This is a genomic window from Halalkalibaculum sp. DA384 (genome assembly GCF_043951955.1).
GTDB lineage: Bacteria > Bacteroidota > Rhodothermia > Balneolales > Balneolaceae > JAMQKA01.
On record NZ_JBINJE010000003.1, the window covers coordinates 115343 to 173013 of the forward strand.

The 57671-nt window shown below is 49.6% G+C and carries 46 protein-coding genes (2 of these 46 running past the window's edge); 12 read left to right on the plus strand and 34 right to left on the minus strand.

From position 1 onward, the window contains the following. The 8 genes from ACG2E4_RS02895 to ACG2E4_RS02930 form a co-directional block, all read right to left on the minus strand. A protein-coding gene (locus tag ACG2E4_RS02895) for a SusC/RagA family TonB-linked outer membrane protein (protein WP_395257205.1) crosses the window boundary here: on the minus strand, nt 1-2717 show its 5' portion. 796 nt of this gene lie to the left of the window's left edge; the window shows 2717 of its 3513 coding nt (coding positions 1-2717); the start codon lies at nt 2715-2717; its stop codon lies off the left edge, out of view. A gap of 146 nt (nt 2718-2863) precedes the next feature. Then, nucleotides 2864-3883, minus strand: coding sequence for a FecR family protein (locus ACG2E4_RS02900; protein ID WP_395257207.1), 1020 nt, complete (start codon nt 3881-3883; stop codon nt 2864-2866). 281 nt (nt 3884-4164) lie between these two features. After that, on the minus strand, nt 4165-4719 hold the full coding sequence (locus tag ACG2E4_RS02905) for an RNA polymerase sigma-70 factor (protein ID WP_395257209.1): 555 nt from the start codon (nt 4717-4719) through the stop codon (nt 4165-4167). A gap of 266 nt (nt 4720-4985) precedes the next feature. After that, nucleotides 4986-6044, minus strand: a complete 1059-nt coding sequence (locus ACG2E4_RS02910; RefSeq protein ID WP_395275663.1) for a Gfo/Idh/MocA family protein — start codon at nt 6042-6044, stop codon at nt 4986-4988. A gap of 10 nt (nt 6045-6054) precedes the next feature. Next, nucleotides 6055-7308: an MFS transporter gene (locus tag ACG2E4_RS02915; RefSeq protein ID WP_395257213.1), complete on the minus strand. Its 1254-nt coding sequence runs from the start codon at nt 7306-7308 to the stop codon at nt 6055-6057. 77 nt (nt 7309-7385) lie between these two features. Next, nucleotides 7386-8798, minus strand: coding sequence for a four-carbon acid sugar kinase family protein (locus tag ACG2E4_RS02920; protein WP_395275664.1), 1413 nt, complete (start codon nt 8796-8798; stop codon nt 7386-7388). After that, nucleotides 8791-9432 (minus strand): cyclase family protein, encoded by a 642-nt coding sequence (locus ACG2E4_RS02925; RefSeq protein ID WP_395275665.1) that lies wholly within the window; start codon nt 9430-9432, stop codon nt 8791-8793. Before ACG2E4_RS02925 ends, ACG2E4_RS02920 begins: the two co-directional genes overlap by 8 nt. After that, nucleotides 9429-10490, minus strand: coding sequence for an isocitrate/isopropylmalate dehydrogenase family protein (locus ACG2E4_RS02930; protein ID WP_395275666.1), 1062 nt, complete (start codon nt 10488-10490; stop codon nt 9429-9431). Before ACG2E4_RS02930 ends, ACG2E4_RS02925 begins: the two co-directional genes overlap by 4 nt. Before the next feature lie 223 nt (nt 10491-10713). Between ACG2E4_RS02930 and fbaA the strand changes: the two genes are divergently transcribed. Both fbaA and ACG2E4_RS02940 read left to right on the plus strand, forming a co-directional pair. Further along, nucleotides 10714-11778 carry a class II fructose-bisphosphate aldolase gene (gene fbaA, locus ACG2E4_RS02935; RefSeq protein ID WP_395275667.1) on the plus strand — a complete coding sequence of 355 codons (1065 nt, stop codon included), beginning with the start codon at nt 10714-10716 and terminating at the stop codon, nt 11776-11778. Nucleotides 11779-12011: 233 nt separating this feature from the next. Next, nucleotides 12012-12656: a GntR family transcriptional regulator gene (locus ACG2E4_RS02940; RefSeq protein ID WP_395257223.1), complete on the plus strand. Its 645-nt coding sequence runs from the start codon at nt 12012-12014 to the stop codon at nt 12654-12656. A gap of 212 nt (nt 12657-12868) precedes the next feature. Here ACG2E4_RS02940 and ACG2E4_RS02945 read toward each other — a convergent pair whose 3' ends face one another. The 10 genes from ACG2E4_RS02945 to ACG2E4_RS02990 form a co-directional block, all read right to left on the minus strand. After that, nucleotides 12869-13357: a metallophosphoesterase gene (locus tag ACG2E4_RS02945; RefSeq protein WP_395257225.1), complete on the minus strand. Its 489-nt coding sequence runs from the start codon at nt 13355-13357 to the stop codon at nt 12869-12871. Between the two features lie 75 nt (nt 13358-13432). Then, on the minus strand, nt 13433-14344 hold the full coding sequence (locus ACG2E4_RS02950; RefSeq protein ID WP_395257227.1) for a ketopantoate reductase family protein: 912 nt from the start codon (nt 14342-14344) through the stop codon (nt 13433-13435). A 149-nt stretch (nt 14345-14493) separates the two neighbouring features. Continuing rightward, nucleotides 14494-15654, minus strand: coding sequence for a tetratricopeptide repeat protein (locus ACG2E4_RS02955; RefSeq protein WP_395275668.1), 1161 nt, complete (start codon nt 15652-15654; stop codon nt 14494-14496). Nucleotides 15655-15737: 83 nt separating this feature from the next. Next, the gene (locus ACG2E4_RS02960; RefSeq protein WP_395275669.1) at nt 15738-16613 is read right to left on the minus strand and encodes an alpha/beta hydrolase family protein; all 876 of its coding nucleotides are present in this window, start codon (nt 16611-16613) and stop codon (nt 15738-15740) included. Between the two features lie 10 nt (nt 16614-16623). Further along, a complete protein-coding gene (locus tag ACG2E4_RS02965) occupies nt 16624-17457 on the minus strand; it encodes a pseudouridine synthase (RefSeq protein WP_395257233.1) in 834 nt (277 codons plus the stop codon). Beyond that, nucleotides 17441-18247, minus strand: coding sequence for an SMC-Scp complex subunit ScpB (scpB, locus tag ACG2E4_RS02970; RefSeq protein WP_395257235.1), 807 nt, complete (start codon nt 18245-18247; stop codon nt 17441-17443). Before scpB ends, ACG2E4_RS02965 begins: the two co-directional genes overlap by 17 nt. 141 nt (nt 18248-18388) lie before the next feature. Next, a complete protein-coding gene (locus ACG2E4_RS02975) occupies nt 18389-19342 on the minus strand; it encodes a succinylglutamate desuccinylase/aspartoacylase family protein (RefSeq protein WP_395257237.1) in 954 nt (317 codons plus the stop codon). Further along, a complete protein-coding gene (locus ACG2E4_RS02980; RefSeq protein WP_395257239.1) occupies nt 19314-21269 on the minus strand; it encodes a glutamate-cysteine ligase family protein in 1956 nt (651 codons plus the stop codon). Before ACG2E4_RS02980 ends, ACG2E4_RS02975 begins: the two co-directional genes overlap by 29 nt. Before the next feature lie 89 nt (nt 21270-21358). Continuing rightward, entirely contained in the window at nt 21359-23803 is a 2445-nt protein-coding gene (gene priA / locus ACG2E4_RS02985) for a primosomal protein N' (protein WP_395257241.1), read from the minus strand. 404 nt (nt 23804-24207) lie between these two features. Beyond that, nucleotides 24208-25746 carry a YifB family Mg chelatase-like AAA ATPase gene (locus ACG2E4_RS02990; RefSeq protein ID WP_395275670.1) on the minus strand — a complete coding sequence of 513 codons (1539 nt, stop codon included), beginning with the start codon at nt 25744-25746 and terminating at the stop codon, nt 24208-24210. A gap of 120 nt (nt 25747-25866) precedes the next feature. Between ACG2E4_RS02990 and ACG2E4_RS02995 the strand changes: the two genes are divergently transcribed. Next, entirely contained in the window at nt 25867-26292 is a 426-nt protein-coding gene (locus tag ACG2E4_RS02995; protein ID WP_395257245.1) for a DUF4342 domain-containing protein, read from the plus strand. Between the two features lie 46 nt (nt 26293-26338). On the opposite strand, the gene trxB is transcribed toward ACG2E4_RS02995, so the two are convergent. Continuing rightward, nucleotides 26339-27310 (minus strand): thioredoxin-disulfide reductase, encoded by a 972-nt coding sequence (gene trxB, locus ACG2E4_RS03000; protein WP_395257247.1) that lies wholly within the window; start codon nt 27308-27310, stop codon nt 26339-26341. 239 nt (nt 27311-27549) lie between these two features. On the opposite strand from trxB, the gene ACG2E4_RS03005 reads away from it, so the two are divergent. From ACG2E4_RS03005 to ACG2E4_RS03015, 3 genes are all read left to right on the plus strand, one after another. Further along, nucleotides 27550-28683: a Re/Si-specific NAD(P)(+) transhydrogenase subunit alpha gene (locus ACG2E4_RS03005; protein WP_395275671.1), complete on the plus strand. Its 1134-nt coding sequence runs from the start codon at nt 27550-27552 to the stop codon at nt 28681-28683. A 95-nt stretch (nt 28684-28778) separates the two neighbouring features. Continuing rightward, a complete protein-coding gene (locus ACG2E4_RS03010) occupies nt 28779-29066 on the plus strand; it encodes an NAD(P) transhydrogenase subunit alpha (RefSeq protein ID WP_395257251.1) in 288 nt (95 codons plus the stop codon). Continuing rightward, nucleotides 29066-30487 carry an NAD(P)(+) transhydrogenase (Re/Si-specific) subunit beta gene (locus ACG2E4_RS03015; RefSeq protein ID WP_395257253.1) on the plus strand — a complete coding sequence of 474 codons (1422 nt, stop codon included), beginning with the start codon at nt 29066-29068 and terminating at the stop codon, nt 30485-30487. Before ACG2E4_RS03010 ends, ACG2E4_RS03015 begins: the two co-directional genes overlap by 1 nt. Before the next feature lie 73 nt (nt 30488-30560). Here ACG2E4_RS03015 and ACG2E4_RS03020 read toward each other — a convergent pair whose 3' ends face one another. The 6 genes from ACG2E4_RS03020 to ACG2E4_RS03045 all read right to left on the minus strand — a co-directional run bounded on the left by ACG2E4_RS03020 (nt 30561) and on the right by ACG2E4_RS03045 (nt 37954). Next, the gene (locus ACG2E4_RS03020) at nt 30561-31841 is read right to left on the minus strand and encodes a spinster family MFS transporter (RefSeq protein ID WP_395275672.1); all 1281 of its coding nucleotides are present in this window, start codon (nt 31839-31841) and stop codon (nt 30561-30563) included. A 357-nt stretch (nt 31842-32198) separates the two neighbouring features. Further along, entirely contained in the window at nt 32199-33266 is a 1068-nt protein-coding gene (locus tag ACG2E4_RS03025; RefSeq protein WP_395275673.1) for a hypothetical protein, read from the minus strand. A 324-nt stretch (nt 33267-33590) separates the two neighbouring features. After that, nucleotides 33591-34532, minus strand: a complete 942-nt coding sequence (locus ACG2E4_RS03030) for a DUF4340 domain-containing protein (RefSeq protein ID WP_395275674.1) — start codon at nt 34530-34532, stop codon at nt 33591-33593. 173 nt (nt 34533-34705) lie between these two features. Continuing rightward, nucleotides 34706-36292, minus strand: a complete 1587-nt coding sequence (locus ACG2E4_RS03035; protein ID WP_395275675.1) for a GldG family protein — start codon at nt 36290-36292, stop codon at nt 34706-34708. Further along, nucleotides 36289-37014: an ABC transporter permease subunit gene (locus ACG2E4_RS03040; protein ID WP_395257263.1), complete on the minus strand. Its 726-nt coding sequence runs from the start codon at nt 37012-37014 to the stop codon at nt 36289-36291. The genes ACG2E4_RS03035 and ACG2E4_RS03040 overlap by 4 nt, the downstream gene beginning before the upstream one ends. Before the next feature lie 13 nt (nt 37015-37027). Continuing rightward, nucleotides 37028-37954: an ATP-binding cassette domain-containing protein gene (locus tag ACG2E4_RS03045; RefSeq protein ID WP_395257265.1), complete on the minus strand. Its 927-nt coding sequence runs from the start codon at nt 37952-37954 to the stop codon at nt 37028-37030. 305 nt (nt 37955-38259) lie between these two features. Between ACG2E4_RS03045 and nth the strand changes: the two genes are divergently transcribed. Together nth and amrB are read left to right on the plus strand one after the other, a co-directional pair. Further along, nucleotides 38260-38988 carry an endonuclease III gene (gene nth, locus ACG2E4_RS03050; protein WP_395275676.1) on the plus strand — a complete coding sequence of 243 codons (729 nt, stop codon included), beginning with the start codon at nt 38260-38262 and terminating at the stop codon, nt 38986-38988. Further along, the gene (amrB, locus tag ACG2E4_RS03055; RefSeq protein WP_395275677.1) at nt 38981-40243 is read left to right on the plus strand and encodes an AmmeMemoRadiSam system protein B; all 1263 of its coding nucleotides are present in this window, start codon (nt 38981-38983) and stop codon (nt 40241-40243) included. The genes nth and amrB overlap by 8 nt, the downstream gene beginning before the upstream one ends. 58 nt (nt 40244-40301) lie before the next feature. On the opposite strand, the gene ACG2E4_RS03060 is transcribed toward amrB, so the two are convergent. Next, nucleotides 40302-41387 (minus strand): serine hydrolase domain-containing protein, encoded by a 1086-nt coding sequence (locus ACG2E4_RS03060; RefSeq protein ID WP_395275678.1) that lies wholly within the window; start codon nt 41385-41387, stop codon nt 40302-40304. 340 nt (nt 41388-41727) lie between these two features. Beyond that, nucleotides 41728-42063, minus strand: a complete 336-nt coding sequence (gldC, locus tag ACG2E4_RS03065; RefSeq protein ID WP_395257273.1) for a gliding motility protein GldC — start codon at nt 42061-42063, stop codon at nt 41728-41730. Between the two features lie 181 nt (nt 42064-42244). Between gldC and ACG2E4_RS03070 the strand changes: the two genes are divergently transcribed. Further along, nucleotides 42245-43237 carry a carboxypeptidase regulatory-like domain-containing protein gene (locus tag ACG2E4_RS03070; protein ID WP_395275679.1) on the plus strand — a complete coding sequence of 331 codons (993 nt, stop codon included), beginning with the start codon at nt 42245-42247 and terminating at the stop codon, nt 43235-43237. Nucleotides 43238-43363: 126 nt separating this feature from the next. Here ACG2E4_RS03070 and ahcY read toward each other — a convergent pair whose 3' ends face one another. Continuing rightward, nucleotides 43364-44674 (minus strand): adenosylhomocysteinase, encoded by a 1311-nt coding sequence (gene ahcY, locus ACG2E4_RS03075; RefSeq protein ID WP_395257277.1) that lies wholly within the window; start codon nt 44672-44674, stop codon nt 43364-43366. A gap of 123 nt (nt 44675-44797) precedes the next feature. Further along, nucleotides 44798-45334, minus strand: a complete 537-nt coding sequence (locus ACG2E4_RS03080) for a TlpA family protein disulfide reductase (protein ID WP_395257279.1) — start codon at nt 45332-45334, stop codon at nt 44798-44800. A gap of 182 nt (nt 45335-45516) precedes the next feature. Between ACG2E4_RS03080 and lhgO the strand changes: the two genes are divergently transcribed. Both lhgO and ACG2E4_RS03090 read left to right on the plus strand, forming a co-directional pair. Then, the gene (gene lhgO / locus ACG2E4_RS03085) at nt 45517-46719 is read left to right on the plus strand and encodes an L-2-hydroxyglutarate oxidase (RefSeq protein WP_395275680.1); all 1203 of its coding nucleotides are present in this window, start codon (nt 45517-45519) and stop codon (nt 46717-46719) included. 362 nt (nt 46720-47081) lie between these two features. Continuing rightward, nucleotides 47082-49970, plus strand: a complete 2889-nt coding sequence (locus ACG2E4_RS03090; RefSeq protein ID WP_395275681.1) for an FAD-binding and (Fe-S)-binding domain-containing protein — start codon at nt 47082-47084, stop codon at nt 49968-49970. A 16-nt stretch (nt 49971-49986) separates the two neighbouring features. Here ACG2E4_RS03090 and ACG2E4_RS03095 read toward each other — a convergent pair whose 3' ends face one another. From ACG2E4_RS03095 to ACG2E4_RS03105, 3 genes are all read right to left on the minus strand, one after another. Next, complete coding sequence (locus tag ACG2E4_RS03095) at nt 49987-50466, minus strand: BsuPI-related putative proteinase inhibitor (protein ID WP_395275682.1); 480 nt, start codon at nt 50464-50466, stop codon at nt 49987-49989. A gap of 265 nt (nt 50467-50731) precedes the next feature. Continuing rightward, nucleotides 50732-54007, minus strand: coding sequence for a UvrD-helicase domain-containing protein (locus tag ACG2E4_RS03100; protein ID WP_395275683.1), 3276 nt, complete (start codon nt 54005-54007; stop codon nt 50732-50734). A 122-nt stretch (nt 54008-54129) separates the two neighbouring features. Beyond that, the gene (locus ACG2E4_RS03105; protein WP_395275684.1) at nt 54130-54933 is read right to left on the minus strand and encodes a hypothetical protein; all 804 of its coding nucleotides are present in this window, start codon (nt 54931-54933) and stop codon (nt 54130-54132) included. Nucleotides 54934-55265: 332 nt separating this feature from the next. Between ACG2E4_RS03105 and ACG2E4_RS03110 the strand changes: the two genes are divergently transcribed. Further along, nucleotides 55266-56135, plus strand: coding sequence for a nucleotide excision repair endonuclease (locus ACG2E4_RS03110; protein WP_395275685.1), 870 nt, complete (start codon nt 55266-55268; stop codon nt 56133-56135). Nucleotides 56136-56162: 27 nt separating this feature from the next. Here the strand turns inward: ACG2E4_RS03110 and ACG2E4_RS03115 are convergent, their stop codons facing one another. Both ACG2E4_RS03115 and ACG2E4_RS03120 read right to left on the minus strand, forming a co-directional pair. Next, nucleotides 56163-56927, minus strand: a complete 765-nt coding sequence (locus tag ACG2E4_RS03115) for a lysophospholipid acyltransferase family protein (protein ID WP_395275686.1) — start codon at nt 56925-56927, stop codon at nt 56163-56165. A 313-nt stretch (nt 56928-57240) separates the two neighbouring features. Further along, a protein-coding gene (locus ACG2E4_RS03120) for a DUF3078 domain-containing protein (RefSeq protein WP_395257294.1) crosses the window boundary here: on the minus strand, nt 57241-57671 show its final stretch. It continues 445 nt past the right edge of the window; only the last 431 of its 876 coding nucleotides appear in the window; its start codon lies off the right edge, out of view; the stop codon is at nt 57241-57243.

Sequence of the window (57671 nt, forward strand, 5' to 3'; positions counted from 1 at the left end):
AAATTAGCACCTACAGTATAATTCCAATCATTATTGACTCGATTGTTATGGCGCAGGCTGAATTCCAGTCCCCTGTTTTCAAATTCCTGGAAATTTTGTTGAGGCAACTCTGCTCCCACGACAGGCGGGACCTCTAAAATGCGTTGGCCCAGCACATCGAAACGATCCCGTTTAAAAATGTCAAATGAACCTTCCAATTTTCCCTCCCAGAAGGTGGCGTCTACACCGATATTCATGATGTCCATTTTTTCCCATGTAATATTCGGGTTGGGAAGGCCGTCGCTACTGATCGTTCGCCGAAGAGTATTGTCCTGGAAGATTACAAAATCATCAAATGAGTATGTTGACAGGAACTGGAAGTCACCGGCCCCGTCAAAACCAAGTCGTCCCCAGGAAGCCCGGAGCTTTAGGTTCGTCAGGAAATCCAGCGTCTCGCTCTCCTGCAGAAATGGTTCTTCTGTAATATTCCATGCCGCGGAAAAGGATGGAAAAAAACCCCACCGGTCACCTTCCGGGAACCGTATGGATCCATCATATCTTGCACTTGCCTCCAGGGAGTATTTATCGGCATAATTGTAATTAAGCCTGCCTATATGACCCATCCGTTTATTTCTGCTTATAACATCATTATTAAACATCTGGCTGGGCGGGCCCGCATTCAGTTGGGGGATGGGAAATTCGTATGCGATGCGGCTTGCATCAAATCGTTCAAAATCTTCCTGGATATATTCAAACACATACATGCTGGTTAATGTATGATCCTCCCCGAATGTGTGATTTCCATTCAGAAAGTATTGGAAATTAATATTTTCGATTTGAGTATTTCTTCGTTCGACCCTGGTATCAGCATTTAGAGCACGAACACGCTCATGCTGTTCCGTTTCTGCATTATAGCGATATTCCGGGCCTTCCTTTTGAAACATCTTATCCTGCAAATTGGTTGTCTGATAATTTAAAACAGCCCGTGTACTTAATCCCTGAAGCAGTTGATACTCCCCACTCAGTTTCAGGTCAATCAGCTGTCTCTGAAACTCCTGGGAACCGCCAATATATGCACTCGCTAAATTCAGAGGGTTTACGGTTTGTCCCCCAGGTGCACCTCTTGGAAACTCACGATGCCCGCCGGGAAGCTCTACAATGGAATGAAACGGACGCCACCGACCACTACGGGCAAAAATTCCCTGACCCTGCGACCAGTCTGTGCCTTCCATTTGGTTTCTAGGACCGTAAAAATCCTGCAGGTTGTAACTCATATCGAGGCCAAAATCAAACCTTTCACTAATAGCCACATCCAGGTTACCACGAACCGTGTACCGGTTAAATTCAGTATCTGTACCACCAAAGACATTCTTTTCCAGTCCTTCTTGATTAAACAGGCTTCCGGATACAAAATAACGTACACGCTCACTCCCCCCCGATACAGACAGGTTATGAGTCATCATCGGTGCCGCATCACGAGGAATAAGTTCAAACATATCCACGCTAGGAAAATTTTCTGGGTCTGATCCATCATTATGCTGTCTGAACTCTTGGACCGTCTCCGGAGACCAGCGATAATCTTGACCACCATCACGATTTTCAATGTTGTACAAGGCCATATATTCCCAAGAGTCAATCGCATCTGGAACCATTGTCAGGCCTTGAAGTCCCACATCTCCCTTGTATGAGAACTGAATATCACCAACAGATCCCCGCTTGGTTTCAACCAGGACTACGCCATTTCCGGCTCTTGCTCCATAAACTGCCGCTGAAGCAGCGTCCTTCAGTACATTAATTTCAGCGATATCATTGGGGTTCAGATCCTGGAATACCTCCTTGTCAACAGGCATCCCATCAACAATAAAAAGGGGATCACCAAATCCACGTATGTTGATAGAGGTCTTATTATCACCAGGCTGGCCATTCTGATTTTTAATGAAAACGCCCGGAACTCGACCCTGCAATGCCTGACCTACAGTTGTTGATGTAACTCTGTTCATATCCTCCGGATCTGCTCTCCCAATACTTCCCGTTACATCAGCTTCTCTTTGCGTGCCGTAACCAACGACCACCAACTCTTCACCGGTAACCGCCTGGGTTTGCAGTTCGACATTTATTTCTGTTCTCCCATTTATTGGCACTTCCTGTCGTTGAAACCCTACAAATGAAAATACCAGTGTGTCTTGTAGTGAAGGTACATTTAACTGGTATTCCCCTGCAGCATCAGTGGAGGTACCGGTAGTTGTCCCCTTTATAACTACATTAACCCCTGGAAGTGGCTCACCAGATTCAGCATCAGTTACAGAACCGGTTACCTGCTCAATTACTACTTTATCCTGATGAGATAGGGCTATATTTTTTTCCCGCAACATAATATTGCGACCGGATGTAAATGGTTCTAATCCGGTATTTTCAAGCACCTCTTCCAACGCCCTGCTAAGTGATACCCCTTTTAGCTCAATACTGATCTTCTTCTCTGGCAACAGATCAGCATTATAGTAGAGACCTGCACCTGACTTTTGAGCAATTGATTTCAGGGCATCATCAAGTTCTACATTCTGCAAATTCAGACTGATAATGGGATTGGAATCGGTTAACACTCTCTGCCTTTCATTATAAGAGAGTTGCTTATCGACATCCTCATTAGATTCTGACTGCGCAAATGTTATCCCAACCATAAAAAAAGTTGTGATAACAAGCGCACCTAGCACCTGTAACGTTTGAATCGAATATTTCATAGTTTTCCATCCTTGTTTATTATAACTGTTATTTATCCCCTTGCATTAAATCCCTGTACCTACTTATTCCTCATCAAAGCTGTCCTCCTTTTGGCTTAATATTCGTACATCTGAAATTAAATTTACCTACTGTTTCACAGCGTGAACTAGTTACGATACCAAATAACTTTATTTTCCTTTTGTTGATACTCTATATTCAGTGACATGGCCATCGTACTGAGAACATCATCCATTTCGAGTTTTTCCGTATGCACTGTCAGTGTCAGTGAGTTCAATTCCGGATCTGCTAATTCGCATTGAATTTCATAAATACGCTCCAGTTGCAGGCACACCTGATCCAGGGGCATACGCTCAAACTTCAATTCACCACTTCTCCAACTCAGGTAATTATCTACACTGGAATCCTCTACTCTTATCGTCTTATCCATAGCGGACAATATCCCGACCTGATCAGCAGACAACAGGACTGCGTCGTTTTGTTCAGCTATTTCGGATTCAAACGAAACACGACCCTCTTTTACCGCAACCAGGGTTTTACCACTTTTTTTCATCTCTTTTATGTTAAACGAGGTGCCCAGCACCTCCACAATGCCCTGTTCCAAGTGGACTTTAAATGGTTTATCATTATTTTTTTCCACTTGAAAAAAAGCTTCCCCTTTCAATTCCACTCTCCTGTAATCGCCCTTAAAAACTTCGGGGAATTCGATTTTCGAATTTTTATTCAGGTGCACTTTTGTGCCATCAGAAAGTGATATTATTCGCTGCTCCATACCGCCTGTTGTATAGGTGACTGTTGGCTCCTCCCAATACTGAACGGTAATAAACACAGACAGGGAAACAACAATCAGTAATACGGAAGCGGCAACTTTCCAGGTAGAAAAACTCGAAGATTTGTTTAGAATATTGTGGGCATTTTTGTAATTGGATTCTTTTTTTGAAAGCTTCGACCTTAACCTGCTGAGCCCCCGCTCGTAATCAAACAAGTGCGAATTGTTAAGAGATACTTCAGGTTCATCTTCCCAAGCCTTTTTAACCCGATTGTAAAAAGCCCGATTTTCAGGATCGCTTGAAAGCCATTCTTCTAACAATTCCTGCTCCTGTGATGTAATCTCATTTGAAAGATCACGAGTTATGAGTATCCAGATTTTTTCTTCGTACTGCTTCATGAACTACATTTTACCTTTTGACTTCACTTGTTAGACAGGAATATGGAGGGTGACCTACTACTCCAGGCTGATTATAAATTTTTAATTATTGTAAATTAAAGTAACATACAGGTGTATTGGCTCAACCTGTAAAATTGCCAGTATTCCAAATTATACATTGTTGGGGGCGTAGCGATCTTAACACGGGGGGAGGGGGAGGGATTAACACAATTCGCCTGTTTTTGTACTCATTCGTGATGAAATAGATTTTTCAATGGCCTGTCACAAAAGAATGAAATGTTTCACTGATCATCTTCCGTATAGGAACTTAATGTCTTTACTGCCGCTACCATCTGATTCTGCACCGTATGAATAGATATTGACAAAATTCCAGCTATCTCCTTGTACGTAAACCCCTCAAGTCGACTTAGCTTAAAAATGATCTTTCTTCGCGGGGGCAGTGTATTAATTAATGCTTCCAAGCGATTTTCCAGTTCTTTGAATATGAGTTCTTCGTCAGGATGGTATTTGCCAGATTCTATTTCACGGGCATTTTCAGTCAATGACTCTAGCTCATTATCCTGCTTTTCCAGATAGTTAAGTGCTTGATTCCGGGTAGCTGTATACAAATAGCCCTTTAAATTTTTTGAAATATTAAGCCTGTGACGCCTTTCCCATATTTTTAAAAACACGTCTGAAACAATTTCCTCAGACAAGTCAATGGACTTTACATACTGAAAAGCAAAATCACAGAGCCGGTCATAATATTTTTCAAACAGCTCTTCCAGGGCTTTTTGACTATCAGCTTTGATAAGCCTGAGCAAGGCTTCATCCGATTTTGTATCTATTGCTGTCATACCGTATCCCTTTTTTAGCATCCCTTTATTGCTCCCTTTTACAGGTTTTCAAATACTCATTCACACATCTTGCACATTGCCGAGACTAAAATTCTCTTTAATTTTCCTTTCTCCTTTGTCCTCTATCCCTTTTATGGGAATAGAATTTTATTCTATAAGTATATTTCTTGCTCAGTAGCAAAAGCCTGGATAATCAACTCATTATTCAAAGTAACCGAGCATTATTGACTGTTCTTTATTTCTGCTGGAAATAACTTTTGGATATGTCAATCCACAATTTTATTGCGGGACTTGACAGTTTTCATTCTTACAACTGAATTTTTTTCAGCAGATTTATAAATAGCTTCCTGTATATTCAGGCTCCGAAGGTAATTTGGCCCATTTGTTTCAAAAGGAGAGTCATTGATTAAACCATTCAAAAAGTGCATCTGCGTAAAGTAGACACTGTCACCGGCAAACCCTTTCCTATGGTGTTCGTATTCCACTGGTTTTACGGGTTCTCCCAATTTCTGTATGGAAAGATTTCCTTTGCCATCTAATCGCAACGTACCTCCATTTCCTTCAACCGTTACTTCCCCAAACGTGTACCTGTTATCGGCATAAATGCTTTCATTGTACCTGTTCCCGTCATACAGCCCCATTGCCCCTGAGCTGAAATTGAACTGCACAATACCGGCATCCTCTCCTTTTATCTCTTTATTAAATTGTTTCAACCGGGCATAAACAGAATCTACCTCTCCGGCTAAATACCGGTAGGTATCGATAAAATGGATGCCCGTTTCGTAGATCAGCAAACGAGGCATTGTTCGGAAATACGGCTGGCGATCCAGGTAGGCATCTTTGCCCCATCCATCTCCGGTACGCATTCTGGAGTACAAGGTGTGAAGGTGCTCTCCTATCTCGCCGGCATCGATCATACGTTTTATCTGCCGGTACCACGGCTGAAAACGCCAATTTTCGTGAACCATAAAACGAATACCGGCTTCTTTTGTATAATCCACTAATGATTTAGCCTCTTCATAGGTAGGCGCCAATGGTTTTTGGCATATGACCGAAACATGTAAATCAGCCGCCAATTTAGTCAGTTCTAAATGAGTTGACGGTGGAGTTATAATATCCACGAAATCAGGTTTTTCTTTATCCAACATTTCACCGGCATTCTTATATACACGCGGGATGCCCCATTTTTCAGCCACTTCTTGGGCCTTATCCTCATTTAGATCACAAATTGCCCTTATATCCACTTCATTGATTCGACTCCATGCGTCATAATGGAATTGGCTGAAGTATCCTGCTCCTACAACTACTCCTTTTATATCATGCATATTTACTGCATTAAATAGTTTCGATTGGTTTATCCGGATTCATAAAAGACCACGCTATTATCGACAGCACGGCAAAAAATGCGGCAAGGTAGAAAAATGTATCTGTTGATCCGGTCAGTGAGGTCAGATAGGGAAATGCCAGAGAAGCGAGGAACGAGCCAAAGAAATTACCGGCCATATTCATTGTTCCGGACACGGTACCCGAGAATTTTTTACCGATATCCACACAAAATGACCATGATGGACTCAGTGTCATGTCGGCACCAAATATTGCAATTGACAGGAAAAGCACGGCTCCACCGGGAGTATCCATCTGCATACTTGCCAATACGCCTACCGCCACAAGTGTAAATCCCATAATGGCCGGAAGTCGGCGGGAAAGCTTCCATTTTCCCTTACGATAGATATAGTCCACCAGGAAGCCGGAAAAAAAGTTGCCGGCCGCCCCTGCCAAAAATGGGGCAGAAGCGTAGAAACCCGTTTCAACCATGGTAAGATCGTAGGTCTGTTTCAGGTAGGGGAACAACCACGAGAGGCAGAAAAAGAAAATGAAATTGCTGCCAAAGTACTGGAACATCGCCAGTATCACATTCCCGGATTTCAACACATTCCAGTACGATAATTTTCCCTCGGCCTCTTCTTTGGTAAGCTTTTGCCTGGTTTCAAGGATATATTGCTTTTCTTCATCACTAATGCCGGGATGGTCCTCCGGGTCATCCCTGAACCACCAGTACCAGAGCAGAGCCCAGAAGAATCCAATAATCCCGAATACGATAAAACTCATGCGCCAGCCAATGGTACTTATCAGCCACGCTACGGCAGGCAGGGCCACGGCAGCTCCTATTCGAGAGCCTGAGAAGTTGATACCCGTCACAATTCCTCTTTCCTTCAGGGGTATCCAGGAGTAGACAGCACGAGACATTCCGGGAAATGCGCCGGCTTCACCAGCCCCAAAAAGGAACCGGGCTACCAACATTGATATAAAATTGTACGCAGCACCCGTTGCTATGGTAAAGGTTGACCATGCTGTTACAATACCCGTCAGCAGTTTCCTCGGGCCGTATCTGTCAGCAACATAACCAGTTGGTACCTGCGCCAGCGAATAGCCAAGAGCAAATATTGCAAAAACCCACCCCATCTGAGTGTCTGTAAACCCCAATGAGTGGGAGATCGACTCTTCTGCGGCAGAAATCATTGCCCTGTCAATGTACAGCAACAGGGACAATGTGAATGTACCAATCACAAATAAAACTCGTTTTTTCATTAGGTCAGATTTTGTTGATTTACATTTTACTTCATTGCCGGTTTTTGAGATAAATGAACTACTTAAAAATGCTGTAATTAAATCTCCTCACCCTTGATGCGTCTCAGCGCATCCACCAAAGCCTCGTCCCCGCCGACATTTCCCGGAAATATGATGTAGGGCATGCCCGGATACTTACTTTCACTGCCCAGCTCCCAGACCGGTATTCCGGGCAGAATCTGTCCCATAATGCGGGCTTTTTTTACATTTAGTGCCTCTGTCGCAATATCGCTGGAGGTAATGCCGCCCTTGGCAATCAAAAAGGAAGGCGTGACAGGTAAAGCGCGTACCAGATCTGAAATAAATGTTGATATCCTCTTGCCGATATCTAAATGTTTGTTAACCTCATCAGTGGTCACTACCTCTCTGCTGGTATAGATGAGCAGATCCTGGTTATCCTCAATGTATCTTTGCGTTGTTTTTACCCATTCTTGCAGCAGTCTTTCCCGATCCTCAGTCTGAAGCAGCTGTTTTACATCAAGTACCTTGTGCCTGATATCAGCCTGCTCTATGAGCTTGTTGAGCTGACGTGTGGTTTTTTCCACAAACGAACCGGCGATAATCAAGCCACCATATCCCGAATGGTAGGCAAGCTCTTCAGCCGATAACAGTGGGCGTTGTTCTATTCCACCCATTGATGCCACAAATGATGCCGCCGTCCTTGCTACAAAGCTGCGTTTACTTTTAAGCAGGGCCAGACAAAACTTGTCGATATCATGATAGCTCAGCGCATCGACAACGAGATAGTTTCCTTTACTTATCAATTGTATCTGGCGGGCAAGGTCTTCTACACTGTTGTTGCGTATCCTGTCAATGGAAAGACAAACTACCTGATCAGATGATACGCGCCCTCCGGTTTTTTCAATAATCCAATCCGATAGATGGGATGATGTGTAACCAAATGTCGGATCCTGCGCGTATTCGGTCTCCCCACAAGGCAGGTAGCGACCATCCTCACCGGCATAATGAACGCCGTTAAACGTAAGCCGCCCCCCCTCAATAAATGCCGGGTGTAATACTTTCAGATCGGGTTCTTTTCCGATGGTCTCAATCAGGGCATCCATCTCCGCCGGGTGATGCCCCCTTAGCGTGGAATCGCTCCGTAATATGACACTATAATCCCGTCCTGTGCTTTCCGAAACAGCCGTTAAATTTCGGGCTATTGTTGCAATGAGATCGCGGGCCTGCTCCGCGTTTAAACTCCGGGAGTTGGTCAACACATAAAAAATGGGTGTTTTCTCCCGGAATAGCTCGGCAAGGAGCTCTTCATCCCACGAGGTAACCACCGGCAGATCGTGCACGGTCTGGGTACCTGTCGGATCGTCATCGAGCACCACCAGCGTGCGATCCAGCTTCTCATTTTCTTTTCGTATTTGCCGAACCAGACGTGAATCCGGGCTATTGGATTGCCATTGCCTTATTTGTTCCTCTATCGTCATCTGATTATTCATCTTCTATTGCAATTACCCTGGCTGGTGCACCGTCGCCGTCTTTTATTTTTAAGGGAAAGGCAAAAAGCGTGCAGGTTTCGCCCTGTATTTTATCTATATTTGTCAGCCCCTCAATAATGATAACTCCACCCTCCATGAGGATCTGGTGGACTCGGGTAACCTCATCCAGGTTATTTACATCGGCCACCGAAGGCGGTTCGACCCCCAGCATTTTTACTCCCTTGTCGACAATCCAGTGGGCCAGCTGTTCTGAAATTCGGGGAAGACCTTTGCGATAACGTTCTTCCCAAACAAATGCCGACCACCCGGTTTGAATCAGCAGGCTGTCCCCGGGTGATATCTGATCTTTTATCGATTCCAGGTCGGAGACCGAAATGAGGTATGAATCTTCTTGGACCGGCAGCCGGAGTATATGAGCATGTCCTATGAACTCGGAGGGTTCAAAATCATCAGTCGTTTGGGAATTAACGCCAAAATGGAGTGGGGCATCCATATGAGTACCGGAGTGTCCGTAGATATGGAGGGTCCGGGCATTCCAGCCGTCTCTTTCAAGTACCCTTGTATTTTCAAAGGATACCCCATCCATGCGCTCATCAAACGTGAGTGTCAAATCTATCAACCGCTTGCCAGTCATTGCTGATCCATATTTTTGATAATTTGTTCAGCCACTTCGTTGGTTTTGGCACTGCCACCCAGATCCCCGGTTTTGATTCCGGACCGGGTTGTTTGCTGAATGGCCTTCACAATTGCATTGGCGGCTTTCTCTTCTCCGAGATGATCCAGCATTAGAGCTCCCGACCAGATGGTACCAATAGGATTTGCTACATTCTGCCCTGCAATATCAGGAGCCGAACCATGGATCGGCTCAAACATGGACGGGTAGTCTTTCTCCGGGTTTATATTTCCGCTGGGCCCCAGGCCAAGACTGCCCATAATAGATCCTCCCAGATCACTCAGGATGTCCCCGATCATATTCGTCGTAAGTATCACGTCAAACACTTCTGGCCTCAATACAAAGGTGGCAGAAGCATTATCCACGTACATCTGGTTGTACTCGACGTCGCTGTACTGCGCTGCTACCTCCGCGATCACCCGGTCCCAATACGCCAGCGTGTTAATGAGCGTGTTCGACTTGGTCACATTGGTAACCTTGTTATTCCGCTTCCGGGCCAGCCTGAATGCGTAATGAGCCACCTGCTCGATCCCCTTGCGCGTAAATACACTCGTATCCGTTGCCAAACCGTGGGGTTCGTCCGGGTGAATGATCTTGCCGTTCTGTACAAACTCCCCTTCATTGTTTTCCCTGATAATCACAAAGTCGATATCGTCAAGCCCCTTGTTTCGCAACGGACTTGCAATGCCGGGCAACAGCTGCACGGGACGAAGATTTACGTATTGCTTGAAATGCGTGCGCACTTTAAAGGTATACATCATGGCCGGAAGGGTATCGTCTACATCCGGCAGACCCACGGCCCCGAAATAGATGGCATCGTACCTTCCGAGTCTTTCCAAACCATCATCCGGCATAAAGTCCCCATGTTTTTTATAGTATCCCGCCCCCCAATCAAATTCATCGACCTCAAGGGCAAAATCGAATTGATCTGCGGCCTTCTGTAGCACGGCAATCCCCGGAGGAATTATTTCACTTCCGATGCCATCACCGTGAACTGCTGCTATTGTGTATTTTTTCATTATTGACGCGTATCATTTTGGGTTTACATTAGCTTTAGGACTGTGAACAGATAACTCCATCTAATTCACTGATTATAACTGGCCTTGCATTAATGAATATCGTATATTGAATTTTGAATACAAAATTTAATTTTGGCAATCAGCTACTCTATGATGGTTGTGATAGAACGATGCTATCGCTTTTGTCTAAACCTTAACAAAATAATTACTAACCATTAGTACCATGATATTCCCCCCCGGTGTTTTAACAGGTAACTCCGTAACCCAACTTTACCAACATGCCAAAGAAAAGGAGTTTGCCATTCCCGCCGTTAATGTGACCGGTACCAATAGCATAAATGCGGCACTTGAGGCAGCCAAATCCGTCAATTCTCCAGTGATCATCCAATTTTCGAATGTCGGGAGTCATTTTTTAGCGGGAAAAGAACTCTTAAACTCCAGCCAGCAGGCCTCTATTGCCGGGAGTGTGGCCGCAGCACGCCATGTTCATGAGGTAGCTGAACTGTACGGAGTTCCGGTTATGTTACATACCGATCACGCCAACCGGGACCTACTCCCCTGGATAGACGGTTTGCTAACTGTCAATCGCAGACATTTCGAACAAACCGGCAGCCCCCTTTTCAGTTCACATATGCTTGATCTATCCACAGAACCTATCGACAAAAATATCGCGACCTGTAAAGAATACTTAAAAAAAATGACCCGGATGGGAATTACTCTTGAAGTAGAACTTGGTGTTACAGGAGGAATAGAAGATGGGTTCGACCATTCTGATGTTGAACAAAACAGTATGTATACTCGACCTGAAGAAATAGTCAGTGCCTACGAACAACTCTCAGAGATTAGTGACAAATTCACTATTGCCGCCTCTTTTGGCAATGTACATGGTGTATATAACCCCGATAACGTCGAACTCAGACCCTTAATACTCAAAGAAGCCCAAGAGATCATTACAAAAAAATTTAACACTGCCAAGAACCCCGCTACCTATGTTTTTCACGGAGGATCAGGGTGTACGCGGGATCAAATTCGGGAAGCGATATCGTACGGCACTGCTAAAATGAATATCAATACCGACCTTCAGTGGGCCTTCTGGGAGAGTATAAAAGATTACTATACCCAGAACGAGGCGTATCTACAGTCGCAAACCGGTAATCCTGACGGGCCAGATAAACCCAACAAACCTTATTATAATCCACAGGTATGGCTCCGAAAAGGAGAAAAGGGTATCGTAAACCGACTTATCAAAACATTTGAGGATCTTAAATGCATAAACCAAAATAGCTGATAATAAAGTAAAGGGTCTTTACTGACGGTTTTCATCAATCTCTTTTTTATGGAAGCCCTCCTCAAATCAACCAACGATACATGGAATAATTAAATATTTTTATTTCTCTTATATTTTACTGCCTGAATTATTACCCAGATAAAAAAATATTCTCGATATCATGCAGATCATTTCATGTCTGCAAAAAATCATAGTCCATTTAAGAAGAGCATTATACCATACATATCATAAATATGAGTACACCACCAGAACACATAGATTTGACCTCCTGGATTCACGAACAATTGAAATCACAAATACTAGAACATAAGCTAAAACCAGGACAAAAAATTGTTCAGGAAGAAATCGCAGAGGAACTTGGTGTAAGCCGCACGCCGTTGCTCAAAGTATTACAGATACTGGAATCAGAATTTTTAGTTGAGAGCATCCCACGCAGAGGATATTATGTCAGGGAAATCAGCACAAAAGAGATGATTGACGTATTTGAGTGCAGAGAGGTTCTTGAAGGGTTGGCAGCTCGTCTTGTAGCTGAAAAAGCAGAGGACTCAGATTTAGAATCGATTAAGAACTGCTTTGTGCCATTTATCGAATCTAATGAACCTATTGAGGAAAAAGAATATGAAAAAGCAGATCAACAATTTCATAGTCTTATTAGCCAGCTATGCGACAATAAAATGCTCTCCCGGCTGGAAATGATTGGCAATGTCCATATACTGGCATACCAGAAAGGGTTACTGCGTCCCCCGGAAGAGACGCTACCGGAGCATAAAAAAATTATACAAGCTCTGCTGAACAGAAATGCCGACGAGGCGGAAAAGGCCATGCGCATCCATATCAGGCGGAGTCGAGAGTCTTTAAAAATTAAATTGAATAACTGAGTCAAAAACTCCAGGTACATGAGGGAGTTAATATCTTACCACAAATCCAGGTTAAAGGAGGCTTAAGGCCTATATCTTATTAGCAATCAAATGGTTTTAAAAACCTAAGGTTACTCCTCAGATGAGAAAACAGTCCTCTGACGAGTAACATCAAGGGCTCTTAAAACTGATTTAATATAACCAATGCATTGAGTCAGAGATAATTCGTATAATCAATGCAGCTCAACAAACTCGACGTCCAGCGTCTCGGTATCAAGGAGTGCAACAGTGGCCTTTTCATCAAACCCGTGGGCCGTACCGGGATTTATAGCCAGCGTATGGTTCACCGTTTTGGTGAAGGCGGTGTGCGTGTGACCGCTAACGACAACATCATACAGACCTGACTTGTATAGCGCCTCCGTAATGCCGGGATATGTGCCGTGGTACACTGCGACGTGCAAAGAGCCGATCTCCAGCTCCATAAACTCCCCCTCCAGGTCGGCATCAATTGCATCAAACTTGTTCATCAGCAGGTACCGGTCCCCGTCGTTATTTCCGAAAATGCCCTTCAGGTTGAGGCCGTTAAAATGGGGAATGGTAAACGGGCTGCAGTAGTCGCCCGCATGCAGTACCAGCTCCACCCCCTTCTCCTCAAAAAGATCAACCGCTTTTTTAATATGGGGTACATGGTCGTGCGTATCTGAAATCAAGCCTGTCAGCATAATAGCATATCTTTTTTATTATCAGTCAGAACAATACTAACGATTTTACCGGAGGCTGTCTATAATTGATCTCATTCAGGTGATGAGCTTTAAAAAAGCATACATCGTTTGGTTGCAGGGTACGGCAACTTCGTGTTTTTGGGCCAGTCGAACGATCGCTCCCGTAAACGCCTCGTACTCCAGCTTTTTTCCACTCTTGCGGTCGTTGTACGTGGAGGTAGTAAATCCTTCCAGCGCTCTGGATTGTTCGATTATGCGCTCCCGGTCCTGCTCGTTCAGTTCAATCCCCTCCCGCTTTGCCACTTGCCGGATCTCGTCAAAGAGGTTGTAGCACAACTGCTCGGACTCGGGCTCCACAAAAAGTTTATCCACCGTTACCTCCCCTACCGCTGTCATCATATTGAAAATGCTGTTCCACGTAAATTTAACCCAGACCTCGTGCCATATGTCATCAGAAATTGTAAACTGGATGTGCGTATTTTCAAACAGTCCTTCCAGGGCCTGCAGGCGGTCCGTTCTGCTTCCATCCGGCTCCCCAACGACCACCGACCCCAGGGAAATATGCCTGATAACACCCGGTTCCGTGATGCTCGCCCCGATGCGGCAGAATCCCTGAATCACGCGATCCGACCCGAACGCCTGTCTCAACTTTTCATAATTTTCGATACCGTTCTGTATAGTCAGAATCTGAGTATGTTCGCTCACCACCGGCTTTAGGTCCTCAATAGCCGCCTCTGTATCGTAAGACTTTACGGTGAACAGCACCAGGTCAGGTGTTCCCGCTTCCGTCGGACTTTCGAAGGCATCCACCTTCACCCTGGCGTCGCCTTCGGGACTTTCGACACGGATGCCGTGGGTTTGAATCGCCTCCAGGTGCGCTCCGCGAGCTATGAATGCCACCTCTGCGTTACTGCTTTGCTGTATGCGAGCTCCAAAATAGGCCCCGACGGCGCCCGCCCCCATGACCATAATTTTTTTATACTCCATATCCGAATATTTTTGAACTTAGCTATTTAATCCTCCTTTGATAAATACATAATTTCCTGGGAATTCTTAAAAAAGAACTTTGCTCTTTACAGTTGCCTGTTTTATCGATCCTGATACTGACAGGCAACCGCAGGTACAGTATGCAGGCGTTAAAAACTTTTATCAAGCAACTCTTCCGCATGGCTTCGATAGTTTTCCTGGGCATCCATCTGCGTTACGGCTTCCAGGTATCGGCGGGCCTTGTCCCTGTTTCCAACCTGCAGGTGACTTCTTCCCAGGTAATAGCCGGCAATAACGTGCTGACTCCGGCTGCCGGGATCGGCCATTGACGCCCCGACCCTGTAAGCAAGCCGTAAGACATCGGCCGCCTCTGAATACTGAAATCGCCGGTAGTGGATGCGCCCCTTCCAGGTCAACAGTTCCTCCTTCAGAACCCCTTCAAACGCAAGCTTTTTCCGATCCCATCGCTTCAAAACTACTTCAATTGCCTGCAGGGCCTTTTCATCTTCGTTCATGCGGAAATAACTCCGAATCAATATGCGGGCGTAATAGTTGTTGTTGGGATAGGCCTGCACCAGCTGCTCCAGGTTTCGGGCTGCCTCGCTGTAATTCTCCTCGTACAGCAAGTTGATATTGGCCAGGAAATACCGTGCCTCGGCCTGTGCAAATATTCCGTGTCGTGCGGCTTCTGCCAGGAACTTCAACCCCTGCTGCTTGTTGCCATCAGGCAGGAACCATGATACGGTTTTTACGACCGGGTAAGCCTCCGGCAAATATTCAGAATAATACAGTTTGAGGCCCTCGGCCAGCTTCAGATCCGGCAGTTCGGGTTGTACCTCCTGTAAATACTGGTAGGCGTTATACGCTTTCCTTGACTGGTTTACACTTGTTATCCAGTTATCACGGTTGGCGTGCTGCCGGGCAATATAGCCGTTGCTGATCGCTTTCATGATCAGGGCATCAGCGTGATTGCTGTCTTTGCTCAGCAGCTGGCTGCTTTGATAATCCACCCGCCCCATCAGGTTGAAAAACTTTTCGTCGTGGGAGCGATCTTCGAGATCGGCCAAAATCTGCCACCAGAGTTCAATTCCGTCAAACAGTGTCCAGAGTGGATGCCCGGGGTACCGCCTTTTCCAGGGCTCGAGCAGGTCGCGGGCCGCCTCCGGGTTAAAATTATAGAGCGAATCGACCGCCTGGCGGGCAACCGGCCTGAACTCGGCATCATTGATCAATTCCGGCGGATGCTGCGCATGGAGGGCTGTCTGCAGACTGGCGACGAGGATAAACGCAATAACAGATAATCTCAGCACGTACACGGTTCGTTTGAAATCGGAATAGTTGCAGATCAGCTTATAAAACGTGCGTCACGTGAAAATCTTATTCCGCCGAGCCGCTACTTCAGATACTCCTCGAACCAGCGGGTGGTGTCATCCAGTATTTCGGCAAACTTTGGGGGAAATTCTTCCTCCTTAAACGGGTGGGCTCCACCAAAGGTATGGCCCGTATTATCCACCAGCTTCAGTTCCTTTTCGCCGGATGGACAGTTGCGGTAAAGTTTTTCAGCTTCGGTGTGCGGGACCGATTCATCATCCCGCGAGTGAATAAAAAGTGCCGGCAGATGCAGGTTGCTGACGCGGTTCAGGGCGATCACGCGGTCAGCATTGTTCACCGCATCCTCATAGACCTCTTTATTGATTCGCATCACCTGGCCGGTGCGCCCGTTCATAATCTCGGTATACCCTTTGTTCTGCCAGTCATTTTTCATCTGCATGCTCCAGCGGGCATTGTAGTCGGCCACCGCCGACCACGTGACCAGGCATGCGATCTCGGGGTACTCGGCAGCTGCCGCAACGGCTGTTTGTCCGCCTCGAGAATGCCCCAGGATGCCGATCGTGTCGGTGTCCAGGATCGCTTTATCGGTTGAAATCCGCTTCCTCTTCAGGGCCTCGATTATAGTGCCCACATCATCCAGGTCCTGGCTGAACGTCTCCCGGGCAAACAGGTCCAGCTGGTCAAACTCGGTCATATTTTCCCCGACCCCGTTCAGTGAAAAGTTGATGGCCACTACGGCAAAACCGGCTCTTGCCAGCTGGTCACAGGCGTCTGGAAAGGGTCCCCAGTCTTTAAACCCTTTAAATCCGTGCAGGAATATAATTACGGGAAACCGTGCGCTTGCGTTGCCCGAAGGGACGTAAAGGTCGTAATAGATCGGCAGACCTTCTGTTGAATCTACCGCTCCTGAAGTTTTTACGATATTACTGAAAGGCATAGATATCTGCTTACTTGCTAAAATTCAACGTATCCAGCTTGACGAGCTTCCGCAGCCCGTTTATTTCTTTCTGTTTCAGATAGCGCCAGCGCCCCATTTTGACCCCTTTGAGGGTCAAACCGGCATATTCTACCCGTTTTAACTTGGTCACTTCGGCACCGAAATATTCAATCATACGGCGGACAAGGCGATTACGGCCTTCAAAGATAGAGAGCAAAATTCCGTTCCTGCCGCGCAACCTGCTGATCCGGTATGCTTCCGCTTTTCCATCTTCCAGCGGTATCCCCCGCACCATTTCGTCCAGCTCATCATCTGTGAGGTACCGGCTGGTTTCCACCTCGTAAGTCTTGCGCACCTGGTAGCTGGGATGCATCAGCCGGTGGGCAAGATCGCCGTCGTTGGTGAGGATCAGCAGCCCCATGGTGTGGCGGTCGAGGCGCCCGACGGGATACACCCGCTTGCCGGTGGCATCCTCAATCTTGTCCATAACCGTAGTACGGTCGCGGGGATCGTCGGTCGTGGTTATGGTATCCTTCGGTTTATTTAGCAGGATATAAACAAACGGCTCAAGACTGAGGGTTTGCCCGTCAACTTCAACTTTGTCTTCACGCGTTACTTTCGTCCCGTGCTCGGTGACAACTTCATCATTTACTTTCACCTTGCCCTGCTCCACATACTCATCGGCATCGCGGCGGGAGCATAATCCCGCATGGGCGATATACTTGTTTATACGGATCTTTTCATCCTTGGCGTAGTCCTGCCGTGCCTCGTTGGGCGTTTGCTTTGGATTCTGCTTATTACTTTTATTGCTTCCAGGTCTTTTTCTTTTACGTCGAGACGACATCTTCTACCTTATCTTTATCACCTGATTGTTCCTGTTCATCTTCATTTTCTCCGTCATGCTCCTCCTGCCCAGCTTCAGGGGCGCCATTGCCCTCGCTGTCCCCGCTCAACTTTTTGACAACATCGATCAGGGAGATATCATCTTCCTCTCCCTGCTGCTTTTCCAGATCTTCGAGCTCAAGTTGCCGATCGATCAAAAACTGCCGGTGTTTCGCCATATCATCATCCTTGAGGATCTCCTCGATCTCCCGCGGCTTGGGCAGCTCATCAATCGAGTTAAGCCCAAAATGCTGCAGAAAGTGCTCCGTCGTTCGGTACAGCAGCGGTTTGCCGGGAGCATCGAGCCGGCCCGAGACCTCGATCAGCACCTTCTCCAGCAGCTGGCGCAGAATATAGCCCGAATCAACCCCGCGGATGTCATCGACTTCCGGCTTGGTAATGGGCTGCTTGTACGCCACAATAGCCAGGGTTTCGATGGCTGACTGCGAAAGCTTGCGATAGGCATTTTCGTGCTGAATGATGCTCAGCCAGGGATCGTACTTTTTGCGTGTGGCAAAGGTAAAGCCTCCCGCCACCCGCTTAATATTGAACGCCAGCCCGTTTTCATCATACCGCTGGTTCAATTTGGATACAAACATTTCGATCGCATCGGGCTCGAGCTCCAGGTTTTCTTCGCCCTGCTGGATCACCTCGCACAGCTTAACGGCCGTGATCGGTTCCGGACTCGAAAAGATAATCGATTCGATAACGGATGACAGTCTTGTTCCATCTATGAACTGGTAATCATTCATTGCAAACGGGAGATTTTAATGCTATTAGGACAAATCCTTCAGTGACTGGCCAAAAATTCGTACAAATTAAGCTCATTTATAATGAAAGAGCTAAAATATTGGTGGTTGGTACAAGATAAAAAAATTTGGCAATCATACCTGCTACCTGACAATAAAAAATCCATCATCCCCCTGCTTTTGGTACAGGGGCATCAATACATAGCCGTCGCACTGCGCGCGGATCTGCCCGTTTCGGTCGCTGGCCAGCCACTCCCCCTTTTTTACCGGCTGAAAGTTGGTATAGCCGGGGCGCATCTCAAAACGGTCTCCGTCCTCGATGATATGCTGGTAGACAAACTCCACCGACGTGGGGAGCTGGTTATTCTGATGAAGCAGATGGCGATTGTACTCTTCATAGTTGGGAATGTTCGCGGCGGGCAGGCACCCGGCGGCTTCCACCAGCAGCATGAGTGCCGCGGTGTTATTGGTGACGGTCAGCTTATTTTGGTGATTCCCGCCCTCCAAGGCAAACGTAATGTAACCCGCATCCTGGAAATAGCGCAGCGCCGTACCCCGCAGGGCCTCTTCAATACCAAAAATCATGGGAACGTGCATGGCAGAAAGAAGCTTCATATGGTTTTCTTTCCGGGCGGTAATAGCAAACATTTCACCCTGTGCGGAAAACGAGTGGACATCCACAAAAATAACCGGGTTGTTGGTTTCTTCCGGAATCTCGCGCTGAATAACCCGCAGCAACTCCTTGATTTCTGCCCGCTCGGTGGATTCCAGCTCTTCCGCCGCGCTGCGCTCAATTTTATCAATAATTGAGGGAAACCAGATCCGGTTCATATCTTCATCCACAAAGCGCACCCCTTCATAAAGGGCGCGTTCATTGGCTCGAATTCCGACCAGTTTCCCTTTAAAATGTTGTTCCTGCCCCGCCAGCCCGGCAAATAAACTTTCGAGCGCGCGCAGACCCGCGGGCTCATTTCCGTGGATACCTGCGATAATAATTATAGTGGGACCATCATCGGCTCCATCAATTCGGCCGACAACGCGTGAACTGGCTTGTGTTGCGGGGGTAGGGTTAATAGTCGAGATCGGACTGTTCATCATTTTTGTTGCTGTTAGCGTGTATGACCCTTAACAAACGGGCGGTAATAGTCATATAGTTTCCTTCGGTGATGATACCTACCAAACGGTTGTTTTTGACGACCGGCAGGCAGCCAATTTGTTGGCTTTCCATGATATCCATCGCCTCAATAATGGAGGCCTCGGGATGAATGGTGATTGGGTTTTTTATCATGATCTCCTCCACCGTCGTCTCCAGCTCCTCATCATGATGCAGGGCATTGTTGTACCGGCGAAAAATATTGCGCATCGTTACCAGTCCAACCAGATGCTTTTTGTCGTCCTCCACAGGGACATACCGTATCCGGCGCCAGTCGATAAGATCGGCGGTAAACTCAATAATATCGTCCCGCTGCACGGTAAATAGATCGGTGGTCATAAACTCTTCGACCAGCAGGCTCGTGGGCTGCCAGTGCTCCAGGTCGTCCATCCGGGCGCGGCCCCACTTGTGAACCGGCTCTCCCTTCTTCTGGTACTTGATCATGGCCGTGGTCATGGCAGCCAGGCTCTGCTCTTTGGAGCTGTTTTCCTTCAGGAGGGAAGCATAATTTTCAATCATCCAATACGACAAGGTTTGGCCGGATTCCGTTCGCTCCTCAATAATCTCCAGGTAGGTATTGATATCGCTGCCGCGAATATTCGCCTTTTCAAGGCCCTCACGGGCGATCGGCAGCAGCTCTTCCGTAATCAAATCAACAGCGTCAATACGCCTGTCATCGATCCACCTGAAATTGGTATCGAGTCCCATTTTGGAAGCTGCAATAAAATTCATCTTGGCCTGGTCAAAGTCCATGACTTCCCTGATATCCGGGTAGTAGTCCTCCATCTTGTTCATTAATCCCAGCCAGAAAGCGGAGTTGGCCACCTCGTCGGTTACGGTGGGACCAGAAGGAAAAACGCGGTTCTCAATCCGCAGGTGCGCTTTGCCGTTGCTTATGCCATAGCACGGCCGGTTCCACCGGTACACCGTGCCGTTGTGAATCTGAAGGGCTGTAAGCAGCGGGGGCTCGCCTTCCGACATCTTTTTCTCCACATCCTCTTCAATCTCCGAGCTCAGCAGCACGCGGTACCGCGCCGTATCCTCCTGGAAAATATCGAGGATGCTGTCACGTACCCACTCATTGCCAAACGTCACCCGCGGGCTGCTGTCGCGCAGGTGATCGCCCACCTGGCGCGTATCCACCGACTGCTGGAACAGGGCGATCCGCGTTTCGCTCCACAGCCGTTTTCCAAACAGAATGGGAGAACCCACCGAACAGGCCAGTACCGGCGCCGTAATCGCCTGGGCGATGTTGTATTTTCGCACAAATTCCTCGGGTGTAACCTGCAGGTGAACCTGGAAGCCGGTATTGCAGGCCTCCAGCAACGGAGAATCAAATTTCATCAGCAGCTCGTCCATCCCCTGGATGCGCAGATCATACTCTTCGCCCCGCAGTTTATTTATCGCCTGGCAGAGGGCCCGGTAGCGCTGCAGCGGCGTCATATTTTTCATGTCCACATCGGCCTTGCGGATGGTCGGCAAAATTCCAGTAAGGATAAGGTCGCTGTTTAACCCCTGGGCGGCCTTGCGCGCGGTCTCAAGCCGTTCAGAAAGATTGTCTTCCATCTCGGAAAGGCACCGCCCCGTAAACTCCAGGGGCTCCAGGTTAATCTCCAGGTTAAACTTGGCAAATTCCGTGGTAAACGAGTCGCTGTCATCCAGTTTTTCCAGCACTTCCATAGAGGTGGGAGAGGCCTTCGCATGCCGGTCGACCAGGCAGAGCTCCTGCTCGGCACCGATGCGGAGCGGATCGGTTTCAAACCAATCGCCCTTCAACATCTTGTCCAGTGCGTGGAGGTCTTTCAGCACATTCTTCATAAACTGCTGAGTCTCCTCCTGGCTGTCAGCCAGCTTTACCCGTTGTTCACCCATAACTCTGCCCTCTTATTAGGAACCGCTTCAATAACAATTGCGCTCTTTAATAATCGAATTTCTTCCGCATATTGCAAACGCCGACATTTTTACTCTATCGCATCAACATCAACATTTATTCGGACGCTGCTGGTTCCCTTTGGTTTTTCCTGGTCATAATAGTCAAACGTACGCTCCAGCAGCTGCTCAATTTCGGAGGTCTTCAACTGCGGATCCAGCTTCAGCATACTCTCCCAGCGCACAAAACCCTGCATCCTGGTGATCGCCGCGGGTGAAGGTCCCAGGACCGGGTATTGTCCCGCGATTTCGCGCAGGCAGCGGGTGAAGGCGTGGGCTACCCTCTCCACCTTTTGGGAATCTCGGCTTTTAAACTGAAATGCCACGATGCGGGAATAGGGAGGATAGTAGAGATCTTTGCGCTTGGCCATCTCCTGCCGGGCAAATTTACGGTGATCGTGCTCCCGCGCGCACTGAATCGCAAAATGATCTGACTGCCAGGTCTGCAGGTACACCTCTCCCTTTTTGTCGGCCCGACCCGACCGTCCCGAAACCTGGCTGAGAAGCTGATACATCCGTTCGGCCGATCGAAACGAGGGGAAGGCCAGCTCGGTATCCGCATTTATGACGCCTACGATGGTAACATTCGGGAAATCGAGCCCTTTGGCCACGAGCTGCGTCCCCACCAGAATATCAATGGCCCCATCTCCAAAACTCGACAAAATCCGTTCATGGCTTCCCTTGCCCGACGTCGTATCGCGATCCATGCGGCTGATGCTCGCATCGGGGAAAAGTTTCTCCAGCTCGTTTTCTACCTGCTGGGTGCCGATACCCTGCTGCTTGATCTCACTGCCGTTGCAGAACCCACACTTGCCGGGAATGCGCTGAGAGTACCCGCAATAGTGGCACCGAAGTGTATCTTGTATTTTGTGATAGGTCAGGCTTACGGAGCAGTTGGGACATTCCGGGATGTGCCCGCAATCGGCACACTGCAGAAAAGAGGAATAGCCGCGCCGGTTATGAAGCAGTATTACCTGTTCCTTCCTTTCCAGTGCTTCTTCAACCGCGTTGAAAAGGGATACCGCCAGCGGTCCTTTCATCGCCGACCGGTACTGCTTCAGGTCAACAACATGGACCTCCGGAAGCGTCGCTCCCTTGTGCCGGCTGGGGAGCGTAAGCATGGTGCTTTTGCCTTTCCGGGCGTTATACAGCACGTTCATGCTCGGCGTGGCCGATCCCATAACCACGGTAGCGTCATTCAGGTAAGCCCGCATAATGGCCACATCGCGACCGTGATAGCGCGGTGCCGGATCGGTTTGCTTGTAGGAGGCGTCATGCTCCTCATCGACGATGATGAGCCCCACCTCCTGGACCGGCGCAAAAATAGCCGACCGGGCCCCGATGGCAATCCGCTTCTCCCCATTTCGAAGATCCTGCCAGGCATTGTAACGCTCGCGGTCGGTAAGCCCGCTGTGGAGCACAGCGATCGTATCACCGAAAATCTGGTAAAACCGTCTTACGGTCTGAGGCGTCAGGCTTATTTCCGGGACCAGTACGATGCCCCCTTTACCCTGTTTCAGCGCCTTTTTAAGGGCATGGATATACACCTCCGTTTTTCCGCTTCCAGTCACTCCATATAACAAAAAGCTGGAAAAATTGCCCTCCTCCAGCGGATTTTCGATCGCCTCAAACGCCTGCTGCTGCTTTTTGTTCAGCTTCTTAATTTTGGACGGATCATGCTCCAAGCCGTCAATGGTGCTCGTTACCTCTACCTCTTCGGCACGAATCAAACCCTCTTCTGCGATCCTGTTCAGCGTATAATATTCCAGCAGCTCATGGTCGGTAAGCTCCTTATTCAACCTGGGCAGATCCAGCTCGCGAAGCTTGTTCAACGCCTGAATCCACTTGTATTCCTTGCCTTCGTCCAGATGCTTTTGAACCAGCCGATCCACCTCTTCCGGGGTGCTTTCAGGGTGCCAATCCCACTGCTTTTCGGTTTGCGGTTTCATCTTCATTACCGGACGCTCCCATACTTCGAGTGTTTCATTCCTGATGAGGCTGTTCAGCGCCCTTTTGTATTTTCCGTTGGACCACCGTTTTTGGGCTTCGTCATGCAGGTATTCCCCGTTCTCACTGATCTCCCGCAGAATTTCCTTTTCCTGTTGGCCCAAACCATCTTCAGAAGAGACATCGCCGGGCTGGAGATATTTTTCAGCATAGAAATTCAGTCCCACCGGAAGGGCCGTCTGAATCACTTCTCCCCATCCACAGTAATAAAACCGGTGAATCCACCGCGTGAGACTGAGCAGTTCGTCGGAAAGAACAGGCGTATCGTCCAGCACTTTTTCGATGGGCCGCGTGCTGAAATCCGGCTTGCGATCGTGGACAGCCACCACCATGCCAATAGACTTGTGCTTTTGCAGGGGGACCCACACGCGGGTGCCCACCTGGAGCTGATCCCGCAGGTGATCCGGTACGCCGTACGTAAAGGGGTGTCGTACGGCCGTGGGGAATACTATTTCCGCAAACTGTGGCAATAATCCGTTATTGAGTTAACATCACAAGTTGCGGACAGCATATCCAATTTGCTTCCCCAAGTCAATACTGCTTTGAAATATCACACAAAAAGCAGGTATAACAGGAGTATCAAAAAGGGAATTACGAATACCAAACCGCCTCTACCGTAACTTTGTTGGGTCATAACAGTGATCTTTTATTTTTCCTGGGACATTAAACCGTCATTTTTAAGTGCCGCCTTATCATTAACCGCCTATTTACTTGTCTGATGTTTATCCATTTTGTAACAGGCAACTGTGATATCGACACCTATTCGTACTAGCAGGACCATTTTTTGTTGCAACCGATGTTTTACAAACCAAGGGTTCATCCGGAATTTTTCTCAGCAAATTTGACTCTTTTTAATGCACGCCATGCACCGCAGTCATCCCAGCCAGCCTTCCCGGTCCAGGCTGCGATACTGAATCGCCTCCGCAACGTGGTTCGACCGGATCTCTTCCGAGTGCTCCAGGTCCGCAATCGTCCGTGATACTTTCAAAATCCGGTCATACGCGCGGGCCGAAAGTCCCAGTGAAGTGATCGCCTTCTTAAGCATCTGGGAACTGCTGTCATCCAGCTTGCATATTTTCCGGGACGTTTTCGTATTCATCTGGGCGTTGCAATACACACCTTTCACCCCCAAAAACCGCTGGGTTTGCCGCTCGCGGGCCTCCACCACACGCTCCCGGATCTCCTGCGAGGTCTCCCCTTTCGACTTGCTGGAGAGCTCCTCGTAGCTCACTTTCTGCACCTCAATATGCAGGTCAATGCGATCGAGCATGGGACCGCTGATCTTGCTCAGGTAGCGTTGCATCTGTGCCGGTGAGGCGCCCGCGGGATCGGAGGCGTCATACCAGTCGCCGGTCGGCGATGGATTCATGGAGGCCACCAGCATGATACGACTGGGATAGCTGACGCTCATTCTTGCCCGCGAAATGCTGACCGAGCCATCTTCCAGTGGCTGGCGCATCACCTCGAGGGCACTGCGCTTGAATTCCGGCAACTCATCCAGAAACAGGACGCCATTATGGGCCATCGATATTTCGCCCGGCATCGGTATGCTGCCGCCGCCTACCAGGGCCACATCCGAGACCGTGTGGTGAGGCGAACGAAATGGGCGCTGTGTGACCAGGGCCTTCCCGGAGGGTAGCAATCCTGATACTGAATGAATTTTGGTGGTTTCCAGGGCTTCATCGAGCGTCAGCGGGGGCAAAATAGTGGGGAGCCGACGCGCCATCATCGTTTTCCCGGAACCGGGCGGACCCACCATCACGGCGTTATGTCCACCGGCCGCGGCCACTTCCAGCGCCCGCTTCACATTCTCCTGCCCGCGCACATCACTGAAATCCAGTATTTCGCCCTGCCCATTTTTACTGAACATCTCGTCAATGTCAACCCGAAGCGGTTCCCCCATATCATCCTCGAGCCAGGCCATCACATCTACCAGTTTTTCAAAGGCGTAGACATTTATCCCTTCTACCACGGCTGCCTCGGGACCATTATCGGCGGGCACAATAATGTTTTCCATCCCCTGTTTTTGAGCTTCCACGGCGACCGGCAGCACGCCGTTTATCGGCCGCAACTTACCATCCAGGGCCAGCTCTCCGACGATCAATGTAGAATCCAGCTTGTCAGTCTTTAGCTGGCGGGAAACATTCAGCAGTCCCACGGCTATGGGCAGATCAAAGGCGCTGCCCTCTTTGGGAAGATCCGCCGGTGCCAGGTTCACGGTAACCCGTCCCCGTGGAAAGCTGGCGTCCGAATTGGAAAGGGCCGCCTCTATCCGGTCGCTTGATTCACTAACCGCCCGGTCGGGCAGCCCCACCAGAAAGTATTTTGGCATTCCTGATGACATATTCGTCTCTACTTCAATAATCTTGGCATCCACCCCGATGGTTGCCGCACTGTATACTCTTGATAACATGATTATGAATATTGAATCTTTATCGTTAACTCTACGTAGTAAGACCTGTGAGCGGGGTGATCCTTACAAAATTTTATCTATTTTGTGCATCGGAGTTGGAATAACATGAAAAAAGAGATTATGAAATCCTCAGAATCAAAAACGACCTTCACGGAAGAGTTAAAAGGAACGGTATCAGAGGTAATTAAACAGGTTCGCCGACTGATTAAAGAGGGTAGTGCGCGCCGGCTGATCATCGAGAACAAGGAGGGAAAAGTTCTCTTTCAGACGCAGCTTACCGCGGGCGTGGCGGGTACGGCCCTCGTTACGGCAATGGCACCCGTTATTTCGGCCATCGGGATGTTTGCCCTGTTTATGAATGATGTCAAAATTATCGTTGAACGCTATCCCGAAGAAGAGATGGATAAAGATGAATACGAAGTAGACGAGGCGGAAGTTGTCATCGACATTGAAGAGGATGAAGGCCCGAAAGCAAAGGATGATTCATCTCAAAAGGAGGAAGAGACGGAGAAAACGGTGGGCAAGGAAAAGCAAGAGGAGGAGTAACGAGTGATGAATAACGTCTCATCACTCGTTACTTGTTAGAACTGTATTATTCAGCTACGGCAACCTTTTCTTTTACCTCCTGCTCACCGAGATACCGTTCCGCATCGAGGGCGGCACGACAACCGGTTCCCGCAGCGGTAACGGCCTGCCGGTAGACGGGATCCATTGCATCTCCGCAGGCAAAAATGCCGGGCAGGTCTGTTTCGGTTGACTGGCCTTTCGTCTGGATATATCCGACATCATCCATCGTAAGCACCCCTTTGAATAGGTCGGTGTTCGGCTTGTGCCCAATCGCGATAAATACGCCGGTTACATCGTCGAGGGTGGTTATCTCCTGAGTTTCGTTGTTGATCACCTTTACACCGTCCACGACTTCATCGCCCAGCACCTCGTGGAGTTCGGTATCCCACATAAATTCAATTTTCTCATTGGCAAATGCCCGGTTCTGCATCGCTTTGGAGGCTCGCAGTTCCTGCCGGCGATGCAGCACGGTGACCTTGCTGGCAAACTTCGTCAGGAATGTGGCTTCCTCCATGGCCGTGTCGCCGCCGCCCACTACAATCACGTGCTCATCGCGGAAAAAAGCCCCGTCACAGGTCGCACAGGCAGAGACTCCTTTCCCGCGGAGGCGCTGCTCGCTCTCAAGTCCCAGCCACTTGGCTGAAGCCCCCGTGGAAATGATAATCGATTTTGCGTACAAGTCCGTCTCTTCATCGACGGTCAGCTTGTAGGGGCGCTCGTCAAATTCAATATTCGTAACCATGCCATAGCGGCAGTCTGCTCCAAACCGCTGGGCCTGGTCGCGAAAGTCCTCCATCATTTTCGGGCCCAGCACGCCTTCGGGGTACCCGGGATAATTTTCCACGTCTGTGGTCTGCATCAACTGGCCACCGGGTTCGGGTCCCTCAAACACCAGCGGGCTCAAGTCGGCGCGCGCCGCATACAAGGCCGCCGTTAATCCCGCGGGACCGCTTCCAACAATTACTACGTCAAATGTCTTACCTGCAATGTCTTCCATTTCTCTGATTCTTTGTTTTGAATTTCCAGTTCAATAATACAAAAAATAACCTTCAAGATTGAGTTGATATTTCCTATACAATCGATAGTATTTTTCGATATTTTAGCCCCAAAATTGATTAATCCGAATTAACAGACGAGGTAACCAGATAAAACTTTACTTTTACAGTAATTTGCATTTCATTCTATTCCTTTATTATATGTGTCTCAAGTTTATAACCGACAGTTGGAGGGAACATATTGATTATAGCAGTACCTAAAGAAACAGGGAAATTAGAAAAACGAGTAGCTCTCATTCCGGAAACGGCCAAACAGCTGGTCGACAAGAATTTTGACGTCTGGATTGAGAAGGATGCCGGTCATGCATCAAACTTCCTGGATTCGGCCTATGAAGAGGCTGGAGCCAAGGTTATCGCTGACCGTGACAAGCTTTTTTCGGAAGCGGATCTTCTGCTGAGCATTCTCACCCCGCCCGAAGAGGACCTGCAAAAACTTAAAAAAGATAGCGTCCTCGTCTGCTTTCTGTGGGCACTTCAAAACGAAGAGCTTGTCGAAAAGCTGCAAAGCCTGGGCGTCACCTCGCTGGGGATGGATGCCATTCCACGAATCTCCCGCGCACAAAATATGGACGCCCTCTCATCCATGAGCTCCATAGCCGGCTACAAAGCGGCGCTGATCGGGGCCAACGAGCTGGATCGCTACCTGCCGATGATGATGACCGCGGCCGGAACCATTGCCCCGGCAAAAGTACTGGTGCTGGGAGCCGGAGTTGCCGGACTTCAGGCTATTGCCACCGCCAAACGACTTGGCGCAAAAGTTGAAGCGTTCGACATACGCCCGGAAGTCAAAGAACAGGTGGAAAGCCTGGGCGGTACGTTTGTGGAAGTGCCCGACGTCGGCGAAGATACCGAGACCGACAGCGGCTATGCCAAGGAACTCTCGGAAGACAAGCAGGAGCGGCAGCGGCAGGTGATCCACGAACATGCCCAGAAGTCCAACATTGTAATTACCACGGCCCTGATCCCCGGGCGTCCGGCCCCGCTGCTCATCACCAAGGAGATGGTCCGGGATATGCAGCCGGGATCGGTAGTGGTGGATATTGCAGCCGAGCAGGGAGGTAACTGCGAACTGACCGAGCCCGGGGAGTCAGTCCTGAAACATGAAGTCAAAATTATCGGGCCGCTGGACCTGCCGAGCCGGCTTGCCTACCACGCCAGCAAACTCTACTCCAAAAATATGTTGGCACTCCTCAACCTCCTGATTGATGAGGAGGGCGAACTCAATTTTGATTTTGAGGATGAAATTATCCTGAAAACCACGATTACCCATCACGGGGAAATCATCAGCCCCATGTTGAAGGAATCCGAATCCTGAACCGCAGAATAACGAACATCGAACTCTGAACTTTACTTTTTCTGCTTCAGAATTCGATATTCACTGATCTACATTCTTCATTCAAAAAAACGACTATGTCTGGTTTAATTTTCAATCTGTTTATTTTTGTGCTCGCATCTTTTGTGGGCTTTGAACTCATATCCAAAGTACCTCCCACGTTGCATACCCCGCTTATGTCCGGGGCCAATGCCATTTCAGGCATTACCATTATCGGTGCTCTTATTGTTGCCGGTGATGTCGGCGGCAACCTGGCGCACATCATAGGAATGGTCGCCATCATTTTTGCCACAATTAACGTCGTCGGAGGCTTTATGGTGACCGACCGCATGCTGGAGATGTTCAAGAAAAAGGAGGATAACTGATGAGTGAGTTACTACCACAAGGTATTCAAAATATTCTACCCGACCTCATACAACTGTTGTATCTGGTTGCGATGTCGTTCTTTATCATTGGCATCAAGCGACTGGGTTCACCGGCAACCGCCCGGTCTGGTAACCAGATGGCGGCGTTCGGTATGTTAATGGGCGTGGTAATCACGCTGTTTGACCAGCAAATTCTGACGTTTGAATATATCATAGCCGGCGTACTTATTGGTGGCGTTATCGGGGCCGTTGCGGCTAAAAAAGTGGAGATGACCGCCATGCCGGAGATGGTAGCCGTCTTCAACGGTTTTGGCGGCGGGGCTTCGGCGCTCGTGGCATGGGGCGAGTTTTCCCGAATGGAAGCCACTATGTTCGGCGGACAGGATCTCGTCACCATCGGGCTCAGTATCCTGATCGGATCCATCACGTTTACCGGCAGCTTCATCGCGTTTGGCAAGCTGAAGGGCTTTATAAGCGGTAAGCCGATCGCCTTTCCCGGCCAAAACTATTTCAACCTTTTACTGACTGCCGGAACATTGGTCCTGGTCGGATGGTTCACCGTTAATCCCTCCAGCATGCTGAGCTTCTGGCTCATTTTCGGCATTGCACTGCTGCTGGGCGTTCTTACGGTGCTCCCGATCGGCGGTGCCGACATGCCGGTGGTTATTTCGCTGCTGAACTCTTACTCCGGTATTGCCGCATCGATGGCCGGCTTTGTGATCGACAACAACCTGCTGATTATTTCCGGTGCCCTGGTCGGCGCTGCGGGACTGATCCTCACCAACATCATGTGCAAGGCGATGAATCGCACCCTCAGCAATGTGCTTTTCGGTGCCTTCGGTGGCGGGGGAGATTCAGGCGGAAGCGGACCTGTTGCTGATACCGATAAAACGGTTCGTGAGACTACTCCGGAGGATGTGGCATTGCAGACTTCCTACGCCAACAAAGTGGTCATTGTGCCGGGCTATGGACTTGCTGTTGCCCAAGCCCAACATGTGTTGAAAGAAGTTGCGGACACGCTCGAAGAAAAGGGCGTCGAGGTGAAATATGGTATCCATCCGGTGGCGGGACGAATGCCAGGACACATGAACGTACTGCTTGCGGAGGCAGACGTCCCCTACGACCAGCTCTATGACATGGAGCAGATCAATCCCGAGTTTAAATCAACGGATGTTGTACTTATTATCGGTGCCAACGACGTGGTGAACCCGGTCGCAAAAACCGAGCCCGGCAGCCCGATATACGGCATGCCGATCATGAATGTGGATGAGGCTGAACGGACCATCGTGTTCAAGCGCAGCCTCTCTCCCGGTTATGCCGGCATAGACAACCCGCTTTTCTACAAGGAAAGCAACCAGATGTTCTTTGGAGATGCGAAGAAGTCGCTTCAAGCCCTTTCACAGGCGCTTGGGGATGTTTAATGTTGAAAGTTGAAAGTTACAGGTTGAAGGTTGCAGGTTGCTTTTCCAATCTGTAGCCTTTAACGCTTACTTTTCACCCTTCCTTTTCTGCATCTTCATCATACGTTTTCATCGCCATTAAAAAACAGGCTGTTCCCAATATCCCGCAACAGGTGATCACCGTCATGAGCGCCCTGGCAGGACCGTAACTGCCGGTAAATACCGTATCCATCAGCCATCCTGTAACGGGAGGCCCCATCCCGAATCCCACCACGCTGATCACAAACAGGTACAGTCCACCCGCCAGTGCCCGCATATGGGGTTGTACGAGGTACTGAATAATTGCCGCCGCGACACCGTTATAGGATGAAGAAATTACATTGGCGGCCCCGATTAGAATCAATGCTGACCAACCAGTCTCCGCAAATAGCCCAAAATAGTAAAGCGGGAGACAGGCCAGTGCGGCCACCATGCCCATGACAAAGCGCCGGGAGGGCACATAACGGGAAGCCAGCCAATCAGCCAGTCGACCGGATACCATGACACTGCCACCGGTAGCCAGCATGAACCAGCCATAATAGGGTATCAGATGTTCCGACCCGTGGATATCGGTCAGTACCGTCCCGATAAAACCGAGTATGGTATAACCGGTAAAAGCCAGGAAAGAAAATCCCGTAAAATGAAATATAATTGTCTTTTTCTGCAGGATATAGCGTATCACGTCTCCGAATGACTGCTCAAACTGGTATCGGCGCTGCTCCTGCATGAGTCCCCGCGGCAATTCCCGGATTGCAAACCATCCGACAACAGCCAACAGGACTCCGGGTGCGCCCACTGCTTTCAGGGCGGTCCGCCAGTCATACGCCTGCGCAATCGATCCACCGCCTAAAAAAGCGACTCCGATACCCAGGAAAATGCCTGAGGCATAAACCGAGAACACCGTTGCCCTCCTTTGGGGCTCAAAGTAATCGGCAAGGAGTGAGTATACCGCCGGACTTAGCGCGGATTCGGCCACACCCACAAAAAATCGGGCTGAAATTAACAGAACCAAGCCGGTGGCAAAGCCGCTAATAAACGTCATCACACTCCAGATAACCAACCCGAGCAAAATAATTTTCTTCCGGGAATACAGGTCGGCCATACGTCCCATCGGGATGCTGCAGACAGCGTAGATCAGTGAAAAGGCGGGACCGTACAGCAAGCCCACGCTGAAATTATTCAGATTCAATTCTGCTTGAATGCGTGTGGCCAGCACCGCTATAATCTGCCGGTCAACAAAACTGGAGATATAGACCAGGGTTAAAAAGGCGAGTACAAACCAGGCGTAGCCGCTGCCAACCAGCTTTAGGGCTTTCTTCTTGTTCGGGACGGGCATCCGCTATCAATTAATTCATCGAATTATTCGGATCAGGAAATGAACAAATCGAAAATATCTTTTCCAAAAAATATTACCTGTTGGTATTGATCATGAAGAGTAAAAAACTATCGCTTATGCAGACTATATACAATGTGTCCCAACATTTATAAACCGCGATATCGACGATGGTATCCAGTTTTTAGCGGCTTCCCAGCCTGTATCGTAAAAGAATGGAAAATTGCTTGCTGGACGCGCTCACTCCCTGAATTGGTCACCCCGGAACCTACGGTGTGCCTGAAGGCTGTGGCGAGCCAGTTTGCCCCAGAGCCTGTTTTATCAACAGGAAATTGATATACCTGTTGACTAACGGCAAACTCACCAGGGCACCGGCACCCAGGCACTCGAGGCGAACACGCCCGCGAGGGCTAAAATGGCAATCAAAAAGGTGCTCATGACGATCGCCGCCGCAGGAGGATCGAAATGGGTATCGCTGTGAGAATAAAAAATGCGCTGTATCCACTCGCCGAAAACAGCTGAAATGATTCCGAATAATCCCCCGAGCAGCACCATGAGCGAGAGCGAACTCTGGGCATATTCGCCCCCCGTTGCCGCGACAATAGCCGTACTGGCCACCAGTGAGATGTGGTGGGTGACCGGAACATTGGCGACCCCGCAGTTCAAAAACAGCAGCGAAGCCGCGCTGATTCCGAAAGGAAGAAACACACTTCCCGTTTGAACGGTGATAAAAGCGGCCATAATACCAAACACAAAGCCCAGCATTCCCACATCCCCCCATTTATACTGGTGCGGCAGCCAAGGTTCAACTTTCAGACGGCTCCCTGAACTGCTGTCTCCGGCTGCGGCTTCTCCTATTACGCGTTGCTCATCATTCTCAAAGGGTTCCATATTCAGCAGCCCCTCCCTGGCCTCTCCAATCAGTGGATAGCCAAATGCCAGCCGGTGAGCCACCGCCGACAGCACGACGCCCATTGCTATCGGGTCCCATGGAAGCGAAAGGGTGGTAGAAAGGGTTGTGATCCAGTATCCCAAAATCCCAAACAGTCCGCCCACAAACATGACATCCGGCCTGGGTCCCTGGGCGTAGGCGATATTCTTGGCTTCATGATAGGCAAAACCGGTATTCATGTATCCTTTTTTGGCGGCAAAAGCCGAGGCGGCCGCGCCGGCAGCAAAACTTATATGTGGACCAAACACCGGTCCGAAGCCAATAGACCCGGTAATGGAACTGGAGTTGGCAAGATCGGCGTCTGCGGTCAGAAGCTCTAAAAAATCTCCGCTCAAAATACTGGCCGTCTCCCCGGCAATCACCATGAAACCGGTGAAAATAAAGGCGGGCAGGGCCCCGATGGCACTCCCGAAAGCTCCCCCCGCAAACGCTGCCAAAATCATCCCCAAAAACCACAAGTCCGCAAATTCAGCCATTTAATCCCTTCCTTTTATCTATTTTTATTTGTGATTCCCTGCCTTCTTACTCCATCCTAAACTGGCTTTCGCTGTCTGCCGGATGAGCATCACCAGAGGCAACCATTTCGTCCATCCCATCAGGACCGTAGCTAATGTGTAAATACAAAATGGAAACTGCAAGGCCATTGATGTGAATCATATAACATTGGCGGGTCCAGTTCACTCCCTCATCGTAAATTCATCGATAATTTCAAATCCATCTTATCCACTTCAGAAACACGTATCAGGCGGGAGGGTTGGTGTTTGGAGTCTTTGAAAATAAAATATTTTGCAAAACCTCTGTCAATTTTCCAATAAATCCTCCCGTGCTCTCAGTACGGAATTATCAAACGACGACTTGTTGAGAGTAAAAGTATATGGAAAATCGGTAGCTACGGCTTGATAAGATGAAGGCTCCCCATCCAGCGATTTGAGCCGCAGTGTTTTCCGGGACCCGTTTTGAAGCTGAACCTGGATGGCATAACGTTCATTTCCGAACTGATCCGGGGCTTGATCCTTGACAAAACCGTCGGCTCTCAGTCTGCCCAGATTGCTGGTAATGCGGCTGACGGAGCTGCTGTTCAGGGTGTCTCCTTCTGAAACCCAGCTGTTTCCCGTACCCGCCCGCTGGATGCTGTATGAACTGTCTGCGGGAAACAGGAAATCAATCCGCGAAATTTGAGAATCCTCCAGCTCCCAGACAACCTTGTTTCGCCATCCTTCCAGATCTTTGCCAAATGTGGGACTCAGCAGTCGGTCCACGGCATAAACCGCTTCATCCTCAACAGGCCGGACGTAATTGTTGTACTGTTGACGACTTATAATCCGGGGAGCCCCGATTATAAGACTCGACAACAGGATTTCATCGTCATACAGGGATACTTTCGTACCGGTACTGTCAACTTTAAAGCGGGTGTACTTTTGGGGATCCCGGGTAGCAACCGCCTGTATATTCAACGCATTTAACTGCTCAATAGCCCGCTTTACGGCATTCTCATCAGCGGGGTAATGCACCTCTTCAGCACTTTGTCCCACCATCCAGCTGCTGTTTTCCCTTTGCAGAGAAATCATTCGATTTTGGGTTGGCGACTCAATTTCTATCCGGTCCACCATGGCGGTATCCACCTCCACCAGGCTGGTCCGGAACGCCTCGCTGGAAGACGAGGTGTCCGTCCACTTTACAAGTCCGGTAATCACCAATAGAACTACCCAAATAATGGCCAGTGATTTTGTTGCCTGCGTCATGACTGCTTTGTCCGGTTATAAGTTATTAGCTATTAGTCGTGAGTCGTGAGTCGTGAGTCGTGAGTCGTGAGTCGTGAGTCGTGAGTCGTGAGATGCTGCTTAATTCACAGCGCTGAGTCAAGAATGATTTTGCATCCGGTAATTAGTGAATGCCAGGTCTGGATTGCCCATTTCTATACGCCTGATTCTATCCATTTTCGACGCCTGATTTTCCTCCGTTGATAGCGATACACTCCATAGCCAACTACAAGTGCGATCGGCAGGAAGGTGTTCAGGTATTTCAACACGGTTTTGGTGGAGTCTGCAAGGTTGGCAAGAGGTCGGCTGGTTACCCCCTGGGTCCTCAATTCAATCAGGCCGGTATCATCAGCAAGCCAATCTACCGCGTTCACCATCAGGTTTATATTATCCTGCGGCAAACGTTGCTGCTGTTGCTGCCCCCGGCCGTTGATGACAAAATCCCCGTCCCCAAAGACCACCAGGGAAGTTTGCCGGCTGCTGGCCAGTTCCACCTCTATTGTATCCACATCCGCAAAAGCCGAGTGAAAGGTTCCTTCAACAGCCACACCAAGCGGTATATGGGCCTGTGGAAAACTTTGCTGGTTCCATTCCTGCATGGGGTTGAGGTTAAATTGCCCCTGTGCCACCCCCGTCTGTTCAGAACTCAAGACAAGTGGCGTCAGCGACTGGCTGGAATCGGCCTGGCTGACATCCACTGAAGAGACAAACTGGAACATCGCGGTTTCAAGGCCCTCGCTGACCGGGTGATCTCCAAAATTATTGACCAGGGGGATATACGGGTACTGCACCTGGTTAACAATCTGAAAGCCCCCCTGTTGCTGTTGAACCTGGATATTAGCGGCGTTCACATCGCGAACCAGATCCGCATTCACGGGAACATTATAAGAGGCGAGCAGCCGCTCAATACCGGTATTCAACGGGGTTGCCATACCCCGCTGTGGATTGGCACGAACGCGGTTTATGGCAAAGACAGCCCGCCCGCCTGCCATCAGGTACTGGTCGATATGCAGCAGCTCCTGCTGCGACAACTGCTGTTCAGGCGCCACCACCATCAATACCTCGATATCCGGGGGCACGGCCGTGGTATCCAGCCCGGAGACCTCAACAAGTTCGTACATCTGGCTCAGCTGGCTGGTCACCTCGTTCATCTCCTGCCGGCTCGGCTCCCCGTGTCCCTGCAGCAGTCCAATTTTCGGTTTCTGCTCAATAGTCAGTTGCTTGATGGTGCTTGCGATACTGTATTCCAGGGCTGTTCCGGGCTGAATAACCGGAATCACTTCCCGCTTGTCGCCATACTGGAATACCGCCCCAAGATACGCGCGCTGCTGGGAAACCTGGTCGCGCTCCCGAACCTGGATACTGAGTGGACGTATACCCGCCTGCTGCGCTTCCCGTTCGGCTTGATCGCTCTCGCCTGGATTGACAAACCGGTATTCCATGTTGCCATCCGAATAGGCCCTGAACTCCTCAAGGAAGTTCCTGAACTCCGATTGAGCCTGAGAAAGCTGGGGAGGGAGATCTTGCGAAAAATAGGCCGTGACAGTCACCGGATCATCCAGCGATTCGGCAATCTCCACACTGGCCGGCGAAAGGGTATAGCGATTGTTTTCGGTGAGGTCGAACCGCAGCAGCAGCTCGCTTGCCAGTACATTTACTGTTATTGCTATTCCTCCCACCAGCAGAAGTTGTATGGAAGTTTCGCGCCTGTTCTTAAGAAATCCGTTAAACCAGTTGTTCATTGCCATGCCCTCCGTTTTAATGAAACCGTAGCCAACAGAAAACCAAGTACCGTCAATGTCAACAGGTACACAATATTGGTAATGCCGATAACCCCTCTTGTCATTGTTCTGTAATGTTGATTCAAACTCATAAACTCCGCGATTCCGGACAGCAGGTCGGGCAGCACGGTCGACATCTGTCCGAACAGGATCTGGAAAAAGACGGCAATAAAAAGCGTCCCGATAAACGCGACAATCTGGTTGCTGGTCAGACTCGATACAAAAATACCGATGCTGGTATACACCGCACTGATCAGCAACAGGGCGATATATCCACTGATGGTGGCGCCGTGATCAATCGGTCCCAGGTTGGCCACGGTAATGTAATAGGGCAATGTCATGGCCAGCGATATCGCAATAAGCAACCAGGCGGCCAGCCACTTGCCCGCCACAATCTGGAAATGGGAGATCGGCTTGGTGGCCAGCAGTTCCAGCGTACCGGCACGCTCCTCCTCGGCCATCATCCGCATGGTAATGGCGGGGATAAAGAAAAAGAGGGTCCAAAAGGCGACCTCAAAAAAACTGCCCAGCGAGGCCTGCCCCACAAAAAAGATATCTGATCCCCCGAACATCCAGGTAAACAGCCCGCTGATACCCAAAAACACCACGAGCATGATGTAGGCCATCAGCGAGTCAAAGAATGCGTTCATTTCGCGCTTGCAAATAGTCCAAATATGATTCATAACCTTCAATAAACTATTCCACGGTTAGTTCACGGAAAATATCTTCCAGACTTGATTCCCGGGGGGTCATCTGGGTCAGCACCCAGTTGTTCTCCACGCAGAGGTTGAATACCTCCTCCCTGGAATCGAGATCCGGCTTTGAATCGATAAGCCACATATTTTTCCCCTCCTCCGCCCTGTTCACTCCCGCAACGGAAGACAACTTCAACAGCTTGTTTTCCACCTGCTCCCCGCTGGAGCGGATCTGCACCAGCAGCTGGTCGGCCCCTTTGGCTCGCTGACGCAGCTCGTCGGTAGACCCATCGGCCACCAGCCTCCCTTTGTTAATAATCAGGATGCGATCGCAGGTAGCCTCCACCTCTTTCAGGATGTGGGAGCTGAGCATCACGGTCTTTTCCTTGCCGATCGCTTTAATGAGCGACCGGATTTCGGCGATCTGGTTGGGATCCAGTCCGGTGGTGGGTTCATCCAGGATAAGTACCTCGGGATCGTGGATCAGCGCCTGGGCCAGGCCCACCCGCTGCCGATACCCTTTTGAAAGCTCACCAATAAACTTGTGCTTCTCGGGGCCCAGCCCGCAGATATCAATCATTTCCCGGATTCGCGGCATAACCTGGTCCTTCGGCATCTCCTGCAGCCGCGCCGCAAGCTTCAGGTAGTCCACGATCGTCATATCGGTATAAAGAGGCGTGTTCTCCGGCAGGTAGCCGATCCGGCTGCGCACAAACCGGGGATCTTCATGAATGCTGGATCCATTTAAGCGAACATCACCTTCCGTGGGGCTGATAAAGCAGGTGATAATTTTCATGGTGGTACTTTTTCCCGCACCATTCGGTCCCAAAAAACCGAGGATCTCCCCCGTTTTCACTTCGAAAGAGATATCATCAACAGCTTTTTGAGGACCGTATTTCTTTGTGAGATTAGAAACGGTAATACTCATGAGACTGTTTCAATAGGTTCATTTTTGAACGGAAAATTTTAAAAAAAATGAGCCTATTTATGCAAGTGTAAAATTTGTTTCAGGAATTACGAAACTACTAAACAGCCGCTGAAAGCCTGAGCGTAACGAAGTGGTACTCAGGATGACCCGGCTTTGATTCAAGTTGATTAACGTTCATTCTTGATTTCATATTCTAATCATCTTTGAAATTGTAAAAGTCAGTTCACTTTATAATTTTATGCGAGTAATTTTTCACGCCGGTTACTGCGTACTAAACCACTTCATTCCATGTTAAAAAACTGATTATGGCTCCGTCCAAAACCACTAAAGAAAAGAACAAACTTCCGGAACTACCTGAAAAAAGCGAGGAGGAGAAGGCATACGCCCGTGAATTGCTGGATACGCTTTATGAATATTATCCCAATCCCCATTGCGCTCTGGATCACCGCAATCCGTTTGAGCTGCTTATTGCAACCATCCTGAGCGCCCAGTGCACCGACGTTCGCGTAAACAAGGTCACCCCCGACCTGTTCGAGGCTTATCCCACCCCCGAGGCGATGGCCGAGGCCCCCATCCAGGAGCTGGAAGAGCTGGTTCGGTCGACCGGATTTTATCGGAATAAAGCCAAGGCCCTGAAGCAGTCATCCCAGATTATTGTAAAAAAACACGGGGGAGAGGTTCCCAGAAATATGGAAGACCTGCTGGAGCTGTACGGTGTCGCCCGAAAAACAGCCAATGTGGTACTCGGCAATGCCTTTGACACCAATGTGGGCGTGGTGGTGGACACGCATGTAAAACGGCTTTCCAGCCGGTTCGGCCTCACGGAAGAGCAAAAAAACACCAAGAAAATTGAACGTGATCTGATGGCGCTGTTCCCCCGTGAGCACTGGACCAACCTGTCACACCTGTTTATACACCACGGGCGCGAAGCCTGTAAAGCGCGGCTGTCGGAACCGCCCGACCATCCCGTCTGCGTGAAGTACGGGAAGAACTGCGAATGCCGAACAATGAGAGAACAAGCAGACGATGAATAAAAACGGAACGCTCTTCAGCTCTAAAACGGCTCCCATCCCCCGGGTACGGCCAGAAATTGACATCATCCCGATTGAAAATAACGGGCAGTCGTATCTCTATTTTCGCGACTCGCTGGGCTATGCTACCAAAAACTTTGCCGTTGACCGACAGGTCGCCCCCCTCCTCTCCCTGCTCGACGGTCAACACAGTGTGGAGGAGCTCAAGCCCTATCTTGGCGAAGGGGTGACCACGGACCAGCTGCTGGACTACATCCAGTTTCTCGACAAACACCGCCTGCTGTTGACCCCGCACTTCCAGGCGTATGCCCGGCAGGTGGAAGAGCAGTATGAATCTGCTTCGGCACACATTTCCATCACTGCGGGCAACTCCTACCCGGAGGATCCCGATGAACTGCGCGCTTTTCTGGACGAGGCATTTACAGGATTTGCACCCCCTGAAATTGATATCGACGAACAGTCCATCAAGGCGCTTTACGCTCCCCATATCGATCCGAGAGTGGGGCTGGAAAGCTATGTGAAGGCGTTCTCCCTCCTTCAAAACCTGCGACCCAAACGGGTAGTGATATTAGCCACCTCGCACTACTCGGGCATGTATCCCGACCTGTATGAGAACACCCCTTTCATCGTGTCCGATAAAGATTTTGAGCTGCCGCTGGGCACGTTTTCCTCCGATACCGAGGCGATTGACCGGATGCTGAATCACCCGGTGGAGATGGGGCTCAGTGACAACGATCGTGCCCATCGTATTGAGCACAGCATTGAGCTGCACCTGCTTTTCCTGAGCTACATGTGGGATCACGACGTCTCCCTGGTTCCGATCCTGGTTCGCGGTTTCGACGAGCTTTTCTACATGGAAAACGGTCATCTGGGGCAACAGGTCAGTCATCTGGGAAGCTACCTGCGTGAACAGTTCGGGAATGACGAGAACACACTTTTTCTGATCAGCGGCGACCTGGCGCATGTCGGCAAAAAGTTCGGGGATGAACAGCCGGCCTCCCAGCTGTTCACTGAAGTCAAGAGCTTTGACCGAATGTTCCTGACCTATGCCGAACAGAACAATCGAAAAGCCCTGTTGAACCTTATGAAAGAGCAGCAGGATCCCTACCGCATCTGTGGTTTTGCCCCACTCTATTCCTTTTTAAGTTCTGCTTCGGGGCTTACTGGAACCCAACTTACCTATGACCTGTGGGATGAACGCGAGCGGGAAAGTGCGGTTTCGTTTGGATCCGTTCTATACACCCGGCAAAGCTGCTGACGGGCTTAATTCACCCCTAAAACGAGCCTCAATGTGACAGACCTTTCGGCAACCGTCCTCATTCCTCTCCCCATTGAACTGGCATCAGTTCCGGTTGAGCGGCAGGCGTCCCCGTCCTGGCCTCGATGAGTTTTAGCAATATTTTTTCGACATCCAGTCCATATACCCCTTGATTATAGTCACGTGAAGCCCGATGAACAAAGACAATATCCAGTTCCGGCAGAACCCAGATTGACTGGCTGCCCACACCCGAGGCGAAATAGGCATCATACCGGGCAAATTCCCCACCCCGTATCCACCAAAGAAGTCCCCAGTGGGCCGGAATATTATCGCCCAGAATGTTCCTGAATCGTGGTTTGGTACTTGTCTCAACCCAAGAAGACGGAATAACCTGTTTATCATTCCACTGGCCATCTCGGAGGTAAAGTAACCCAAAACGAGCCAGATCCCGGGCCGACATCCATATGTTATAGCTTGGATGTAACGACCGCCAGGGCTGAGAAAAGTAATGACCCCAACTTGCATCATAATCCTCCATCCCTGTCGGTTCCGCTATCTGTTGCTCTATGGCTTTAAAAATGATTTCCCCTGTTTGTTCTTCATAGATGGTGCCCAAAGCATTGAAATCCCAGCTGTTGTAATACCATCGCTCTCCCGGTTGACTGCTGCCGCGCTCGGGTCCTCTTCCCTCCGGCATACGATACACCCCGGAACTGGCTGACAACAGGTGGATGACCTTAGCCTCCTTTTCCGTTTCAGACAGGGGGGGGTTGGCCTGTATTCCCAGCTCCCCGATTGTCGAGGAAGTATCGATACGGCCCTCTTCCACCGCAATTCCATACAATGCGTTAAACAGGCTTTTATAGATAGAAGCGATAAATTCCACTTCGGTATTGTGTCCCCATTCGGTTACAATAGCCCCGTTATATACGAGCATTACGGCATCGGAACCCAGCGAGTCGGCATAGGCTTTGACTTCCGCAATCTTTTCAGAAGACCATCCCGCCTCTTCCGGGGTGGCATATTGCATCCAGCTAGTATCGGGATAAACCGGGGAACGGTTACCCGGTTGAGCATACATTTCAGTCGAGAGGGAGACAAAAAACAACACAAACACCGGCGTGAGTATATTTCTGCATATCATGGCAGATCGATTTTCAGGTTATATTTCTCTTAATAAGGCTTTTAAAAAACTCACTTCCCCGTTCCGAGGGAGTTATACTCCGTTAACAGGCCAATAAGGTCAATAGTACAACTACCTCCCAACAAAATAGCAGGTTCTGCAAAAATCAATAACAAAAGAAATGGCGGATAGGTAGGGGAATCCACTAAACCCGGGTTTCCCATCCACAGAAGAGAATAGCTATAGGAAGTTCAGCCGGTCCTAATAACCATTTTGCAGGAACCGCCCCAAAACTGATTTGCAACATTCAGATCCAACCTTCCCATCACCACTGTAGTCAGCCTTTGCATCGCGGATCAGCTCACTCAATGATCTCCATTTTATCGGCAAAATAGGCGCAAAAATCACGCATATCCTCAGCCATCTGTTCCTCTTTCGTTGCCTGGGTGAGCGTATCAGCCATCGTAACGAGTGTTTGATGGAAAAAAATCTTCATCTCGTCGATCGTCATTTCCCGGGTCCACAGATCCAGCTTCAGCGTATCCTTTTCCTGCGGCTCCCACATGGAGAGGAACATTGCGCGGCAGGTAGCGGCATCGGAGCCTCCCATGTCGCTGGCATCCCATACGATGCGCTCGGGAATATCGTTTTCGTCAAGTTCCACGGTAATATTAATTTCTTTCTTTTTTTTTGCCATTATTACAAATCTTTAATTATAAATACAGTTTGTACACTTGCAGCCAATCAAATTTGCTAATAATATGGGACTATGATTATTTGATAATACTATAACAAGATTTGAGGCGCGTTCAACAAACACCTACAAATACAAAAATAGCCCCAAGGCTACAACTAAAATAAATCACGGGATAATGATTATGAGTAACTTTTTTAAAGGAGTACGACTATATAACGGTCTTGCAATATTATTGTCAATAGCCCTATTGGCCGGATGCACGCCGGGCACCGAACTGCTCAACAGGGTTCCGGTACATTCGGTAAACTTTGAGGTGCTGGACTCCAACGGGGAACCGCTACAGGGAGCCACCGTTGAATCGAGCAACGGGAAAAGTACTTCCACCGATGAAAACGGCATGGCCACGCTTCGTTTTGGAACGGTGGGCGTTCACAATGTCACCGTATCGGCCTCCGATCACCTGCCAACCAGGATGACGGTCACCCTGCCTACCGATAACAACGAGTTAAAAACGGCCCGGCTGGCCCAGCAAGTGGATTATTCCGGGTTAACCAGTGGATTTGCCCAGATGTCGGGTGCCCAGCTTTATCCCATGATGTTTACCTACCTCTTCAACAGTTTCGGCTATAACATGGAGCTCACCGACTACAAGGCCGGGGAGTGGACCAAATGGCGTCTTGTTACCGAAGAAGATGACGAGGATGACACACTGGTTATGAGAAAGGCGTTTCTAAATGAAACCGATGACGGGCAGCAGTGGTGGCAAATCCAGCTGTTTGAAGAGGACGGCACGACCGCCTCGTATACGGCTGAAGTGTTGTTTGACACCAACAAATCCTCAATTCGCCGCTACCGGGAACAAATTGGGGATAACGATCCACAGGAAAAGCCGGTAACTGAAAACTGGTACTCACAGCCGAATCGCCTTACCCAAGAATCGATTGAAGGAGCTATCGAGGAGCGAGACGTTCAAATCGAGGTCCCCGACGGCACCTACTCAGCTGATCTGGTTAATTTTGGAGTATCTCCCGGGGTCAACTTAAAAATATGGAGAGTTCTGGATGTGCCCGGGGGTACGGTCCAATATTCCACCGAACAGGAAGATGAAATGGTATACAAAAGCCAGCTGGTTGACTACGGCACCGATGCCGATACAATCCTGGGCTCATATTAAACACATACTTCCGAATCCCACGCTGCCGAAGTAGCAGATGCTGTAAGAAATATTTCTTCAACCATAAAAAGCCTCAGCAGGTAAGCTGAGGCTTTTTTTATACAAATTTAAATCTGCCGAAGAATTTTAATACCGGTAATGATCCGGCTTGTATGGTCCCTCTTTGGGAACCCCGATATATTCAGCCTGCTCTTCGGTAAGTTCTTCCAGGTCGACCCCAATCTTCTCCAGATGGAGTCGCGCCACTTTCTCATCCAGGTCTTTGGGCAGTACGTGAACATCCAGCTCAAAGTCATCCGGGCGGTTCCAGAGGGCGATCTGTGCGAGCGTCTGGTTAGTAAAACTGTTGGACATCACGAACGAGGGATGACCCGTGGCGTTCCCCAGGTTCATCAGGCGCCCCTCCGACAGCAGGATCACTTCCTTGCCGTCCTCCATTTTGAACAGGTCCACCTGCGGCTTGATATTATCCCGTTCCGCATTCGCTTTCAGCCACGCCACGTCGATCTCGTTGTCAAAGTGACCGATGTTGCCCACGATCGTCTTGTCTTTCATCGCCTTGAAGTGGCGCTCGGTGATGATATCCTTGTTGCCGGTGGCCGTAACCACGATATCCGCCTCTTTGACCGCATCGTCCATCTTCTTCACCTCATAACCTTCCATGGCAGCCTGCAGGGCACAAATCGGGTCAATTTCGGTGACAATAACCCGTGCACCGGCCCCGCGCAGCGAAGCGGCTGATCCTTTGCCTACATCGCCATAGCCGGCCACAACAGCAACCTTGCCGGCAAACATGATGTCGGTAGCCCTTCGGATCGCGTCCACGCAGGATTCCCTGCAGCCGTACTTGTTATCAAACTTGGACTTGGTAACCGAGTCGTTCACGTTGATCGCCGGGGCCCCAAGCTCCCCCTTTTTCGCCATCTGGTACAGCCGGTTTACCCCGGTCGTGGTCTCTTCGGAAATACCCCGTATGTCATCCAGCAGTTCGGGATGCTCTTCGTGGACAACCTTGGTCAGGTCACCCCCGTCATCCAGGATCATATTCAACGGTTTTCCATCTTCAAAATAGAGAGTCTGCTCGATGCACCACCAGTACTCCTCTTCGGTCTCTCCTTTCCAGGCATAGACCGGGACGCCTGTCTTGGCGATGGCGGCTGCCGCCTCATCCTGGGTAGAAAAGATATTGCATGAGGACCACTGCACTTCCGCCCCCAGTTCGACGAGCGTTTCTATCAACACCGCCGTCTGAACCGTCATATGCAGACAACCGGCAATACGGGCGCCCTTCAACGGCTGCTCATCGCGGTACTCCTCGCGAAGGGACATCAGTCCCGGCATCTCCGCTTCGGCCAGGCGGATCTCCTTGCGACCCCACTCGGCCAGACCGATATCCTTCACCTTGTATGGTAGTTTTTCTTCAACTTGTTGTGCCATAAAATTACCTGAATTTAGAATTTAATATTGCTGACTAAAGATAGCTGTTAATAGATCCCCAATCAAAAGAAGCACCGGGGTCGGACCTGTTCCCGCGCTCCCGGGATTGTCAAAAAAATATTTTCAGCTGTGGTCCTCTATGATCTCTTTTGTGTGCTTATAATCGCCCTCTGGCCCCCTGCTACCCATCGAGGACTCAATAAAATTGCCTTCGGCATCCACAAATACCTTAAAGGGAATACCCTGCACCTGCAATTTTTGATGCAGCTTGTTCTCATCGTAGAGATACACAAAATCATACTCCTGTTTTTCAGCAAATTGCCGGGCATCTTCAACTGTGTTTGTAAACCCGGGCGTTACCGCCAAGACCACAAATTTGTCGGGGTACTCCTCCACCAGCTTCTGCATGGTGGGAAAGCTATCGAGGCACGGCTTGCACCATGTCTCCCAAAAATCAATCAGGATGACCTTGCCCTCAAACTCGGAGAGCTCCACGGTATTGCCCTCCAGGTCAGTAAATGCGGCCTGCTCTACCGCGCGCGCCTCCGAAGCGTTACTTTGTGTGGATGACTCATTTTGCGTATCCGCCGCCTCCCGCTTTTCACTGCCACAAGAGAACACAAAAAGCAGGGTAAATACCAGTAGAACCGTAGATTTCATATCGAATCAGAATATTCCATTAATATTAAGTGCTACAACCGTTTAGTGAATATAATATTTCACCAGAGACCGTAATTTATCATTTTTTGAAGAAGCTGTTGTAATTTTATTTGTGATTATAGACTCAGCTTTTTGTAATTTCAGTTCATTTTGAATGCGACCAATCATGAGATTCCAGACCCATGAAATATGACTTCATCATTGTAGGCGCCGGCATCGTTGGACTTTCCACCGCCTACAAACTTTCTGAGAAATACCCCGATATGAATATTTTAATCCTTGATAAAGAGGATCGGGTGGCAGCCCACCAGACAGGACATAATTCCGGCGTCATTCATTCCGGCATCTACTACAAACCGAACAGCTACCGCGCCAAAAACTGCGTAAACGGGCGGCATCAGCTGGTGGATTTTTGCGAAAAGCACGAGGTGGCCTATGAAATCTGCGGGAAAGTGATTGTTGCCACTGAAGAGAAGGATATTCCCCGTCTGGAAAAGATCTATGAAACCGGGCAGATCAACGAAATTGAAGGAATTGAAATGATCGGGCCCGAACGGCTGGCCGAAATTGAACCATATGCCGAAGGGGTAAAAGCGATTCACGTTCCCTGTGCCGGGATTGTTGATTTCGTCGGTGTTTGCGAAAAGCAAAAAAGTCTTATTGAAGAGAAGGGAAATGAGGTTAAATTCAACCAGGAAGTCCAAAATATCCGTCATCACAACGGGTCGGTCATTGCAGAAACCGAAACCGATCATTTTGAGGGGTCGTGGCTGATTAACTGTGCCGGCCTCTACAGCGATCACGTGGCGGAATCTGCCGGCGTTCGATCCGAAATTCAGATTGTACCATTCCGGGGCGAATATTACGAGCTGAAACCGGAAGCCGAGCACCTGGTCAAGGGACTCATTTACCCGATGCCAAACCCGGAGTTCCCGTTCCTGGGGGTCCATTTTACCAAGATGGTGCTGGGTGGGGTGGAATGCGGGCCCAACGCGGTGTTTGCCTTCAAGCGAGAAGGGTATGAGAAACTCTCTTTCAACCTGAACGAAACCATTGAAACGATCAACTTTTCCGGGTTTTGGAACCTGGCCCGGCAGCACTGGCGCATGGGACTGGATGAGTATTACCGCTCGTTCTCCAAAAAAGCTTTTGTGGAAGGGCTTCAAAAGCTGGTTCCCGCCATACGTGCAGATGATCTGACAACCTCCCCTTCCGGGGTGCGGGCCATGGCGCTGAAACCCAACGGTGAGATCCTGGATGATTTTCATTTTGAGACCACGGACAATGAGATCCATATCCTCAACGCGCCCAGTCCCGCTGCTACTGCAGGCCTGGCCATCGGGGATGAAGTCGTCAAGCGGGCAGAACAAAATTTTGAATTTTGAGCCATGAAACAGGCTATTTCATGTATTACGGAACTTTTACCCAACCGTTGCTTGTACAAACATGCAATATAATCGGCCCCTACGATACGTTAATCGGAAGATCCCGTTATTCTGTCTTTCAGTGACAGTTGCTCTCATAAAAGTCCGGCACAGCTGGATGGTGCAGTCGTACTACCGCATTGACGTACCCTCCCCTTCCTTCAGCCTGTAAAACCTGGGATTTGGAATCTAACTGGACCTTTCTCAAAAAATTTTAGAAACACTTCCCAAACAGAGGTATTCCTTTTTGGAACAAAACTGCATTTGCCGACTCCTCTGAATTTATTACGTTAGAACTGTCCTGATCAAAAAAACAGACGCATATGCCAGAATCGATCCAGATAAAGACCGACTCCCAAACTCGACGTCTCTACGCGAACGATGCCTCCATGTATGAAGAAATCCCCAAAGGTGTTGCCTTTCCCAGATCTCTCAGGGAGATCCAGCAGCTGGTATTGCAGGCCAACAAGCAGGAGTTCAGTATTACGCCCCGCAGTGCCGGCACAAGCCTGGCCGGGCAGACCACGGGGGATGGCGTTATTATGGATGTCTCCCGGCATATGACACAAATCCTGGATTTGGATCCTCAAAATAGAATGGCCCACGTTCAACCGGGCGTGATCCGGGATACCCTGAACCGGGAGGCGGGGAAACATCAACTGCTGTTTGGTCCTGATACGGCTACCACAAATCGATGTATGCTGGGAGGAATGATCGGCAACAATTCGTGTGGCTCGTTTTCCATAAAATACGGCACTACCCGGGAGCATGTCCTGGAGATCGAAGCGGTTCTGAGTGATGGAACCCGTGCCGTCTTTAAGCCTTTATCGCCGGAAGAGCTCGAGGAGAAAAAGCAGCTTGAGAATCTTGAAGGTCATATTTACCGGGGGGTTCTACAGCTTATTGAAGAACACCGGGAGCAGATCCTGCAGGCATATCCCCATCCCGATATTATCCGGCGGAATACCGGATACGCGCTGGACAAACTCTGCACGATGCAGCCATTTGATCCGAATGGGCGTCCCTTTAACATGGCGGAATTGCTTTGCGGAAGCGAGGGAACGCTGGCCATAACCGCATCGGCGAAGATAAACCTTGTGCCACTTGATCCCTGCCGGTTGGTGCTGGTGCCCCATTTTAGCTCCATACGGGAGGCGATGGAGGCCACGGTTGAGATTGTCAAACATGATCCCGCTGCCGTGGAGCTGGTCGACAACATTATACTGGACGCCACAAAGGGAAACATTGAGCAGCGAAAGAATCGTTTTTTCCTGGATGGGGAGCCGCACTGCATACTGATCGTACAGCTCGAGGGCCAACGGATGGAGGAGCTGCTGCAGAGAAGTTCTGAGCTTAAAGAGGCTTTGCAGAAAAAAAGCTACGGATACTCCACCCCCATCCTTACAGAACCGGACGAAGTAACCCGGGTGTGGGAGCTTCGCAAAGCCGGTCTCGGGCTCCTTATGGGTCTGGGAGCCGATGCCCCATCTCCCTCCTTTTGTGAGGATACCGCTGTACGAGTACAAGATCTCCCCGACTATGTGGATGACTTCCAGGCACTGCTCGACAAATACGACACCAACTGCGTGTTTTACGCTCACGCCTCGGTGGGTGAACTTCACCTGCGACCCGTTATTGACATACACACCCCCGAAGGAGTCGAAAAAATGAAAGCAATGGCGGAAGAAATCGCAGAACTGGTGCATAGCTACAACGGGTCGCTCTCCGGTGAGCACGGGGACGGACGGGCCCGGGCACCCTACATTCCCAAGGTACTGGGCCGGGAGATGATACCACTGCTTCACAAAGTAAAAGAGATGTTCGATCCAAACTATATCCTGAATCCGGGGAAAATTGTACGTGCCCTCCCGATTGATGAAGACCTTCGCTTTTCTGCCTCAGGTTACCGGAAAACCGATATCGATACCCAGTTCAAGTGGCGCAACGAGGGCAGCTTCGGGGACGCTCTGGAACTGTGTAATGGAGCCGGCGTCTGCCGGAAACTGGCGGAAAGCGGCGGTACGATGTGTCCCTCATACATGGCTACCAGGGAAGAAAAAGACAGTACCCGCGGCCGCGCCAATCTTTTTCGCCAGCTTTTTTCTGGCAAACAAGCTGATGCGTTTAATTCAGAAGAGCTCAGGGATGCCCTCGACCTCTGTCTCAGTTGTAAGGCATGCAAGAGTGAATGTCCCGCCAATGTTGATATGGCCCGCATGAAAGCGGAGTTCATGCAAGGCTGGCATGAGCAGCACGGCCTCACTCTTTCAGAACGATTTTTTGGACACACCGGCAAACTGTACCCCCTGGCCTCTCTCTTGCCAGAACTAACCAACTGGTTTATCAAAAGCAATCCCGGCAAAGAGCTGCTTAAACAGTTCATCGGAATTCATCCCAACAGGAACCTGCCCGCATTCGCTTCCCAAACTTTTCGTAGCTGGTTCAAAAGCCACCGCTCCATCGCCTCTTCAAAAAAAGTTGTATTGTTAGTCGACCTTTTTACCGATTACCATGAACCTGAAATTGGCAAAGCCGCCGTTTCCCTGCTGGAACAGCTCGGGTATGAAGTAATGGTACCCGGGATTAAGGAACTGGGACGCACCTATCTATCCAAGGGAATGGTGAAGGAGGTTAAACAAATGGTTAACTCCAATATACCTCCCTTGTTTAACTACGTGGACAGGGGGCTTCCTATTGTCGGACTGGAACCGTCAGAGATCCTGACACTCCGTGATGAGTACCCCGATTTGTGTGACAACGAACAGCTAGATAAGGCCAAAGCCGTTGCAGATCACACTTACCAGTTCGAGGAGTTTATTAACCAACTGGATAATACCTCGATCCTTCGATCCGCGTCCGGCACAAAAGTTTATGTGCACGGTCACTGCCACGCGAAATCACTGGTGGGCATGGAACCAACCATGAGGCTGCTGAAGAAAGCGGGGTTCGAGCCAGTAGACTTGCAAACGGGATGCTGCGGCATGGCCGGCAGCTTTGGATACGAGCATGACCACTACGAGGTATCCATGGAGATCGGAGAACTGGTGCTTTTCCCGGCATTACGGGATCTTCCGGATGACGCGCTGGTTTGTGCCCCCGGATTTTCTTGCCGGCACCAGGTCAGGGACGGGACAGGAAGGAAAGCGTATCATCCGGCGGAATTGCTGGCCCAAAACAACCCCGCGCTTGAAGTGGGTTCACCCGCCATCTGATGGATGATATTTCCACTTACCTGGTTACAAACGGGGCAGTAATTTTCACCCCGTAATCCCCAAGGAGAAACGCTGTTAACCGGTATAACCCCTTTTCGAGCTGAATATCATCTGTATCAAAGTGCTCAAGGGAGATCGTGTACCTGGCGCTTTTACCCGGCTCTATTACCAACTTGGTTAGTGCGGCCGTACACATCACCCTCTCTGTACTGTCGAAGACTCTCTGGCCTCTGGTGCTGATGAAATATCCAACCTGGCAGCCGGAGGAAAACCTATAGCGTAGCGTATCATCCGTGATATTCTCAAGAACAAATTCTGCTTCAATATCCTCCGGTTCTGATATTTCCCGGTTTTGAAAATCCAGCTCTATCCTCAGCGAGTCGGTATGCTTGACCGAATGGAACAGATCTTCCTGATCTATTCCCGACAGTAATGAGGCATTATCACAAGAGAATATGACCAGAAGTGCCGGTACAAGGTATAGAAGTCGTTTCATGTTGCAATTGTTTGCTTTCTCCATTCCTCTTATGCGCGTAATTAATACACGCTGCAGGTGGTAATAACTAGTGTCACATCAATTCGGCCTGTTCCTGACATAACGCGGATACCACCGATCAGGCTGACCTACGCATACCGCTTGGAAAGATACTGTTAGAACTACTTATTCTGTGTGATCTGCAGCATCAATATTACCTGCGATCCTGTAAGGCTGAATGTTCATCGTTGACATGTGACATGAGACTGGCAGACTCCTGCATTCCCTAAAACAGGCCAAGCTGCCCGAAGGGGGCGGAATTATCCTCCGGTTGTTCCAGTACGGATTCCGTTTTTCCAGTTACTTCTTTCAGGACTTCCGGTATTTCGGCAATAAACCGGGACTCCTCCATTGGGCGGATCTCCCCATACCGGCTCCGTTCCCTCGAGCAGGTGATCTGCAGCTCCTCTTCGGCCCGTGTCATGGCAACATAAAAGAGACGACGCTCCTCCTCCATGTCCGTACCTTCCCGAAGGAGCGGGGTAATTTCTTCTTCTGCCGCGGCGATAAACACGACCGGAAACTCCAACCCCTTGGCGGCGTGAAACGTCAACAGATGGACCCCCTCCGTTTTAAGGCGTCCCGCATCGGTATACGGATTCAGCTGCATCTGATGCAGGAATTGTTCAATATTTCCGCCAGATTGCCCGGCCAGTTCCAGAAGTGTTTCTTTTTTCAGAAGCTGCGTCTCACTTAGCAGTTCATCCGGCAAAAAATGTGATGAAATAAGCTCAACCACCCGCTTCAGTCTTTTACCTCCCATTTCCATTTCGTCAGATACCTGCTCCAGCAGCCTCCGAAGCTCTTTCAGATCGCCCTGAAGCGGAGCTCCAATTTTTTCCGACAGCTGCTTCCCAAACAAGGAATCGGACCTGTTCTTGACCCGGCTTAACAGTGACGTTACCTGAGCGTCGCTCCATCCATAGGCCTCCGAAAGCAGATCACTGAGAGCCATGCTGTTCCCGGGATCAAGGTGTAACTGCAGCAGATTCGATATTACCGTAAACGGGGGCTCCGCCAAAAATGACGTTCCGTCCCCGTAACTGACGGGAATGCCTGCTTCCAGGAATGATTTGAAAAGCGCATCTCCGACCACGTTGGTGCGGAAAAGTACCGCGATGTCTCCAAGTCCATATGAGTGCTCGCTGTCGGTATGTGTTCCGGAAGCCAGGCTGTCAATACCACCGATATAGCGTTCAATTTGATCAAGGATATAGTCGGCCTCTTCAAATGGATTTCGCGCGCGATGAATAGTAACCAGACTTCCCTCCTTTTTGACGGCATTTACTCTGGTACTGCCGCTTCCTTTATTGTTGCGTATCAGCGATCCCGCCGCCTGTACAATCGCACCGGTAGATCGATAGTTGCGGTTCAGCGAGATTTTCCGTGCTTTAAACTCGCGCCCAAACTCAAAAAAGAGCCCGGGGTCGGACCCCCTGAAACCGTAAATCGACTGGCGTGGATCCCCGATGGCCAGGATACTTTGGTCATCGCCTCCGGCCAGCAATTTCACCAGGGAGTACTGTATTGGGTTTATATCCTGAAATTCATCGACAGCGACCGCCCCGAACCTGTGCTGCAGTTTTTCTTGCAGACTCACATCCTCAACAAGAATACCAACCAGTCGGTTAATAAAATTTGAGAGGTCAGCTGCGCCCTGCTCTGCCAGGTAATCCAGATACCGCTGCCGGTAACTCCGAAACTTTCCTGGCAGCTCCTTCCCAAGCTCAAAGTGGTCCACGAGTTGATCTTCAACCGTCGCTCTCTCTTCGGGACGCAGCTTCGGAAAAAGAAAACGGAAGGCCATTCTCCGAGCTGTACGGTCATAAATTGTGTTTAGACCGGGATTCAGCTCGCGCAGCAGTTTCCATGCCACGCCGTGAAACGTTCCGATCGTCATCGCCTCGGCCCGGTCTCCCAACCGACCAGTTAATCGCTGTTGCAGCTCCTCGGCGGATTTATTTGTAAATGTAACGGACAGTATCTCTCCCGGGGTCCATTTGCCCGACTCTACCTGCCGGACAATCCATTCCACCAGCGTGTGAGTTTTCCCGGTCCCGGGACCGGCCTCCACCAGCGTCGCCCCCTCAACCGATTGTTTAACTTTTTCCTGCCGGGCATTCAGCGAAAATTGAGAGGCCGTTTCCTTGTCTTCCTGTACATCCAACGGTTGGACGGGCTCAGCTACATTAGCAGCTGTTTCTTCCTTCCTGTATTCTCCCATATTAAAGAATCCAAGCTGACCCCGAATTCTTTCAATTTCTCCCTCTTCAAATACCTTGACAACCCCGTAGACACCATCATATCCCGCCTTTGGGGTCACCTCATTGTTACGAATCCGGCTTATGGCCTCTGCCAGTACCGGTCCGCTGTTCTTACGGATTTCATCTGTAGGTACCTCGTGCAGCAAGCTGAACTCATTTCCATACTTTGAGATCACGTCGCGGTATTTCCTGCGAACGGTTTTTGTTTTGGGCCCCACTCCCTCAATTTCACCCAGTACCTCCGGAATCGGGATGATATACTTATATCCCGCAGCATTCTCTGGCTTTCGGGAGTCTCCCCGATCAGCAAGATCAACAACCCGGTGCAATACACCCACCGTCAACGGCTTGCCGCATTCGGGACATTTTTTTTGATATCTCTTCGTCACTTCAGGAGGTAGGGCGATATTGCATTTTCGATGGCCGTCGTGGTGGTACTTTCCTTCTTCAGGATAAAATTCATAAGTCCCCAGGAACCCGTCCCCTGTTTTGAAGGAGTCAAACAGCTCATCATAACTTAATCCGGTGTCAATGATATTGGCTTCGCGACCCAGTTTGGAGGGAGAATGGGCGTCGGAGTTTGATATAAGCGTATACTGGTCGAGTGCACTCAGCCTCCAGTTCATTGCCGGATCGGAAGAGAGACCGGTCTCGACTGCAAAAATATGGGGTGTCAAATCGCGAAAACAGGCCTCCATACTATCGTACCCCGCCTTGGAACCGAGTGTGGAAAACCAGGGCGTCCATATGTGGGCCGGCACCAAGTGGGCGCGCCCAGACGTTTCGAGCACGATTTCGAGCAGGTCACGCGAGGGAAGTCCCAGGATCGGGCGCCCATCTGCCTCCAGGTTTCCGATGGAAGAGAGCCTGTGATTGATCCTGGCTACGGTCTCAAGATCCGGGGCATACACGAGGTTGTGGTTTTTTCGGACCCGGTCACCATATTTATAAATGGAACTGATCTCCGTGGACAGGCAGAACCGAACGTCAATATCCCGCGTCACAGTGCCGGGAATCGCCTCTTCGCGGGGTGGGTCTTTCAACACGTACAGGCCGTTTCCGTCGGGACGTAACTTCTCTTTCAACTCGACGAACCACGCGGGATGGGTAAAGTCGCCGGTTCCAACAACATTGATGCCCTTAATTTTCGCCCACTGGTAAAGCGACTCGAGATTAAGATCCTTGCTCGTGGCCCGGGAGTAGTGGGAATGGACGTGCAGATCGGCAATGTACGGCATGCTTCAGCGGTTGCTTTGAAATCAGCTCACGATGAAGATGGAGAATGTCTCATTTAAACACAAGCCCATAACAGAAACACATCGTTATCCAGATGGCTCATTGAATTTTACCCTGCATGCTGTCAATCCACCCGGTAAACCAGCTCCCATATCTGGCTGTTGACGAGTCTTCGCGTGTCAAAAATGGTATCAAACAGTTCCGGTATGTCAGTACCGGGCAGGGCGTTCTTGATTACATCCTCGGTGAATCCATACTCCACATCCTCCAGCTCATCAAAAAAATTGCCCGTGGCGAAGTTGTACCCGTAATTTTGTCCACCTGGCGTTATCAGGGAATAGAGCTCCCATCCCACCATCCGGTCTGTGGCCTTTCGCTCCTGGTGGATCGGCTTGGCGACCTCATCCTCAAGCATCTGGTAGTCATAATCTTTCCCGGGGGCCACAAGCATGTAATCAACCATCATATATTTAGCAGAATGGGGAGAAGCCGCATCTTCTGCAATTTTGTTGATCGCCTTCCAGAATTCGGTGTACATGACCGTCCGGAGCTCATTAGCTTTTGCCATCATATTATTGATCTGGTCCCTGGACCTCTGGTCCATCATCAGGATATCACGGGGACTTAACGATTCAAAAACATTCAATCCTGCCGCCGATGTGATTGCAACAAAATTATACTTGCCGCCATCTCCACCGGGAGTAAAGACCCTGTAAAGACTCCAGCTATCAATCTTTCCCTCTTCAACCTGCTGCTGGTAAAGCGGTTTCCACATGGAGTTCATGTACTCCACATATGCCTGAACCTGTCCCGGGGCAACCTTCACGTAGTCGAATCTCAGATAATTCGCCTCTTCTGACTGTCCAAAGCCCGCAGATGTGAAAAGAATAATGAACAAAAACATCCCTGTACCTGATAGCTTCTTCATAACTTCCCCTTTTTTTCTGAAGATTGTATTTATAAAGTAATGCAAATAACTCGAAAAATGATAATTCTTGTGTTAATTAAGGAGAATATTTTTTATTCATGAAACGAACACCCGTAAACTCAGGAATCTGCCAGGGATTCAGAACCGGAGTACATTTAACACTTCGGATTTCACTTGAATAATTATCGGAGGACTTTTCCAGTCAACTTTTTGCAACATCATCTATACATTTGGATCCCCAGTGCACGAGTATATCCGAATGGGAAAGACAAAGCCGGGAAACCGGATACATTGCGTGATCCGCATACTTTTTATGAAGAGCCTTTAAACAGATGAAAAACAGCCAACAGCAGCGACTTTTCAATCATTACAATCCACTGGAAGATCGGGTGGGCACCGATTTCTTTGAAGCGCTTCCATCGGAACCCGGAGTTTACAAAATGTTCGGGCGCAGTGGCCTGCTTTTGTATGTTGGCAAGGCCAAAAATCTGAGAGCCCGGCTCTTCAGCTACCGCCGGGGCAAAATGGGAGCGACCTCCCGGAAGACCATCCGTCTTATTCGCATGGTGCACAACATAACGTACGAGCTTTGCAAGAATGAAAAAGAGGCGCTGCTGCTGGAGAACAAATTGATCAGGCAGGAACAGCCGGAATTCAATCATGCAAAAAAATCACCCGAAACATACTACTTTATCCACCTTCGCAAAGAAGAAAAAGCGCTGGTTTTCAGGCTCAATATGCAGCAGCGAATCGAGGAGAAGGAGTGGAAAACGTATGGGGCCTTCAAGGGACATGTGGTCGTCCGCAAAGCCCTGGGCGCCCTGCTCCGGCTGGTCTACCTGGCGGAACATCGCGTCGACTCGATCCACCATTTACCCCGGGTGTTGCTTAAAAACCTGACGCCCATGAATTACAGACTGCCTGTGCCTGATAAAAAGCTGTTGGACGTCCAGCTTATTGGCCGTCTTTTTACCGGAGAATCAAGCCTCTTTTTTGACGTTATATTGGAACAATTCCGGCGAGAACACCTTATGGAGCAGTATATTGGCAAACTGATCCTCGAAGATTTGGAATCGCTCAATCGATTTTATACAACCTGCTGCCGGCGCAACCGGCAAATTGTGACTCAGCTGGAGCTCGACAGTCATATCATACCCCAGCAAAAGCTTGATGACTACCTGATAGAGGTGGCCCTGGATTGAATGACGCTGATCTTTTGATGTGGCTGCTCAGGGTTGGCTTGTAGCGTCCACCTTTTCAGGAGACTCATCCCGCCACTCGACGAGCTGCTCCAGGATCTGCAATCGAACCTGGCGGGTTAACGCCTCCACATTCTCTGAGGTTAGCCCTTCGACGGGTACCGGCTCCAATACCTTCAGGCGGATCGACGGGGCTGGGCCAAACTTCCAGCTATTTTTGGGGAGACACTGCTGCGTACCGTCGATTACGAGAGGCAGAACGGGGACCTGCTCGCGTATAGCAAGGTGAAACGCTCCGTTGGTAAATCGCCCCAACCTGCCCGAACGCGACCGGGTTCCTTCCGGGAAAAACATCACCGAGCAGTCGTTGCGCAGGTAGTGGACCGCCTGTTTGAGCGTGGATATCTGGCTGCGCGGATCGCGCCGGTTTACCGGGATATCGCCGGCCATCTTCATCATCCATCCGGAGAACGGCACCTCAAAAAGCTCTTTTTTGGCAATCCATTTCATCTCCCAAGGCAGGTTGGAGATCAACGGGATATCCGCATTGGAAAGGTGATTGCTGACGATTACAAACGGGGTTCGGTCATCCACCGATGTGATCCCGGCAATACGGATTTTCCACTCCGGATTCACTTTGGTAATCCACTTCCCCAGCTTCCGAAACATCCGGCCTGTTCGGTAGCGGGCGGGATCGCTGTCAAACAGGTAGACCAGTCCCACCACCGGGAGCCAGCAAAGAATCAGCAGCAGAACCGCCAACCATATAACAATCGATTTTATGGAGGACCACATAAGAAATGGAAGTACTGTAAAATTTTAAGCAATGTAAACAGCTCAACGCTAAAAAGAGGCGAGTATTGACTGAAACATCTATTGTTCAAATGCGGGCTACCGGCTTGACCAATCTCATTTTATTAGATGCCACTGGCAGCAGCTCAACGCCCAACGCACGTAATCGCGGGTGGGCCGGGACGCGGGCCTTGCTTCCATTTCGAAATAGAAGGTCCAAATCAAGGAATAGATGAGCAGAAAAAAATAAAGCGCCGCACCTGGTTCTGATGCGACGCTTCCATAAATGGCTTCTGCTGGTTGTAAGGTCAATCCATCAAAGCAGTATAAAAGAGATTCCGAGAGAAAATACCTGCAACACCTGGATCTCATCAGAAAAATCCTCATCATAAGCCAGGTCTACCCTCAATGAAGTGTTGATGAGGTCATTCACTTTGCCCGTCAACTGGCTGGAGAAGTAAATATCGGTGCTCGATAACGCTTCATTAACATTGGTGAATGTCTCTACGCTGGAACTCAGCTGAAAATCAGGCAACACAGCCTGTTCATATCCAATCCCCAGTGTGACACCCCCTTCATTCCTGAGGGTCTCCCCTTCGTCCAGTCCATACAGTGTTTCCAGGTCATCATCCGTTACGATGGTCTGTTTCAGTCCCAGTCCTGCTTCCACACTCAAATAGTCGGACGGGATATAGGCCACACCGGCACCCTGCGAGAAGTAGGCTGGGGCCATAAACCTGGAGATCA

Coding starts and splice junctions, on each gene's coding strand:
- ACG2E4_RS02965 (WP_395257233.1), bottom strand. CDS start 17,457: ATGTCGTCTCGACGTAAAAGAAAAAGACCTGGAAGCAATAAAAGTAAT.
- ACG2E4_RS03015 (WP_395257253.1), top strand. CDS start 29,066: ATGAGTGAGTTACTACCACAAGGTATTCAAAATATTCTACCCGACCTC.
- ACG2E4_RS03110 (WP_395275685.1), top strand. CDS start 55,266: ATGAAAAACAGCCAACAGCAGCGACTTTTCAATCATTACAATCCACTG.
- ACG2E4_RS02910 (WP_395275663.1), bottom strand. CDS start 6,044: ATGCATGATATAAAAGGAGTAGTTGTAGGAGCAGGATACTTCAGCCAA.
- ACG2E4_RS02975 (WP_395257237.1), bottom strand. CDS start 19,342: ATGATGAACAGTCCGATCTCGACTATTAACCCTACCCCCGCAACACAA.
- ACG2E4_RS02950 (WP_395257227.1), bottom strand. CDS start 14,344: ATGGAGTATAAAAAAATTATGGTCATGGGGGCGGGCGCCGTCGGGGCC.
- ACG2E4_RS03010 (WP_395257251.1), top strand. CDS start 28,779: ATGTCTGGTTTAATTTTCAATCTGTTTATTTTTGTGCTCGCATCTTTT.
- amrB (WP_395275677.1), top strand. CDS start 38,981: ATGAATAAAAACGGAACGCTCTTCAGCTCTAAAACGGCTCCCATCCCC.
- ACG2E4_RS02900 (WP_395257207.1), bottom strand. CDS start 3,883: ATGAAGCAGTACGAAGAAAAAATCTGGATACTCATAACTCGTGATCTT.
- ACG2E4_RS03080 (WP_395257279.1), bottom strand. CDS start 45,334: ATGAAATCTACGGTTCTACTGGTATTTACCCTGCTTTTTGTGTTCTCT.
- ACG2E4_RS02995 (WP_395257245.1), top strand. CDS start 25,867: ATGAAATCCTCAGAATCAAAAACGACCTTCACGGAAGAGTTAAAAGGA.
- ACG2E4_RS03020 (WP_395275672.1), bottom strand. CDS start 31,841: ATGCCCGTCCCGAACAAGAAGAAAGCCCTAAAGCTGGTTGGCAGCGGC.
- ACG2E4_RS02980 (WP_395257239.1), bottom strand. CDS start 21,269: ATGGGTGAACAACGGGTAAAGCTGGCTGACAGCCAGGAGGAGACTCAG.
- ACG2E4_RS02920 (WP_395275664.1), bottom strand. CDS start 8,798: ATGAATAATCAGATGACGATAGAGGAACAAATAAGGCAATGGCAATCC.
- ACG2E4_RS03095 (WP_395275682.1), bottom strand. CDS start 50,466: ATGAAACGACTTCTATACCTTGTACCGGCACTTCTGGTCATATTCTCT.
- ACG2E4_RS02990 (WP_395275670.1), bottom strand. CDS start 25,746: ATGTTATCAAGAGTATACAGTGCGGCAACCATCGGGGTGGATGCCAAG.
- nth (WP_395275676.1), top strand. CDS start 38,260: ATGGCTCCGTCCAAAACCACTAAAGAAAAGAACAAACTTCCGGAACTA.
- ahcY (WP_395257277.1), bottom strand. CDS start 44,674: ATGGCACAACAAGTTGAAGAAAAACTACCATACAAGGTGAAGGATATC.
- fbaA (WP_395275667.1), top strand. CDS start 10,714: ATGATATTCCCCCCCGGTGTTTTAACAGGTAACTCCGTAACCCAACTT.
- ACG2E4_RS02915 (WP_395257213.1), bottom strand. CDS start 7,308: ATGAAAAAACGAGTTTTATTTGTGATTGGTACATTCACATTGTCCCTG.
- ACG2E4_RS03060 (WP_395275678.1), bottom strand. CDS start 41,387: ATGATATGCAGAAATATACTCACGCCGGTGTTTGTGTTGTTTTTTGTC.
- ACG2E4_RS03090 (WP_395275681.1), top strand. CDS start 47,082: ATGCCAGAATCGATCCAGATAAAGACCGACTCCCAAACTCGACGTCTC.
- ACG2E4_RS02940 (WP_395257223.1), top strand. CDS start 12,012: ATGAGTACACCACCAGAACACATAGATTTGACCTCCTGGATTCACGAA.
- ACG2E4_RS03035 (WP_395275675.1), bottom strand. CDS start 36,292: ATGAACAACTGGTTTAACGGATTTCTTAAGAACAGGCGCGAAACTTCC.
- lhgO (WP_395275680.1), top strand. CDS start 45,517: ATGAAATATGACTTCATCATTGTAGGCGCCGGCATCGTTGGACTTTCC.
- trxB (WP_395257247.1), bottom strand. CDS start 27,310: ATGGAAGACATTGCAGGTAAGACATTTGACGTAGTAATTGTTGGAAGC.
- ACG2E4_RS03025 (WP_395275673.1), bottom strand. CDS start 33,266: ATGGCTGAATTTGCGGACTTGTGGTTTTTGGGGATGATTTTGGCAGCG.
- ACG2E4_RS03040 (WP_395257263.1), bottom strand. CDS start 37,014: ATGAATCATATTTGGACTATTTGCAAGCGCGAAATGAACGCATTCTTT.
- ACG2E4_RS02945 (WP_395257225.1), bottom strand. CDS start 13,357: ATGCTGACAGGCTTGATTTCAGATACGCACGACCATGTACCCCATATT.
- ACG2E4_RS02905 (WP_395257209.1), bottom strand. CDS start 4,719: ATGACAGCAATAGATACAAAATCGGATGAAGCCTTGCTCAGGCTTATC.
- ACG2E4_RS03115 (WP_395275686.1), bottom strand. CDS start 56,927: ATGTGGTCCTCCATAAAATCGATTGTTATATGGTTGGCGGTTCTGCTG.
- ACG2E4_RS03030 (WP_395275674.1), bottom strand. CDS start 34,532: ATGACGCAGGCAACAAAATCACTGGCCATTATTTGGGTAGTTCTATTG.
- ACG2E4_RS03070 (WP_395275679.1), top strand. CDS start 42,245: ATGAGTAACTTTTTTAAAGGAGTACGACTATATAACGGTCTTGCAATA.
- ACG2E4_RS03100 (WP_395275683.1), bottom strand. CDS start 54,007: ATGCCGTACATTGCCGATCTGCACGTCCATTCCCACTACTCCCGGGCC.
- scpB (WP_395257235.1), bottom strand. CDS start 18,247: ATGAATGATTACCAGTTCATAGATGGAACAAGACTGTCATCCGTTATC.
- ACG2E4_RS02960 (WP_395275669.1), bottom strand. CDS start 16,613: ATGCCTTTCAGTAATATCGTAAAAACTTCAGGAGCGGTAGATTCAACA.
- ACG2E4_RS03105 (WP_395275684.1), bottom strand. CDS start 54,933: ATGAAGAAGCTATCAGGTACAGGGATGTTTTTGTTCATTATTCTTTTC.
- ACG2E4_RS02930 (WP_395275666.1), bottom strand. CDS start 10,490: ATGAAAAAATACACAATAGCAGCAGTTCACGGTGATGGCATCGGAAGT.
- gldC (WP_395257273.1), bottom strand. CDS start 42,063: ATGGCAAAAAAAAAGAAAGAAATTAATATTACCGTGGAACTTGACGAA.
- ACG2E4_RS02925 (WP_395275665.1), bottom strand. CDS start 9,432: ATGACTGGCAAGCGGTTGATAGATTTGACACTCACGTTTGATGAGCGC.
- ACG2E4_RS03045 (WP_395257265.1), bottom strand. CDS start 37,954: ATGAGTATTACCGTTTCTAATCTCACAAAGAAATACGGTCCTCAAAAA.